At 31.1% G+C, this 57,671-nt stretch carries 45 protein-coding genes (2 of these 45 cut by a window edge); 14 read left to right on the top strand and 31 right to left on the bottom strand.

Annotated elements, in window-relative coordinates:
- From GQS57_RS03425 to dnaB, 3 genes are all read right to left on the bottom strand, one after another.
- Nucleotides 1-976: the 5' portion of an asparagine synthetase B gene (locus GQS57_RS03425; protein ID WP_165731167.1), read on the bottom strand. 209 nt of this gene lie to the left of the window's left edge; the window shows 976 of its 1,185 coding nt (coding positions 1-976); it begins with the start codon at nucleotides 974-976; its stop codon lies off the left edge, out of view.
- Nucleotides 977-1,052: 76 nt separating this feature from the next.
- Nucleotides 1,053-1,178, bottom strand: coding sequence for a hypothetical protein (locus GQS57_RS19100; protein WP_261973193.1), 126 nt, complete (start codon nucleotides 1,176-1,178; stop codon nucleotides 1,053-1,055).
- A gap of 106 nt (nucleotides 1,179-1,284) precedes the next feature.
- Nucleotides 1,285-2,802, bottom strand: coding sequence for a replicative DNA helicase (gene dnaB / locus GQS57_RS03420; protein ID WP_165731166.1), 1,518 nt, complete (start codon nucleotides 2,800-2,802; stop codon nucleotides 1,285-1,287).
- Nucleotides 2,803-3,017: 215 nt separating this feature from the next.
- Between dnaB and GQS57_RS03415 the strand changes: the two genes are divergently transcribed.
- The 3 genes from GQS57_RS03415 to GQS57_RS03405 all read left to right on the top strand — a co-directional run bounded on the left by GQS57_RS03415 (nucleotide 3,018) and on the right by GQS57_RS03405 (nucleotide 8,464).
- Nucleotides 3,018-4,103 carry a DUF3810 domain-containing protein gene (locus tag GQS57_RS03415; RefSeq protein WP_165731165.1) on the top strand — a complete coding sequence of 362 codons (1,086 nt, stop codon included), beginning with the start codon at nucleotides 3,018-3,020 and terminating at the stop codon, nucleotides 4,101-4,103.
- Nucleotides 4,104-4,189: 86 nt separating this feature from the next.
- Complete coding sequence (locus tag GQS57_RS03410; protein ID WP_205860183.1) at nucleotides 4,190-7,153, top strand: amidohydrolase family protein; 2,964 nt, start codon at nucleotides 4,190-4,192, stop codon at nucleotides 7,151-7,153.
- A 12-nt stretch (nucleotides 7,154-7,165) separates the two neighbouring features.
- Complete coding sequence (locus GQS57_RS03405) at nucleotides 7,166-8,464, top strand: amidohydrolase family protein (protein ID WP_165731164.1); 1,299 nt, start codon at nucleotides 7,166-7,168, stop codon at nucleotides 8,462-8,464.
- Between the two features lie 127 nt (nucleotides 8,465-8,591).
- On the opposite strand, the gene GQS57_RS03400 is transcribed toward GQS57_RS03405, so the two are convergent.
- The 5 genes from GQS57_RS03400 to GQS57_RS03380 form a co-directional block, all read right to left on the bottom strand.
- A complete protein-coding gene (locus tag GQS57_RS03400; RefSeq protein WP_068448022.1) occupies nucleotides 8,592-8,783 on the bottom strand; it encodes a cold-shock protein in 192 nt (63 codons plus the stop codon).
- 154 nt (nucleotides 8,784-8,937) lie between these two features.
- Nucleotides 8,938-9,204, bottom strand: a complete 267-nt coding sequence (locus GQS57_RS03395) for a hypothetical protein (protein ID WP_165731163.1) — start codon at nucleotides 9,202-9,204, stop codon at nucleotides 8,938-8,940.
- Nucleotides 9,205-9,391: 187 nt separating this feature from the next.
- A complete protein-coding gene (locus tag GQS57_RS03390; RefSeq protein ID WP_165731162.1) occupies nucleotides 9,392-10,927 on the bottom strand; it encodes an SDR family NAD(P)-dependent oxidoreductase in 1,536 nt (511 codons plus the stop codon).
- Between the two features lie 16 nt (nucleotides 10,928-10,943).
- A complete protein-coding gene (locus GQS57_RS03385; RefSeq protein ID WP_165731161.1) occupies nucleotides 10,944-12,251 on the bottom strand; it encodes a DEAD/DEAH box helicase in 1,308 nt (435 codons plus the stop codon).
- A 195-nt stretch (nucleotides 12,252-12,446) separates the two neighbouring features.
- Nucleotides 12,447-13,787, bottom strand: a complete 1,341-nt coding sequence (locus tag GQS57_RS03380) for a DEAD/DEAH box helicase (RefSeq protein WP_165731160.1) — start codon at nucleotides 13,785-13,787, stop codon at nucleotides 12,447-12,449.
- A 174-nt stretch (nucleotides 13,788-13,961) separates the two neighbouring features.
- On the opposite strand from GQS57_RS03380, the gene GQS57_RS03375 reads away from it, so the two are divergent.
- From GQS57_RS03375 to GQS57_RS03355, 5 genes are all read left to right on the top strand, one after another.
- Nucleotides 13,962-14,531 (top strand): Crp/Fnr family transcriptional regulator, encoded by a 570-nt coding sequence (locus GQS57_RS03375; protein ID WP_165731159.1) that lies wholly within the window; start codon nucleotides 13,962-13,964, stop codon nucleotides 14,529-14,531.
- 156 nt (nucleotides 14,532-14,687) lie between these two features.
- Nucleotides 14,688-15,428, top strand: a complete 741-nt coding sequence (locus GQS57_RS03370) for an acyl-CoA desaturase (protein WP_165731158.1) — start codon at nucleotides 14,688-14,690, stop codon at nucleotides 15,426-15,428.
- 125 nt (nucleotides 15,429-15,553) lie between these two features.
- Nucleotides 15,554-16,672, top strand: a complete 1,119-nt coding sequence (locus tag GQS57_RS03365) for a tetratricopeptide repeat protein (RefSeq protein WP_165731157.1) — start codon at nucleotides 15,554-15,556, stop codon at nucleotides 16,670-16,672.
- 192 nt (nucleotides 16,673-16,864) lie between these two features.
- Nucleotides 16,865-17,878 (top strand): methylmalonyl Co-A mutase-associated GTPase MeaB, encoded by a 1,014-nt coding sequence (gene meaB / locus GQS57_RS03360; protein ID WP_165731156.1) that lies wholly within the window; start codon nucleotides 16,865-16,867, stop codon nucleotides 17,876-17,878.
- A 28-nt stretch (nucleotides 17,879-17,906) separates the two neighbouring features.
- The gene (locus GQS57_RS03355; RefSeq protein WP_165731155.1) at nucleotides 17,907-18,659 is read left to right on the top strand and encodes an acyl-[acyl-carrier-protein] thioesterase; all 753 of its coding nucleotides are present in this window, start codon (nucleotides 17,907-17,909) and stop codon (nucleotides 18,657-18,659) included.
- A 397-nt stretch (nucleotides 18,660-19,056) separates the two neighbouring features.
- On the opposite strand, the gene scpA is transcribed toward GQS57_RS03355, so the two are convergent.
- The 8 genes from scpA to mce form a co-directional block, all read right to left on the bottom strand.
- A complete protein-coding gene (gene scpA / locus GQS57_RS03350) occupies nucleotides 19,057-21,189 on the bottom strand; it encodes a methylmalonyl-CoA mutase (RefSeq protein WP_165731154.1) in 2,133 nt (710 codons plus the stop codon).
- A complete protein-coding gene (locus GQS57_RS03345; protein ID WP_165731153.1) occupies nucleotides 21,186-22,985 on the bottom strand; it encodes a methylmalonyl-CoA mutase family protein in 1,800 nt (599 codons plus the stop codon). The genes scpA and GQS57_RS03345 overlap by 4 nt, the downstream gene beginning before the upstream one ends.
- Before the next feature lie 76 nt (nucleotides 22,986-23,061).
- Complete coding sequence (locus tag GQS57_RS03340) at nucleotides 23,062-24,351, bottom strand: acetyl-CoA hydrolase/transferase family protein (RefSeq protein ID WP_165731152.1); 1,290 nt, start codon at nucleotides 24,349-24,351, stop codon at nucleotides 23,062-23,064.
- Nucleotides 24,352-24,418: 67 nt separating this feature from the next.
- Nucleotides 24,419-25,750 (bottom strand): sodium ion-translocating decarboxylase subunit beta, encoded by a 1,332-nt coding sequence (locus GQS57_RS03335; protein WP_165731151.1) that lies wholly within the window; start codon nucleotides 25,748-25,750, stop codon nucleotides 24,419-24,421.
- A gap of 10 nt (nucleotides 25,751-25,760) precedes the next feature.
- The gene (locus GQS57_RS03330; protein WP_165731150.1) at nucleotides 25,761-26,180 is read right to left on the bottom strand and encodes a biotin/lipoyl-containing protein; all 420 of its coding nucleotides are present in this window, start codon (nucleotides 26,178-26,180) and stop codon (nucleotides 25,761-25,763) included.
- A 3-nt stretch (nucleotides 26,181-26,183) separates the two neighbouring features.
- On the bottom strand, nucleotides 26,184-26,543 hold the full coding sequence (locus GQS57_RS03325) for an OadG family protein (RefSeq protein ID WP_165731149.1): 360 nt from the start codon (nucleotides 26,541-26,543) through the stop codon (nucleotides 26,184-26,186).
- A complete protein-coding gene (locus GQS57_RS03320; protein ID WP_165731148.1) occupies nucleotides 26,543-28,102 on the bottom strand; it encodes an acyl-CoA carboxylase subunit beta in 1,560 nt (519 codons plus the stop codon). The genes GQS57_RS03325 and GQS57_RS03320 overlap by 1 nt, the downstream gene beginning before the upstream one ends.
- A gap of 26 nt (nucleotides 28,103-28,128) precedes the next feature.
- Nucleotides 28,129-28,533: a methylmalonyl-CoA epimerase gene (gene mce, locus GQS57_RS03315; RefSeq protein ID WP_068448052.1), complete on the bottom strand. Its 405-nt coding sequence runs from the start codon at nucleotides 28,531-28,533 to the stop codon at nucleotides 28,129-28,131.
- Nucleotides 28,534-29,046: 513 nt separating this feature from the next.
- On the opposite strand from mce, the gene GQS57_RS03310 reads away from it, so the two are divergent.
- Genes GQS57_RS03310 through GQS57_RS03300 form a run of 3 tightly spaced genes read left to right on the top strand, consistent with a single transcriptional unit; the run spans nucleotide 29,047 to nucleotide 35,899 of the window.
- The gene (locus GQS57_RS03310) at nucleotides 29,047-32,379 is read left to right on the top strand and encodes a DUF2126 domain-containing protein (protein WP_165731147.1); all 3,333 of its coding nucleotides are present in this window, start codon (nucleotides 29,047-29,049) and stop codon (nucleotides 32,377-32,379) included.
- A 27-nt stretch (nucleotides 32,380-32,406) separates the two neighbouring features.
- The gene (locus tag GQS57_RS03305) at nucleotides 32,407-34,977 is read left to right on the top strand and encodes a circularly permuted type 2 ATP-grasp protein (RefSeq protein WP_165731146.1); all 2,571 of its coding nucleotides are present in this window, start codon (nucleotides 32,407-32,409) and stop codon (nucleotides 34,975-34,977) included.
- Between the two features lies 1 nt (nucleotide 34,978).
- Nucleotides 34,979-35,899, top strand: coding sequence for a transglutaminase family protein (locus GQS57_RS03300; protein ID WP_165731145.1), 921 nt, complete (start codon nucleotides 34,979-34,981; stop codon nucleotides 35,897-35,899).
- A 109-nt stretch (nucleotides 35,900-36,008) separates the two neighbouring features.
- Here GQS57_RS03300 and GQS57_RS03295 read toward each other — a convergent pair whose 3' ends face one another.
- Both GQS57_RS03295 and GQS57_RS03290 read right to left on the bottom strand, forming a co-directional pair.
- The gene (locus GQS57_RS03295; protein WP_165731144.1) at nucleotides 36,009-37,022 is read right to left on the bottom strand and encodes an alpha-E domain-containing protein; all 1,014 of its coding nucleotides are present in this window, start codon (nucleotides 37,020-37,022) and stop codon (nucleotides 36,009-36,011) included.
- A gap of 6 nt (nucleotides 37,023-37,028) precedes the next feature.
- Entirely contained in the window at nucleotides 37,029-38,495 is a 1,467-nt protein-coding gene (locus GQS57_RS03290; protein WP_165731143.1) for a circularly permuted type 2 ATP-grasp protein, read from the bottom strand.
- Between the two features lie 461 nt (nucleotides 38,496-38,956).
- Here GQS57_RS03290 and GQS57_RS03285 point away from each other — a divergent pair, with 461 nt between their 5' ends.
- A complete protein-coding gene (locus GQS57_RS03285) occupies nucleotides 38,957-39,856 on the top strand; it encodes an EamA family transporter (protein ID WP_165731142.1) in 900 nt (299 codons plus the stop codon).
- Between the two features lie 62 nt (nucleotides 39,857-39,918).
- Here the strand turns inward: GQS57_RS03285 and GQS57_RS03280 are convergent, their stop codons facing one another.
- The 4 genes from GQS57_RS03280 to GQS57_RS03265 all read right to left on the bottom strand — a co-directional run bounded on the left by GQS57_RS03280 (nucleotide 39,919) and on the right by GQS57_RS03265 (nucleotide 44,978).
- Nucleotides 39,919-40,809 carry a carbohydrate kinase gene (locus GQS57_RS03280; protein ID WP_165731141.1) on the bottom strand — a complete coding sequence of 297 codons (891 nt, stop codon included), beginning with the start codon at nucleotides 40,807-40,809 and terminating at the stop codon, nucleotides 39,919-39,921.
- Nucleotides 40,810-42,309 (bottom strand): mannitol dehydrogenase family protein, encoded by a 1,500-nt coding sequence (locus GQS57_RS03275; protein ID WP_165731140.1) that lies wholly within the window; start codon nucleotides 42,307-42,309, stop codon nucleotides 40,810-40,812.
- A 7-nt stretch (nucleotides 42,310-42,316) separates the two neighbouring features.
- Entirely contained in the window at nucleotides 42,317-44,032 is a 1,716-nt protein-coding gene (locus tag GQS57_RS03270; protein WP_165731139.1) for a cytosine permease, read from the bottom strand.
- An 85-nt stretch (nucleotides 44,033-44,117) separates the two neighbouring features.
- Nucleotides 44,118-44,978, bottom strand: a complete 861-nt coding sequence (locus GQS57_RS03265) for a hypothetical protein (RefSeq protein ID WP_240915416.1) — start codon at nucleotides 44,976-44,978, stop codon at nucleotides 44,118-44,120.
- A gap of 303 nt (nucleotides 44,979-45,281) precedes the next feature.
- Between GQS57_RS03265 and GQS57_RS03260 the strand changes: the two genes are divergently transcribed.
- Both GQS57_RS03260 and hxpB read left to right on the top strand, forming a co-directional pair.
- Nucleotides 45,282-46,019, top strand: a complete 738-nt coding sequence (locus GQS57_RS03260; protein WP_165731138.1) for an NUDIX domain-containing protein — start codon at nucleotides 45,282-45,284, stop codon at nucleotides 46,017-46,019.
- Nucleotides 46,019-46,669 (top strand): hexitol phosphatase HxpB, encoded by a 651-nt coding sequence (gene hxpB, locus GQS57_RS03255; protein WP_165731137.1) that lies wholly within the window; start codon nucleotides 46,019-46,021, stop codon nucleotides 46,667-46,669. The genes GQS57_RS03260 and hxpB overlap by 1 nt, the downstream gene beginning before the upstream one ends.
- Before the next feature lie 364 nt (nucleotides 46,670-47,033).
- On the opposite strand, the gene fabG is transcribed toward hxpB, so the two are convergent.
- From fabG to GQS57_RS03210, 9 genes are all read right to left on the bottom strand, one after another.
- Nucleotides 47,034-47,777 carry a 3-oxoacyl-[acyl-carrier-protein] reductase gene (gene fabG, locus GQS57_RS03250; protein ID WP_165731136.1) on the bottom strand — a complete coding sequence of 248 codons (744 nt, stop codon included), beginning with the start codon at nucleotides 47,775-47,777 and terminating at the stop codon, nucleotides 47,034-47,036.
- Nucleotides 47,778-47,877: 100 nt separating this feature from the next.
- The gene (locus tag GQS57_RS03245) at nucleotides 47,878-50,847 is read right to left on the bottom strand and encodes a pitrilysin family protein (protein WP_165731135.1); all 2,970 of its coding nucleotides are present in this window, start codon (nucleotides 50,845-50,847) and stop codon (nucleotides 47,878-47,880) included.
- A gap of 107 nt (nucleotides 50,848-50,954) precedes the next feature.
- Nucleotides 50,955-51,827 carry a succinate--CoA ligase subunit alpha gene (gene sucD / locus GQS57_RS03240; RefSeq protein WP_165731134.1) on the bottom strand — a complete coding sequence of 291 codons (873 nt, stop codon included), beginning with the start codon at nucleotides 51,825-51,827 and terminating at the stop codon, nucleotides 50,955-50,957.
- A gap of 180 nt (nucleotides 51,828-52,007) precedes the next feature.
- The gene (locus GQS57_RS03235; RefSeq protein WP_165731133.1) at nucleotides 52,008-52,928 is read right to left on the bottom strand and encodes a UDP-3-O-(3-hydroxymyristoyl)glucosamine N-acyltransferase; all 921 of its coding nucleotides are present in this window, start codon (nucleotides 52,926-52,928) and stop codon (nucleotides 52,008-52,010) included.
- An 86-nt stretch (nucleotides 52,929-53,014) separates the two neighbouring features.
- Nucleotides 53,015-53,581 carry an elongation factor P gene (efp, locus tag GQS57_RS03230; RefSeq protein ID WP_165731132.1) on the bottom strand — a complete coding sequence of 189 codons (567 nt, stop codon included), beginning with the start codon at nucleotides 53,579-53,581 and terminating at the stop codon, nucleotides 53,015-53,017.
- Nucleotides 53,582-53,674: 93 nt separating this feature from the next.
- A complete protein-coding gene (gene lpxA, locus GQS57_RS03225; protein ID WP_165731131.1) occupies nucleotides 53,675-54,460 on the bottom strand; it encodes an acyl-ACP--UDP-N-acetylglucosamine O-acyltransferase in 786 nt (261 codons plus the stop codon).
- A gap of 3 nt (nucleotides 54,461-54,463) precedes the next feature.
- Nucleotides 54,464-55,855 (bottom strand): bifunctional UDP-3-O-[3-hydroxymyristoyl] N-acetylglucosamine deacetylase/3-hydroxyacyl-ACP dehydratase, encoded by a 1,392-nt coding sequence (locus GQS57_RS03220; protein ID WP_165731130.1) that lies wholly within the window; start codon nucleotides 55,853-55,855, stop codon nucleotides 54,464-54,466.
- Entirely contained in the window at nucleotides 55,848-56,891 is a 1,044-nt protein-coding gene (gene lpxD / locus GQS57_RS03215) for a UDP-3-O-(3-hydroxymyristoyl)glucosamine N-acyltransferase (RefSeq protein ID WP_165731129.1), read from the bottom strand. The genes GQS57_RS03220 and lpxD overlap by 8 nt, the downstream gene beginning before the upstream one ends.
- Before the next feature lie 45 nt (nucleotides 56,892-56,936).
- Nucleotides 56,937-57,671, bottom strand: partial view of an HD domain-containing protein gene (locus GQS57_RS03210; RefSeq protein ID WP_165731128.1) — the 3' portion only. 489 nt of this gene lie beyond the right edge of the window; 735 of the gene's 1,224 nt are visible here — the last part of the coding sequence; its start codon lies off the right edge, out of view — the gene reads right to left on this strand; it ends in the stop codon at nucleotides 56,937-56,939.

The raw sequence follows: 57,671 nt of genomic DNA, 5'->3' as shown, positions 1-57,671 counted from the left end.
TTTCACCTAAAACCAAAACATTAGATTTAACCGTATTTCTATTAAATGCTGTAGTTTGCCCCATAAACCCTTTTACTAAAACAGTATGATTTTGGGTTAACATGGTTGGCACAGGATCCCATTTTGCTGAAAATTCACCTAAAGAAAAATAATCTGAAGTTTTAGGAATTTTACGTTTACTCGTCATATCTATAGTAGAAAACTCATAAGTCGACGGATTTTTAACCAACTGAAAATCTTTAAAAGCAAAGGTTTTATTGTAATTAATCTTTGATTGATAATTGAGTTCAGAAGCGTCACCATCAAACATAGCTTCTGCAATATCTACGCCTTCGGCGGATAAAGCAATATCAAAACTATCGGTTGCAGAACACATGGCAAACATAAAACCACCACCAATTACATAATCTCTTATTTTTTTTGCAACAGCTAATTTCTCTTCAGAAACCTTAGAAAACCCTAATTCTGATGCTTGCTTTTCTGCTCTTAATTTTCCTTCTACATACCAAGGAGCCGTTCTAAATGATCCATAAAACTTACCATATTGACCCGTGAAATCTTCGTGATGTAAATGCAACCACTCATATAAAAGTAGCTTATCTTCTAAAACTTCTTTATCATAAATAACATCAAACGGAATTTCAGCATAGGTTAAAACCATGGTAACAGCATCATCCCAAGGCATTTTGTCTTTGGGTGAATACACTGCTATTTTTGGTGCTTTTTCTAAAGTTACTGCATCTTGATTTGATGAAGGAGAAGAAATTTTTTCTAAAATTAATTGTGCTTTTGCATCAGAGATTATTTGGTAAGAAACCCCACGAATTTTGCATTCATTTTCTACAATCTTATTATTTTCAATTAAAAACGCACCTCCGTCATAATTTAATAACCATTTCGATTTTAGGCCCGCTTCTAATGAGAAATAAACAATTCCGTATGCTTTTAAATGGTTCTTCTGATTGTCATGACTCATAGGTACATATATAAAAGATGCACAAATTGAGTTTGAGAGTAAGAGAAATATTAAGATTGTTAGGGATTTTTTCATACTACCAATTTGCACTTTCTTTTTCAAAATCTTCTTGTGTAGAAAAATTTCCATTTAAATAATCTCTATTAGCTTCTTCTGCTCTAGAAAAAAGCTCTTGTTTGGTGAAAATTTTATAAGTACACATATTAAAGCTTCTTCATATCTAAAAACTAAAATACACAATTACTTTAAAGCAATTGTGTATTTCTATAATTTTATAAATTCTTTACTATTTAAATGTCGATTATCGACTAAAAAGGAACATCATCAGCACCTCCAAAAGCATCTTTTGGGTCTACGCCACCTTGTCCTGCAAAAGGATCTTCAGGGAAGTCTGCATTCATAGATGATTGAAATTCTGAGCTGAAACCCTCTTCTAAATCCGAGAATTTTGCTAAGTGACCGGTAAATTTCAAACGAATATTTTCTAAACCACCATTTCTGTGTTTCGCAACGATAAATTCTCCTTGTCCCTCACATGGTGAATGATCATCATCATCCCACTCTGTCATTCCGTAGTATTCTGGACGGAAAATAAACGATACAATATCGGCATCCTGCTCAATTGCACCAGATTCACGTAAATCAGAAAGTAAAGGTCTTTTAGATCCTCCACGTGTTTCAACCGCACGAGATAACTGAGAAAGTGCAATTACTGGCACTTCTAATTCTTTTGCTAGAGCTTTTAAGTTTCTAGAAATCATAGAGATTTCTTGTTCACGATTTCCATTCGATTTTCCACCAGCAGTCATTAATTGTAAATAATCAATTACAATAATTTTAACACCGTGTTGCGACACCAATCTTCGTGCTTTTGCACGTAAATCAAATACAGAAAGAGACGGTGTATCATCTATAAAAATAGGTGCATCAGACAAACGTTTTACTTTTACGTTTAACTGTTCCCATTCGTGTGGTTCTAAATTTCCTTTTCTTAATTTTTCTGATGTTAAGCCTGTTTCCGAAGAAATCATACGCGTAATTAACTGTACAGAAGACATCTCTAATGAGAACACGGCAACACCATGACCAAAATCGATTGCCATATTTTTTGCCATCGAAATGACAAATGCTGTTTTTCCCATACCAGGACGTGCAGCTATAATAACTAAATCGGATGGTTGCCAACCCGAAGTTAACGCATCTAATTTGGTAAAACCAGTTGCTAAACCAGACATTCCTTCTTGATTCCCAATTTCTTGAATCTTAGCTAAGGCTTGTTTTACTAAAGAGCCTGCATCTTCAGAACTCTTTTTTAAATTTCCTTGTGTAACTTCAAACAATTTTGCCTCTGCATCATCTAATAAGTCAAATACATCGGTACTTTCATCATACGCATTTTCTATAATTTCACTAGAAATTGAAATTAATCTACGTTGAATAAATTTTTGTAAGATAATTCTAGCATGGAACTCAATGTGTGCAGAAGATGCCACTTTTTGAGTTAAACGAATTAAAAAGAAATCTCCACCAACAAATTCTAATTTTCCATTCTTTTTTAACAAGTTAGATACTGTTAAAAGGTCAATGGGTTCAGAATTTTGAAATAATTCATAAATAGCCGCATACACTTCTTGATGTTTTTGATCATAAAAAGCATCTGAACTTAAGACGTCGATAACGTCATCAATTCCTTTTTTATCAATCATCATTGCACCCAACACAGCTTCCTCTAACTCCAGTGCCTGTGGAGGAATCTTGCCTTTCTCAAGACTAATTAATCTTGATTTATCTATCTTTTTTCCCGTTACAGGAGTCGTTTTTTCCATTATTACAAAGGTACTTTTTTAGGTTGAAATTGGTTTGTTAAACTTTACTTTAATTTGTGAACATTTATTGTAAACAAAAATGTTATTATCTTGTTAATAACCAGCCAACTTCTAAAATGAAATGTTATTTTTACCAATAAATTTGGATTTTATAAAACTATTATATCCTCTTTTTTTAATATACATAAACGCTTATTTACACAAATATAGTATCCTTGAAGCTCAATAAAAAACATTTATTACTAACATTTTTACTTCCAGTACAAATAATATTAATTCAATTGGCTGCAGAAAATCCTGCGTTTATAGAGAAATATTATTCAAACGGAATCTACCCTCCTATTTCTTCTTTTTTTAGAATTATTTTAGGATGGATTCCTTTTTCTGTTGGTGATATACTATTGGCTTTCGGACTCTTTATTTTTATTCGTTTTATATTTAGATTGATAAAAACACGTTTCAAGAATTTTATTCCAAAAATTGTTCATTTTACAGCCATTTTATCAGTTATTTATTTTTGCTTTTATCTCTTTTGGGGCTTAAATTATTACAGAGAGCCTTTGGCGAAAAACTTAAATTATCAACAAAAAGAATATACTACAGAGCAACTTCAAAAAGTAACAACACATGTAATAGTAAAGCTAAATGAGTATCAATATAAAATCACTAAAAATGATACTTTAAGGGTAGAAAATCCGTATTCTCAAAAAGAGATGTACACAATGGCAATTACTGGTTATGATAATTTATCTAAAGATTTCTCTCAGTTAAAATATCAATATAAATCTGTAAAAAATTCTTTAATGAGTTTACTACAAACGTATAATGGAACTGCAGGATATCTGAATCCTTTAACAGGTGAAGCACAGGTAAACGACAGACTTCCAAAAACAAGTTACCCAACTACAACGTGTCATGAAATGGCACATCAGATTGGTTTTGCTGCAGAAAACGAAGCTAATTTTGTTGGTTTTTTAGCAGCTAATTATAATGATGATCTTTATTTTAAATATGCAAGTTATCGAATGGCTTTGGGCTATTGTATTTCTGAATTAAGAAAACGTGACCAAAATTTATCCCAAGAACTTTGGAAAACAGTTCATAAAGGAATACTTAAAGATTTTAGTGCGAGTTATACCTTTTGGCAGCAATATAAAAATCCGTTTGAGCCAATTCTTAAAAAAGGATATAATGTCTATTTAAAAGCCAATAAACAAGATAAAGGTGTGCAATCTTATAATTATGTGGTGGATTTATTTATTAGTTATTTTGAGGTTTCTATACCTTCTTTAAATTCCTAAAACTTTGTTAAATTAACGTAATTTAACATTTTATAAAAAGCTTCTGTTTAGTTTTAGGAAATTAATTCAAACAAATTCAAACTTTTATGAGAAAATTACTCTTATTTTTCTCCTTATTTGTGGCGTATTCTATGCATTCGCAAGATTACTTCCCTACAGATAGCGGAGTTAAAACAACAGAAAACACAACTTTTGCATTTACAAATGCAACTATTTATGTAACACATGATAAAGTTGTAAAAAAAGGAACTTTACTAATTAAAGATGGTAAAGTTTTAAGTATTGGTAAATCGGTTAAAATACCAGAAGGTACCAAAACAATTGATTTAAGTGGAAAAACTATTTATCCTTCTTTTATTGATATTTATTCTGATTTTGGAATAGCAAAACCAGAAAGACAACCAAGGTCTAGAAACAGAACAGCGCAATACGAACCAACTAGAGAAGGTTATTACTGGAACGACCATATTAGACCAGAAACAAACCCAATTGCAGATTTTAAATTTGATGACAAGCAAGCTAAAAGCTTTATTGATGCTGGTTTTGGTGTTGTAAACACACACTTTAACGATGGTATTGTACAAGGTAACGGATTATTAATTGCATTAAATCCTAATTCTTCTGATGCTTACAGAATTATAGATACTAAATCTGCACAGTATTTATCTTTTAATAAAAGTGCAAAATCTACACAGGCTTACCCTAGTTCTAAAATGGGTGCTATGGCTTTATTACGTCAAGTATATAATGATGCTGATTGGTATGCTAAAGGAAACATGAAAAACAAAGATTTATCTTTAGAAGCTTTTAATGCGAATAAAAATTTAAATCAAATTTTTGAAACTTCTAATGTTTTAGATGCTTTAAGAGCAGACAAAGTTGGTGATGAATTTGGTGTACAATACACAATTGTTGGTAGCGGTAAAGAATTTGAAAGAATTTCTGATATTAAAGCGACAAACGCAAGCTTTATTATCCCTATTAATTTTAGCGATGCTTTTGATGTTTCTAACCCATTGTTAGCACAACACATTTCTTTAAGTGATATGCGTAGATGGAATCAAGAACCTTCTAACTTAAGTGTACTTTCTAAAAACGGAGTAAACTTTGCATTAACAACTCACTCTTTAAAATCTGTTGGTGCTTTTCATAAAAACTTACAAAAAGCTATTAAATATGGTTTTGATAAAGAAAAAGCTTTAGCTGCTTTAACTACTATTCCTGCTACTATTATTGACAATACTACTGTTGGTAATTTAAATACAGGTAGTTATGCAAACTTTATTATTACTTCTGGAGATGTTTTTGATCCTAAAACTACAATTCATGAAAACTGGATTCAAGGTGGTAAGAATATCGTTAATGATATGGACATTAAAGATATTACAGGTGATTATATGTTAACTGTAAATGATGAAAATTACGAATTAACAATTACAGGAAAAGGAGCTAAACAAACCGGGGCAATTAATAAAGACGGTAAAAAAGTAAATGCTAAATTTTCTTATGCGGATGATTGGGTTACTATTACTTTAAATGAAGACACTAAGTACACAAGAATGTTAGGTAAAGTGATAAATGCTTCTAACGTAATGCAAGGTGATGCTTTTGATACAAAAGGAGATAAAACTTCTTGGTCTGCAAGCAAAAAAATAGTAGAAACTAAAACAAACAAAAGGCCTTCAAGAAGAGGTGGTGGTAGAACAGAAGAAGCATTAACTGTTGTTCCTGTTAGTTATCCTAATATTGGTTTTGGTAATTACACACAACCAAAAACAGAAACAATTTTAGTAAAAAATGTTACTGTTTGGACAAGTGAAGATGAAGGTATTTTAGAAAATACAGATGTTCTTTTAAAGAACGGAAAAATTGCTAAAATAGGTGTAAATTTAAGTGCTAGTGGTGCAACTGTAGTAGACGGAACTGGTAAACACTTAACAGCTGGTATTATTGATGAGCATTCTCATATTGCTGCATCATCTATTAACGAAGGAGCACAAAACTCTTCTGCAGAAGTTACAATAGAAGACGTTATAGATCCTAATGATATTAATATCTATAGAAATCTTTCTGGAGGAACAACAACTTCTCAAATTTTACATGGTTCTGCAAATCCAATTGGTGGTCGTTCTGCAATTATCAAATTAAAATGGGGAGAAAATGCTGAAGATATGATTTATGATAATTCACCTAAATTTATAAAATTTGCTTTAGGAGAAAACGTAAAACAATCTCGTAGTACAAATGGTACGCGTTTTCCTCAAACAAGAATGGGTGTAGAACAAGTTTTTACAGATTACTTTACTAGAGCACATGAATATGATGCTTTAAAGAAAAGTGGAAAACCATATAGAATAGATGCAGAAATGGAAACTTTAGTTGAAATTTTACATGGAGATCGTCATATTTCTTGTCACTCTTATGTGCAATCAGAAATTAACATGTTAATGAATGTTGCTGATAAAATGGGTTTCAAAATAAATACATTTACACATATTTTAGAAGGTTATAAAGTGGCTGATAAAATGAAAGATCGCAATATTGGTGCTTCTACATTTTCTGATTGGTGGGCGTATAAATACGAAGTAAACGATGCAATACCTTTCAATGCTGCAATTATGCACGATGTTGGTCTTACAGTTGCTATTAATTCTGATGACAGAGAAATGTCTAGAAGATTAAATCAAGAAGCAGCAAAAACCATAAAATATGGTGGAATGACAGAATTAGAAGCTTGGAAAATGGTAACAATTAATCCTGCAAAACTATTACATTTAGATGAAAGAGTTGGTAGTATTAAAGTTGGTAAAGATGCTGATGTTGTTTTATGGAGTGATCATCCAATGTCTATTTACGCTAAAGTTGAAAAAACGATTATAGAAGGTAAAGTATTTTTTGATAGACAAGAAGACATTAAAAAGCGTGAGGCTATCAAATTAGAAAGAAGCAAATTAATCAACATGATGTCAAAGGAAAAAACAAGTGGTGCAAAAACTCAAGCTCCAAGAAAAAGAAGAGATATTGAATTTCACTGTGATACTGAAATATAAAGCTAGATACATATGAAAAAAATAATATATAGTTTGCTATTCACCTTCTTGTTAGGTAATAGCGTTATAGCACAACAAACGCCTGCAGATAAACAAACTGCAGACTACTCTATAGAAGGTGCAACCGCACATATAGGAGACGGAAAGATTATAGAAAACTCTTTAATAATATTTAGCGAAGGTAAAATTGTTTTTGCAGGTAGTGCAAATGCAAAAATTGCAAGAAGAGGAACTCTTATTGATGCAAAAGGAAAACATGTGTACCCTGGTTTTATTGCAGCAAACGCATCTTTAGGTTTGGTAGAGATTGACGCTGTAAAGGCAAGTGATGATGAGGATGAAATAGGTACAAACAACCCACACATTAGAAGTTTAATAGCTTATAATGCAGAAAGTAAAGTGGTAGAATCTATGAGACCTAACGGAGTTTTAATGGCTCAAATTACCCCAAGAGGTGGTTTAATTTCGGGTACATCATCTGTTGTACAATTAGATGCTTGGAACTGGGAAGATGCAGCTGTTAAAGTTGATGATGCAATTCATATGAATTGGCCAAAAAGTCTTTCTAGCGGAAGAAGAAGAGGTGGCGGAGATGGTTCTTTAAAAGCTGATCCAGATTACTCTAAAAACATTGCAGGTATTAAAACTTACTTTTCTAATGCTAAAAGTTATTTAGCTGGTAACGCAGAAAAAAAGCACTTACCTTACGAAGCTACTAAAGGTTTGTTTGATGGTACACAAAAACTTTTTATTCATGCAAACGGACAAAGAGAAATTACAGATGCTATTACAATTTCTAAAGAATTAGGAATAGAAAAAGTTGTAATTGTTCTTGGTGGTGAAGCAGATAAAGTTGTAGATTTATTAGTAAAAAACAATATTCCTGTTATTTTAGAAAGACCTCATAGAAACCCTAATAGTGAAGATGATGCTTATGATTCTACCTACACTATTGCAAAAATACTTACAGACAAAGGTGTTACTGTTGGTTTAGGTATGGAAGGTGATATGGAGCGTATGAATACTAGAAATTTACCTTTTTATGCAGGTACTTTTGCAGCTCATGGTTTAGACAAAGAAAGTGCTTTAAAATTATTAACATCTAATAATGCTAAAATATTAGGAATCGATGATTTTGTAGGAACTTTAGAAGTTGGTAAAGATGCTACTCTATTTATTTCTGAAGGTGATGCTTTAGATATGAGAACTAATATTATTTCTAATGCCTTTATACAAGGAAGAAAAATTAGTTTAGAAACACATCAAACACAACTTTGGAAACGCTATTCTAATAAATACAAAACTAAATAATGTATAAAAAGGCTCACAAATTGTGAGCCTTTTTTAATATTTTATATATCATCCATTTAAAAGAATTGTAACAAAAAAAAGCCCATCAATTAATTGATGGGCTTTTATAAAACTTTAAGTATATTTCTTAGATAACTTTTACGTTAACCGCGTTTAAACCTTTGTTTCCTTCTTGTAAATCGAATTCAACTTCGTCACCTTCTCTAATTTCATCAATTAAACCAGAAACGTGTACAAAATGATCTTTGCTTACTCCTTCTTCAGTGATAAAACCAAAACCTTTTGTGTCGTTGAAAAACTTTACTGTACCTTTACTCATAATAATGTTGTTAAATTTATAATACTAATTATATTGCAAAGATGGTTCCATTTTTCTGATATACAACCTTATAATTGTTTTCTTTTCTCTTTTTTATTATTTTTTTTATTATTTGGAATGATACGCCTTTAAATACAGTCTTTAAAAACTAATATTACACTATTATCTTCTCAAAGTAAATCCCTAAAAAAGTATCTACCTTTTCCTTTAAAGCGTTTATAGAGTGCTTTTCTTTTCTGTAAATTGTTACATTTTCTGCTTCCCTATTTCTACTAAAACTTTCTTGTACTTCTACAATACGAACACCTTTAATGTTTTCAAGGAGATTTTTTAATCCTACGACTAATGATGTGTCGCTTAAATAAATTTTTAAAGTTTGTTCTCTTGGTGAGTTTCTAATTTCAGTTCTAAATGCTAACATAATTATAAGTTTTAAGTGGTTTATAAATAATGTTACAGAAAAGTAACTCTCCTAAGTTACTATTTTAGTTTCATATTTACAAAAAAACATCTATAATCAATAATAAAAAAAAAGGAATACTTATGATTTTAAACCATCAGCATTCCTTTTTAAATTTTATTTTACTTGTTACTTTATACTATAAATTCTACCAATCTATCGGAAAATAATCTTTCAAAAATTTACCAGACCAGTGTTTCCCTGTGTTAATTCCATCAATTAAAGGATCCATCACTCTTGCGGCACCATCTACAATATCTAAAGGTGGCTGAAAATCGTGAGTTTCTACTTTATGCTTAGACAATTCTGCAGGATCTTCATCTGTAACCCAACCAGTATCAACCGCATTCATATAAATACCTTTTTTAGCAAATGTAGATGCAGACGTATGCGTTAACATATTTAAGGCTGCTTTTGCCATATTTGTATGCGGATGTCTGTCTACCTTTTTAAATCGATGAAACTTCCCTTCCATGGCAGTTACGTTGATAATATGTTTTTTACCTGTATTTTCTTTCATCATTAAATTAGACAAACGATTACATAACACAAACGGAGCAACAGCATTTACTAATTGTACTTCTACCATTTCTGTAGTTTCTATTTCGCCTAATTTTAAACGCCAACTGTTGGTTTTTCTTAAATCTACTTGTTGTAAATCTGCATCTAATTCTCCTTCCGGAAAAACTTCTGCCGTTTGTAATGAATTGTCAAAACTATACGGAATTTGAGATAATTCAGCCGAATTTCTTAAACCAATTCCTGGTTCTGGTCCATGCCAAGTAACTGGCAACACATTGTTTTTATCCGTTTTAGCAGTAGAGACACTTAAATCTGCCAATTCTTCTAAACAACCTTCATGATCTTGTAATAAAGTCTGTGCTAATTTTGGTAATTGATCTATCGGTTTCTTTTCGTTCTCCATTAAATGGAAATAAAAACCAGATGGTCTTCTTACTGTTTGCGCTGCATTGTTGATTAAAATATCTAATCGATCGTATTTTTGTTCTATATAATTACAGAAAATTTCTACACTTGGTATGTGTCGTAAATCTAAGCCATGAATGTGCAAACGATGACTCCAATCTTTATAATCTTCTTCTTTTGCAAAACGAATCGCAGAATCTGCAGGAAAACGAGTTGTTGCTACAACCGTTGCTCCAGAACGTAAACACATTAACGTAATGTGATATCCGATTTTTAAACGAGAACCTGTGATTACAGCTACTTGTCCTTTTAAATCTGTAGTTTGAAAACGTTTTGCATAATTTAAATCGCCACATTCTGTACACATCGTATCATAAAAATGATGTAATTTGGTAAAAACCGTTTTACATACATAACAATTTCTTGGCGATTCTAATTCTGGCGTATCTTCATTTAATTCTGCTGCTCCTAATAATTTAGGCGCCACAAATAAAGCTGCTTCTCTTGCTGAACGAATTCCGGTTGATTTTCTAGCGTGTTTATCGCTTTCAATCATTTTACGCTTTGCCGCTTTTTTTGCGTCTTTACGTCTGCGTTGAAATTCATCACGATTTGGACGAGACAATTCGCCAGCAACTTTAAAAAGTGCGACTCTTTGTTCTTCTGGCAATTCAAAAAGTTGATTCGTGTCCTCCAATAATTTTTGAAGTGTATTGATACACGAACTTACTTCTGTATTTAATTCTTTATTACTCATATTCTTACACTTCTACTTACACTTTGTAAATACGTACTTTTTTCTTTTTTAAACGAGAGTTGTTTAATTTCTCTATCAATTCTTCTGTTAATCTAGATGGAACTGCCACAAAAGCACAATCTTGTTTCAACTCAATTGCTCCTAATTGATCTTTACTTAATTTTCCTTGTTTTATAAACAAACCAGCAATATCTCCTTTAGAAACTTTGTCTTTTCTACCTCCAGAAATAAATAATGTTTCCCAAAAAACAGGACTTCTTTCTGCTTGTTTAGAAATATTTTGTAAATCAGCATGCTTAATAAAGTCTGGTAAACGTTCGTCTTTCCATTTTAGAACAAAGGCAGTTCCTTCTGCAGAAACTCTTGCTGTACGTCCATTTCTATGTGTAAATTCTTCTACGGCTTGCGGTAATTCATAATGAATTATAAAACTCATTTCTGGCACATCAATTCCTCTTGCTGCTAAATCTGTTGCAATTAATAATTGATTGGTTCCGTTTCTAAATTTTATTAAAGAACGTTCTCTATCCTTTTGCTCCATTCCACCACTAAAACAACCGTGTTTTATGTTCTTGCTTTCTAAAAATGTACTTACGTTATTTATAGAATCTTTTAAATTACAAAAAACAATCCCTTGCTTATTTCCTAAATGATTTAGTAAATGTAATAAGGTATTTAGTTTATTTTTAGCCGGAGAAACTACTGTTCTTATTTCTAATTTAGAAGTTACTGCTTTTAAATAATTAACGGTATTTGGTTTACTTAAACCTACAAACTCCGGAATTTCAACTCCTTGTGTTGCAGAAGTTAATATGCGTTTATTTAATGATAATTGATTGATGATATTACGCATTTCATATTCAAAACCAACCTCTAAAGACTTATCAAATTCATCTAAAATTAAAGTTTTAATGTGGTCTTTAGAAAAACGATCGTTTGCAAAATGATCTGAAATTCTACCAGGTGTTCCTATTAAAATTGCAGGAATATGTTTTAATTCTATCTTATCTTTAGACATCGGTCTACCACCGTAAACTGCATTTACTTTAAAACCAGAACCCATAGAACGAATTACTTGCTCTATTTGAATTGCTAACTCTCTAGAGGGCACTAAAATCAGTGCTTGTACTTCTTCTAAATTTGGATCTAAAAACTCTAATAAAGGCAAAGAAAAAGCCAATGTTTTTCCTGTTCCTGTTGGCGAAAGTAAGATTACATTATCGTTTTTGTTAATGGTAGCAATCGCTTCTTTTTGCATTTGATTTAACTCTTCAATCTGCAATTTTGATAATATATCTTGTTGACTTTTAATGTTATTTGCCATACTTATTTCTTTTTTTAGTAAATGGTATCATTTACTTTTTTATTGATGTCTGGTTGAATAAAATTAAGAACGAACTTAAATATTTATAACTACCATTGACAGTTTATATAACTTACTGTTTACAAAAATTACCACATAGATACATAGCTCATATAGTCTATGTTTTCTATGTTCCTCTGTGGTAAATAATATTGTTTATTTCTTTTTCTTCTTTTTAATTACCTCTGGTTTTGTCTTTGCACTAGTTGTTTGTGCTAAATAATTAGACAAAACTTTATCTACCAATTCTTCTTTGGTTAAATGATGAAATATCGTTTTAATCTCTGCTTTTAAATCTTCTGAAATAGCACGATTTGGTTTTGCTTTAAACACTTTTTTAGCCCAAAGAATGGTATTGTTATCTTCAATACTTTGTGCATCTGCTTTTTTGTATTCTTTAAAAGTCAAACCTAAATCTTCTTCAAATTCAGGAATTTCTTCTAATTCTTCTGGTTGTATCACACTTAAAGAAAGCCCCGTTGCTCCTGCCCTAGCTGTTCTACCGCTTCTATGCACATACGTTTCATATTTATCTGGTAAATGGTAATTTACTACGTAAGAAATTTCTTTTACATCAATACCACGAGCTGCTAAATCTGTAGCCACCAAAATATCGATATTTCCTTCTCTAAATTGTCCCATTACTCGATCACGAATCCCTTGAGTTAAACTACCGTGTAAAGCACCTGATGAAAATTTATTAATCGCTAAATTTTTAGCTAATTTATTAACTGCAGCTTTGGTTTTACAGAAAATAATTCCGCGTTCTCCTTCTTTAGTCGATAAAAAGTGCATTAAAACATTCAATTTTTCTATCGGTTCTACCACTACATATTGATGATCGATGCCTTTATGCCCAACAGAATCCATATCTGTTTCTATATGTTCTACGTGTTTAGACATATAGTTTTGTATCAATTGCTTAATCGTTCCTGGCATCGTTGCTGTAAACAACAATGTTCTTCTAACATTCGGAATTTCTTTTATAATAGCATCTACTTCTTCCTTTAAAGCGCTTACCATTTCATCAGCTTCATCTAAAACAAAGTAGTTAATTTTTGTAATATCAATCGCTTCACGTTTCATTAAATCTACCAATCTACCCGGAGTTGCAATTACAATACTAGGCTTCTTTTTAATCGCTTCAATCTGTGGTTTTATAGGGATTCCACCGCAAATAGATACTATTTTTTCCTTTTGTTCATCCGAAGAAAAAGAAAGTAAATTATCATATATCTGATGACCTAATTCTCTTGTAGGTGCTAAAATTAAAACTTGAATATGTGTTTCATCAGCTTTAATTTTTTGCAATAAAGGCAAACCAAAAGCAGCTGTTTTTCCTGTTCCTGTTTTTGCCAAAACCACCATATCTTTCTTTTTATGTAAGATAAAAGGAATGGTTTTTTCTTGAACCGCAGTAGGAACTGTAATTTCTAATTTTGCTAAACGTGCTTCTAATTCTTTATGAATTCCTAAAGATGAAAAGGTTTTTGACATTAAATATATTTTTTGCAAAGGTAGCAATATCGTTCTTGTTAATTAAAGAAATTATGGCTCTTGAATTTAAAATATTTTAATTGAAAATAAAATGATCAGAATACTCAAAAATAAGCTTAAAAGCGGCTTTTTGAATCCGTATATTTGCAACTCTATTTTAGTATAAATATTCATTTGAAACAGATAAAAGCATACTTACAGCAAATAGCCAACATATCTCAAGAAGATTGGGACTTTTTTACGTCTAAATTGCAGCCTCGTGTTATTAAAAAGAAAGCTGTTTTCTTAAAATTAAACGAAATTGAAAACCATATTTCATTTATAGAATCTGGTGTGGTACGCTTGTATATCCCTAAAGAAAATCCTGAAAAAGAAATTACTTTTGGTTTTAGTTTTAAGGACCAATTTATTAGTGCTTATGATTCTTTTTTAACCAGAAAACCTTCTGCTTATGAACTACAAGCACTCACAGAAACTACCATATTAAGTGTTTCTTACACCGATTTACAAGAAATTTATAAAAGAACTCAAATTGGTAATTTAATAGGAAGATTAACAGCAGAACGCCTATTTTTAATAAAATCTAGTAGAGAACAAAATCTATTAAACCTAACTGCAGAAGAACGTTATCTTAAATTATTTAAAGACCGTCCAGAAATTTTAAAAGAAATCCCTTTAAAATATGTCAGTTCTTATATTGGTGTCACTGCACAAGCTTTAAGCCGAATTAGAAAACGTATTTAATAATATCAATACATTTTATAACACTTTTAAAGTGTCCTTTTTATCATAAAAATTAGTCTTGTTTCTTGGTTCTTAAAGAGCAGCGCTCTTTTTTTTATTGATTTAGGTTCATTGTTTCAATTAAAATAGCAGACTATCTTTGCCAAAATTATAAGTATGGCAGTCGTTATTTTTATTATAGTGCTTTGGTATGGAGGTTTGTTTTTTCAATCTTTCTTTTTACATCGTTATGCAGCACATCAAGTATTTACCATGTCTAAAACCATGGAAAAAATCACTTTTATTTTAACTTGGGTTTTTCAAGGATCTAGTTACTTAAGTGCGTATGGATACGGAATTATGCACAGAATGCACCATGCATATACAGACACAGAAAAAGATCCACACTCTCCGTCTTACGATGCAAATATGTTTGCAATGATGTGGAAAACAAAAACTATTTATCAAGATATTAACGAGCAACGCATTGCTATTGATGATCGTTTTACTAAAAATGTACCGCAATGGAAATCGTTTGACTCTTTTGCTGGTTCTCGTTTTTCTCGTTTACTATGGATTACCTTTTACATTCTATTCTTTGTCTTTTTTGTAACCGCTTGGTGGCAATGGTTGTTATTACCAATTGCTTTTTTAATGGCGCCAATTCACGGTGTGATTATTAACTGGTTCGGACACATTTACGGCTATGTAAACTTTAAAATGAAGAACACAAGTAAGAATCTTTTTCATTTCGATTTCCTTATGATGGGAGAAGGTTACCATAACAATCATCATAAACACGCAAGTAGTCCTAATTTTGGTGTAAAATGGCACGAAATAGATATGACTTATGTAATTATTAAGGTTTTAGACTTTTTGGGGCTTATAAAATTGAAGTCTATAAACGTTAAGAATTAATTTGAATAAAAATGAATTTCTCCCATCTGTAATTCCTCATTTATTTTGAATAGAATATTTTATTGAGTAATGGCAAAGTAGCTTTTAAAACAATATTTATCTGTATTTTTGAGAAAAACAAGAATATGAATAAAATGATAGTTAGGTTTTTATTATTTCTAATCCCTTTGTTGGGGTATTCTCAAAGAGCAAAATTGTATAAAGATTTACCTATTAAATCTTATTACAAAAATGGAAATATTAGAGTAGTTAGAAATTTTAATTCCGGCAAACTTTTAGGTTATAAAACCTTTTACAGAAGCGGAGCTATACAATCTAATTATGTATTTAATTCAAAAGGACATCATGATAGTATTGCCAATTTCTACTACCCAAACGGTAAAGTTAAAACAGTCTGGAAGTATAAAAATAACATCGTTAAAAAACGTATAGATTATACGTTAAAAGGAGAAGTCATAAAGGGAAAAAAAGATTATAAAAGATTAAGAGAATGCAATGATTATTTATCACATTATAGAAATAATTTAAAATACACATTCTTAAGAGCTAAATTAAATTCAAACCTTGGTTTTTATGACGAAGCTTTAGAAGATTTTAATTTTATTCTATCAAAGTTAAGTCCAAGTCAAATAAAAAGATCTGCACAAAGAAGCATATACCACAGTATGGCTATAGATTACACTTATACAGAAGATTATGAAAAAGCTTTAATGTATGGTTTTAAAGCTTTGGCTATCCAAAACGATAATCAAGCAGTATTAAATAATTTAGGTTGGTTATTATTAAGAATTAAAGACTACGATTTAGCACTTACATTCTTAGATAAATGCCATGAAATTAATCCAAAAAATTATTATGCTTTTTTTAATAAAGCAAAAATATATTTAGAAAAAGGGAACTACCAGAAAGCTTTAGGTTTTATTGAAAAAACGATACTTGATGAAAGAAGTCATAAATTAAGTAAAAAAAACATTTCAGAAGAAAAAACTATTTGGGCCACAAGAGGCGAAATATATTATAAGTTAGGAAGGTTAGACGAAGGAATTATAGATTTACAAAAAGCTTTAGAAGAGAACCCTGCAAATTCATATGCCTATAGATGTTTGGCTTTAATTTACATAGATAATAATCAGTTAAACAAAGCTTATGGTACTTTATTGAAAGCTGAAGAATATAAATATGACAAAATTTATGAGACCAGTGAAGTAAAAGAGCTACTTAGTAGGTATTATACCTCTAAATAATAATAGCATAAAAAGGAAACAATAAAACAAAAATATTTAGAATAAATATCATTGTCGATTTTTAAAGATCATTACCTATAATTTCTATAAAAACCATTTAAAAACACCCTTTAATTAGTGGTGTTTTTTTCATTTTTAGTATCTTTGTTAGACACTGAACTCAAGCTATAAACCTACCTTTCTATCTCTAAAATGAAAAACTACAAGCCAAAAAAAAGACTACCTGCACAAGCTTATATAGATGGTATTTTAAAAGGTGATAGAGTAATTCTGTCTAGGGCAATTACTATTATTGAAAGTAATTTAGAAAGCGACAAAAGTTTAGCAAAGGAAATAGTTCAAGAGATATTACCAAGTTCAGGGAAATCCATACGAATTGGTATTACAGGAGTTCCTGGCGTTGGTAAAAGTACTTTTATTGAAGTCTTTGGGTTGCATTTGGTGAAATTAGGACATAAAGTTGCCATTTTATCTATAGATCCAAGTAGTCAGCGCTCTCGCGGAAGTATTTTAGGTGATAAAACGAGGATGGATGAATTATCAGTTTTACAAGAAGCCTATATTAGACCTTCCGCATCTGGCGACACTTTAGGTGGTGTTTCTAATAAAACTGGAGAAACCATGTTACTTTGTGAAGCAGCAGGTTACGATGTTATTTTAATCGAAACCGTTGGTGTTGGTCAGTCTGAAACTGCGGTACACGGAATGACAGATTTCTTTTTATTGTTGATGTTGGCTGGTGCTGGTGATGAATTGCAAGGAATAAAAAAAGGAATTATGGAAATGGCAGATATGGTTGTTATTAATAAGGCCGATGGTGATAATATTACCATGAGTAAACTAGCTAAAAGACAATACCAAAACGCACTACATATTTTTCCGGCTTCAGAGTCTGGTTGGACTCCTGTTGCAAGTACAGCTTCAGCTATAAAAAACATTGGAATTGATAAAGTTTGGGATGAAATTTTAAACTTTAAAAAATTAGTTGATGAGAATGGTTATTTCTTAAAAAACAGAAACCATCAACAAATAAAATGGATGTATAACAATATTAATGAAGAATTGAAACACTTGTTTTATGGTTCAAAAAATATTAAAAGAGAACTTTCAGAATTAGAAAAAGATATTGTCACAGCTAAAATTTCGCCTGTAAAAGCAGCCCAACAAATTATAGATGAATTCAAAAATTCTTTTAAATTGAATTAATAATTCATGAACCTTAAAATTGTATGAAATGATATTTGATAGTTATTTTGACAGACAATTTGAATTGAGGTATTTTGAAATGAATAATAAAGGATTAGCAAGGCCAACAACTATTTTGGCTTTGTTAGAAGAAACTGCTGCAGACCATTCTCACTTTATAGGAAACAGTTTATTTGATCTCTTAGAAAAAAATGTAGGTTGGGTATTAGTTTCTGGAGTTTTACAAATGAATCGTTACCCTAGTTATAAAGAAAAAATCACTATAAGAACTTGGCTCTCTCACTACTCTTTTATCAAAGGTTATAGAGAAAATATTATTTACGATGAAAACAATAATATTATAGGAAGTGCAAAAGGTTTATGGGTTTTCTTTGACATTGATAAAAGAAAACCGATCCCTATTTTTAATGAAATTAAGGAAAAATGGTCTTTACTTAACAAATATGCTATCAATCGTAATATCAAGAAAAAAATAATTGCAGTAGAATCACCTCAGCATGTCAAACAATTTAGAGTCAACCGCTATGATACAGATTCTAATAAACACGTAAATAATATTCGATATTTACAATGGGTAATAGAATCGATCCCTGAAGAAATTACAGATAATTACTTTTTACATGAAATTGATGGTCGCTTTATTGCTGAAGCAAAGTTTGGAGACACTATTCTATCTTTAACTCAAGAACTTGAAACAAAAAATTCTTTTGCACATACTATAAAAATTAAAGGAAGTGATACAATTTGTGCTACTGCTAAGACTATTTGGAAACCGTATTAAAAATTATCAGGTACAATTTTGTCTTTTCTTCGATAAGAGAAATCACATAAAATTACTCAGTATTTGAGACCTCTTGTTATGCGACTTCTCATTGCATTCGAAGTGACAAGTACATGGAGTTTTAGTTATTCATCAAAAGGAAACACTTTTTTTTATGTAAACATTTTATCTAACATTCAACTCTACCAAACAGTTTTGTCGAAGACTATCTTAAAATTACTGAATGTCCTTCGACAAGCTCAGGAAGACATTTAGATTTTCAATTGTTTTAGCGACATAATAATATTAAATTGGTATAACATAAATACTCCTTTTACGTTTTAACTGAAGTAATAACAACAACAAAAAAGCCCAAACAACTAATTGTTTGGGCTTTTCAATATAAATAATTTAAAACTTATTCTTGCTCTAAATATTTTTCCATAATCGTAATTGCAGATTCTGAAATTACAGTACCAGGACCAAAAATAGCGACTACTTTTCTTTCTAATAAATAATCATAATCCTGTGCAGGTATTACACCCCCTGCAAAAACCATAATATCTGGTCTACCTAATTTTTCTAATTCTCCAATTAATTGCGGAATTAACGTTTTATGACCAGCCGCTAAACTAGAGGCTCCCACAAAATGTACATCGTTTTCAATAGCTTGTTTTGCTACTTCTTCTGGCGTTTGAAATAAAGATCCCATATCTACATCAAAACCTAAATCGGCAAAACTAGATGCAACAACTTTTGCGCCTCTATCATGCCCATCTTGTCCCATTTTTGCAATCATAACTCTTGGTCTACGGCCTTCAATTTCTGCAAACTTATCCGTTAATTTTTGCGCTTTCGCAAACGTACTATCGTTATTTACTTCTTTTCCGTACACACCACTTATCAATTTAGTATCTGCTTTATGTCTTCCAAAATGAACTTCTAAAGCATCAGATATTTCACCTAATGTAGCAAAATTTTCGGCAGCAATAACTGCTAGTTCTAATAAATTTCCTTTTCCGGTTCCAGCACAATCTTCTAACGCTTTTAAATTTGCCTTAACCAACTCAGAATTACGTGCTGCTTTCATTTTATTTAAACGAGCAATTTGAGAATCTCTTACAACGGTATTATCAACATCTAAGATTTCAATATTTGTTTTTTCTTTTGTTTGAAATTTATTCACTCCAACTAAAATATCTTGCCCCGAATCTAAACGTGCTTGTTTACGAGCAGAAGCTTCTTCGATACGTAGTTTTGGAACGCCAGTTTCAATAGCTTTTGCCATTCCTCCTAGCTCTTCTACTTCTTCGATTAGTTTCCAGGCTTTCTTCGCAATTTCTTGCGTTAAATACTCCACATAATAAGAACCCGCCCAAGGATCTACCGATTTAGTCATTTGGGTTTCATCTTGAATAAAAATTTGCGTGTTACGAGCAATTCTTGCAGAGAAATCTGTTGGTAAAGCAATTGCTTCATCCAATGCATTGGTGTGTAAAGATTGCGTACCTCCTAACGTTGCCGCCATTGCTTCTATACAAGTACGAGACACGTTGTTAAATGGATCCTGCTCACTTAAACTCCAACCAGAAGTCTGACTATGCGTACGCAAAGCCATCGATTTTGGATTTTTAGGATTGAATTGTTTTATAATTTTTGCCCAAAGCATACGTGCAGCACGCATTTTAGCAATTTCCATAAAATGATTCATTCCTACAGCCCAGAAAAATGATAAACGAGGCGCAAACTCATCAATTTTTAAACCAGATTTTAATCCGGTTCTAATGTATTCCATTCCGTCTGCTAAGGTATATGCCAATTCAATATCCGCTGTTGCCCCTGCTTCTTGCATGTGGTAACCAGAGATAGAAATGGAGTTAAATTTCGGCATATTCTTAGTGGTGTAATCAAAAATATCACCAATAATTTTCATAGAAGGTAAAGGTGGATAAATGTATGTATTACGCACCATAAATTCTTTTAAAATATCATTCTGAATCGTTCCAGCAAGTTTATCTAAAGAAACACCTTGTTTTTTTGCGGCTGCAATGTAAAAGGCCATAATTGGTAAAACGGCACCATTCATTGTCATAGAAACTGACATTTTATCTAACGGAATTTGATCGAACAAAATTTCCATATCTAAAATAGAATCTATGGCAACACCGGCTTTACCAACATCTCCCGTTACACGCGGATGATCTGAATCGTAACCACGGTGTGTAGCCAAATCAAAAGCAACGGAAAGTCCTTTTTGACCTGCTGCTAAATTTCTTCTGTAAAAAGCGTTTGACTCTTCCGCAGTAGAAAAACCTGCGTATTGACGAATCGTCCAAGGACGCATGGCATACATGGCACTATATGGACCTCTTAAAAAAGGAGGCACACCAGCAGCAAAACCTAAATGTTCTGCCTCTGCAATATCTTCTTTTGTAAATTGTTTTTTTACAGGAATTCCTTCAGGAGTATTCCAAACATCTTTATTCTCTGAAGCTGCCACTGTTTGTTTAACAGCTGAATTTATTTTTATATCTGAAAAATCTGGTTTCATACTTCTAAAGATTTAAAGGTTTTTTGAACTTTTTTCTGAATATTAGAAAGCACAACAAGAACATCTGTTCTCATATTTACAACACCATCTAAACCAGCAGCTGTTAATTCATCCATGTTTTTTGGAGCACCAGCTAATAGTAAGACTTTGTCTGTATCAATTGCTCTAAATGTTTTTACAAAATCGACAGCGGTTGCATTGTAATCTTCATCTGAACTACAAATAACAACTACATTTGAATTTGATTTCGCGCTTTCTGTAGCGGCAACTTCTGCATTTGCAAAACTTTCTTCTTGATGTACATCAAAACCACTTACTCCTATAAAATCATACGCAAAAGCAGCTCTTGCTTTACGCATCGTTAAGTTTCCGTAACTTGCGAGTTGTACAATTGGTCGCACATTAGTACTTGCCACTAACTCTTCTGTAACCCTACGCATTGCTTCAATTTCTAAAGAAGCTCTTCTTGGAATTAGCACCTTAGGATCATCTGTAATTCCTGAAGAAAGAACGTTTACAGGAACTTTTTCCATTAGGTTCGGGTATTTATTAATCCCAACCATAGGGGTTCTACGCTGACTAATTAGTTTTAATTTTTTAAGTCGAATTTCAGCAATTTGCTGTTGAATAATTTCATTTTCAAAATTGATATAAAAACCACCGTCTGCTTCAATCGCTTTAAAAAGTTCTAAAGCTTTTTCTGCAATTTTAGAACTTACCTCTTCAATATAATAAGAACCATCTACAGGGTTTGAAACTTTACCAAAGTAAGATTCTTCTTTTAAAATTGTTGTTATGTTTCCGGCTATTCTGCTTGAAAAATCAGAAGCACTTTTAAATTCTTTATCATATGCATCTATTAAAACACCGTCAACATTACCTAAAATTGCAGCCATTGCTTCTGTTGTACAACGTAACAAATTAGTTTCTGCATCGGTAATTGACTTACTCCAAATAGATGTTTTAGCTGTAATTGTATTCGAAAAATCAGCAAGCTGATATTTGGCAGCAACCTCAGCTAATAAGTTATTGAAAGCTCTAAATTTACCAATCTCTACAAAATACTCTAAACCAATGGCTAGATTGAAGTTTAGATTATTAAAAATATCTTGAACTAAAATTCCTTTTTCTTTCAGTTTTTCTGTTAAGAAAACTAGAGAACTTAATGTATATGCAATTTCTTGAACTTGATTTGCTCCAGAATCTAAATACTCTGTTCCAGAAATAGAAACTGCTTTAAAATTTGGAAAATCACTTGTCAATTTCACCAACTCTGCAGTAACATCAACTAGACTTTCGTTAAAAACACCCGTTGTTACATAACCCGAAATTAAGTTTGTATCGATATAGCCTTTTAAGTTTTTACCTTTTGCAAATGCAACTAATTCCTTTGTAAAAGGGATGGCATTATTAAATAATTTAAAGGAAACAGTAATTTCATTTAAGTCTATTCCATTTAAAAGCTCTTCAACGGGTACATTTGTTATCATTTGAAAAATAATACCATTTATACCTTCTTTAATTGCTTTTAATGCTAAATCATTACCAGATTTCCCACAGCAAGCAGTAACACTTCTATAGTTTACTAATGCTTGTGAATTCTGTCCTGTATTCTTTAGCTGTGTTATTGAGTTTTCAATATTATAACAAGGCTGAAAATTGATACCAGTTAGGTTTTTCCATACTAGTTTTCTATCAAAATCAGCACCTTTTAAATCTGCGGTCACTCTTTCCATCCACTGTTCAGTAGAAACTGAAGGAAAATCTGAAAATAATGTTTTATTTTTCTCGCTCATTATGTCTGAATTTATTTAATATCAATAGGTTATAGTCCTTAAAGTTACAAAATTTAAGAACTATAACCTTCAAAATTTATTTTACCATTAAACTACTTCCAAATCTTTCAAAAATAGCTTTGTCCAATTCCTCTCTGTGATTTGGGTGCGCAATATCTCTTAGTGCTTGTGCTCTTTGTTTTAAATTTTTACCAAATAGTTCTGCTATCCCATATTCTGTAGCTATAAACCTAGCATGCGCACGGGTAGTTACAACTCCTGCTCCTACTTTTAACGCTGGAGTAATCTTAGAAACACCTTTAGATGTTGTTGATGTAATTGCACATATTGGTTTCCCTCCTTTTGATAATGCAGCTCCACGCATAAAGTCCATTTGACCACCAACTCCAGAAAACATTCTCTGACCAATAGAATCTGCACAAATTTGCCCTGTTAAATCTACTTCAATTGCAGAATTTATTGCTGTTACTTTTGGATTTTTACGAATGATAGAAGTATCATTTACATATGCAATATCATTCATTTCAATTTCTGGGTTGTTATCCATAAAATCATATAAACGACGTGTTCCCATAGCAAAACCTGAGACTATTTTATATGGATTTGTTTTCTTTTTAGAGCCATTTACCACGCCTTTTTCAACTAAATCTATAATTCCTTCAGAAAACATTTCTGTATGTATTCCTAAGTTTTTATGGTTGTGTAAGAATTTTAAAACAGCATTTGGAATACCTCCAATTCCCATTTGTAGCGTTGCTCCATTATCAATAATTGCAGCAATATTTTCACCAATAGATTTTTCTATTTCAGAAGGTTCTACAAAATTCATTTCGTAGATTTCTTCTTCAACTTCAACACAGGCATCAAAATGTTTTAAATGTATTTGGGCATCTCCAAAAGTACGAGGCATGCGTGGGTTAATTTGAGCAATAATTGTTTTACCTTGTTCTATACCAGAAATAACAATATCAACAGAAACCCCTAAAGAGCAAAAACCATGTTTATCCGGTGGCGATACATTTACCAATACCACATCTAATTTCATATATCCTTCACGAAATAAACTTGGTATTTCACTTAAAAAAACAGGAATATAATCTACCGTGTTTCCTACCATTTTACGAACGTTTCCACCAATAAAAAAAGCATTTGTATGAAAACTTTCTCTTAATTCTGGTGCTGTATATCCACAAGCTCCCTCTGTATGTAAATGAACAAGTTCAACATTTCTTAATTCTGACGCTCTTGCAACCATTGCTTTTATTAAAGCTTGTGGTGTTGCAGAACCTCCTTGGATTAAAACTCTATCGTTAGATTTGATTAATTGAACAGCTTCATCGGCTGTCATTTTATTTGGTATTTTCATATTATCAAATTTTAAAAATTGTTGTTTTTGTTCATTTACACGCTAAAAATGAACTTCTAATTATCCATTATCCTAAGAAACTTAAAATAATACCTGCGGCAATTGCAGAACCTATTACACCCGCAACATTTGGTGCCATGGCGTGCATTAATAAATAGTTACTTGGATCTGATTTTAAACCTTCTGTATGTACAACTCGTGCACTATCTGGAACAGCTGAAACTCCTGCCGCACCAATTAAAGGGTTTATTTTATGCCCTTCTTTTAAGAATCTATTCATAAACTTCGCAAATAATAATCCTCCACAAGTTGCTATTACAAATGATATAGCTCCTAAACCAAATATTAATAATGAATCTTTTGTGATAAAAATATCTGCCTGGGTGGAAGCCCCTACAGTAACACCTAATAAAATAGTTACAATATCAATTAATTTAGTTCTTGCAGTATCTGCTAATCTTTCAGTTCTTCCAGATTCTTTTAATAAATTCCCAAAGAATAACATACCTAATAATGGTAAAGCACTTGGAGAAATAAACGTTGTTAAAATTAAAGCTACGACAGGAAAAATCATTTTTTCTTTTTGAGTAACAGCTCTTGGTGGTTTCATTTTAATTTTTCTATCCTCTTTAGAGATTAACATTCTCATTAAAGGAGGTTGAATTACAGGAACCAACGCCATATAAGAATAAGCAGCAATAGCAATTGGGCCAATTAGATTTTTAACCGTGGTACCATCCGCTAATACATTAACTCCATTAGCTAATTTTGATGAAAGGAAAATAGCTGTTGGGCCATCGGCTCCACCAATAATACCAATTGCACCTGCTTCTGGAAGGTTAAAACCTAAATATAATGCCCCCATAAAGGTCGCAAAAACACCAATTTGTGCAGCTGCTCCTAATAACATTAGTTTTGGATTTGCAATTAAAGAAGAGAAATCTGTCATTGCTCCAATTCCTAAGAATATTAATGGTGGATAAATCCCTTTTACCACCCCAAAATAGAGATAGTTTAATACAGATCCTGTTTCGTAAATACCTGTTTGATTTCCGGCTACAAAAGGAATATTTCCTATAATGACTCCTGCACCTATGGGTATCAGTAGTAAGGGCTCATAATCAAATTTAATACCTAAGTAGATAAATATAATTCCGATAATTATCATTATTAAGTTTCCAGACGTTGCGTTTGCAAAACCTGTATAACCATAAAACTTTTTTATTCCTCTAAATGCTCCTTCAAAAACACCCTCATGTTGCGGTGCTATATCCACTTGCGTGGTAGTAACTGTAGTACTATTTACAGCGTCTTGGTTTGAATTTGTGCTAAATCCTAATACTGGTCTTATAAAGATCAATAATGACAAAACACAAAATATTAAAATTACTTTTTTCATGTTTCGTGTTTTATTCTAGTTCTATCATTAATTCATCATGCAACACCTGTTGGCCAACACTAATTTTAATAGCTGTAATAGTACCTGCTTTTTCACAGACAATGCTATTTTCCATTTTCATTGCTTCTAAAACAAGCATTCTATCTCCCACTTTAAGTGTATCCCCTACTTTTACATCAATAGATAAGACAACTCCAGGAATTGGGGCTACAATTTTTGTTTTTGCAGATTTTGGATTTACTTGTAAAGGTGCTGCTGGTTGCTTTGAAGCTGCACGAACTAATGTAGGTGTCTTCGTTTTTTTAACCTCTTCCTTCATTTTTACCTCATAAGAAGTGCCATTAACCTCTAGGTGAATAATATTATCTTCATGAGACTTTATATTAACGGTATAGCCGTTTTCGTTTACTTTAAATTTATAGCTTTTCATTTGTTATAATCTATTTTGAATTCCGTAAATTTTAGAACTCCAAGGTGAGTATGATTTTTTAACTTGTTTAATTGTTAAAATTGCACTTTCATGATCATGCTGTTCACTTGTATACATGTGCACCGCCGCTCCTATAACCGCAGATATTTCTCCAGTAAAGTCTTTATCCCCTTTTACCTTAATTTCACTAACTTTTTTGTCCTTTCCTTTTGTAATTATTTTATATACATAAAGCATTACGGGTAAACCATAATTAAAAACCAACGCTAATAATACTAATGCACTAAAAACAATAAAAAGTCCTGTAAATAAGATAACGTATCCTTCACTTATAATCTCTGTATTTAAAACTAAGTATGTCATTATAATGGAATATTTGAGTGTTTTTTAGGTGGGTTTACATCTTTTTTATTTTGAAGTAATTCTAAAGCCCTAATAATTCTGAAACGAGTGTTTCTTGGTTCGATTACATCATCTATAAATCCGTATTTTGCTGCCATGTAAGGATTTGCAAACCTTGCAGTGTATTCATCCTCTTTTTTCTGAATGTACTCTTGCTTTTCATCCGCATCTTCTATTTTTCTAATATTAGATCCTTCTAAAACCTCTACAGCACCTTTTGCTCCCATTACAGCAATTTCTGCGGTTGGCCATGCATAATTTACATCTCCACGTAGTTGCTTACAACTCATAACATCATGCGCTCCTCCATAAGATTTACGCAGTGTAATAGTAACTTTAGGTACAGTAGCTTCTCCATAAGCAAATAATAATTTTGCTCCGTGTAAAATAATTCCGCCGTATTCTTGCCCTGTTCCCGGTAAGAACCCTGGTACATCAACAAGTGTCACAATGGCTATATTAAAGGCATCACAAAAACGAACAAATCGTGCAGCTTTTCTAGAAGCATCAATATCTAAAACACCTGCATAATATTTTGGTTGATTGGCAACAATACCAACCGGACGACCATTAAATCTTGCAAAACCTACACAAATATTTCTAGCATAGTTTCTATGTACTTCTGTAAACTCTCCGTTATCTGCTAGTATTGAAATTACATCAACAATGTCATAAGGTTGATTAGGATTTTCTGGGATAATTTCATTTAAAGCATCTTCTAACCTGTCAACTGGGTCGTTACATGCAAGTATTGGCGCTTCTTCTAAATTATTTGATGGCAAGTAACTTAGTAACTTACGAACTAATAATAAGTTTTCCTCATCATTTGCTGCTAAGAAGTGAGAAACTCCAGATCTAGTAGAGTGAATTTTAGCGCCACCTAATTCTTCTGCAGTAACAACTTCACCAGTAACGGTTTTTACCACTTTAGGACCTGTAACAAACATATAACTTGTGTTTTCTGTCATAATAGTGAAATCTGTTAAAGCCGGAGAATACACCGCGCCACCAGCACAAGGACCTAAAATTGAAGAAATTTGAGGAATTACCCCAGAAGCCATAATATTTCTTTGAAAAATCTCTGCATAACCAGCTAAAGACCTTACCCCTTCTTGAATACGTGCTCCACCAGAATCATTTAAACCAATTACTGGAACACCAATTTTCATTGCCATATCCATCACCTTACATATCTTTAATGCATATGTTTCTGATAAAGAACCTCCGAATACGGTAAAATCTTGTGCAAATACATAGACAATTCTTCCATCTATAGTACCATGACCTGTAACAACACCATCCGACAGATAAATTTGTTTATCCAATCCAAAAGACTTTGTTCTGTGTGTTACAAACATATCAAACTCTTCAAAACTATCATCGTCTAAAAGAATATCTATACGCTCGCGTGCCGTTAATTTACCTTTAGCATGCTGAGAATCGATACGTTTTTCTCCACCACCCATTTTAGCTTCCGCTCTTTTTTCTATGAGTTCGTTAATTTTATCTTGATTTGCCATTTTTATATAAGTATTTTCTTTTAAAATTATTCTTTAGAACAAAGTTCTGTAAGCACGCCTAAGGTAGATTTAGGATGGAGAAAGCCAATATTTAACCCTTCTGCTCCTTTTCTAGAAACCTTATCTACAAGTCTCACTCCGCGTTCTTCTGCAGTTTTTAAAGCTTCTGTTGCATTTGGTACTGCAAAGGCTATATGATGAATACCTTGTCCCTTTTTCTCTATAAATTTACCTATTGGACCATCCGGAGAAGTACTCTCTAATAATTCTATTTTTGTATTACCTACCAAAAAAAAGGCTGTCTTCACTTTCTGATCGACAACCTCTTCTATAGAATAACATTTTAAACCTAAAACTTCTTCGTAATATTTTATTGAAACTTCTAAATTTTCAACAGCAATACCTAAATGCTCTATATGTGAAATATTCATAATTTTTATGTTTAAATTTTATCAAATTTAGCATACATCTTGTTTTTATTATATGATAGTTATCATATTCACAGATTATTACAACTTATCTTAAATTATTTTGAGGAATCAAAAAAAATAATGTTTTAATTCATTGCTTTATTTAAAAATTATAAGGTTTACAACTTTTAAGTGAGTAAGTAGTTATTGCTCTTAAATTTATCAAATTATCATTTTAACATTTTTATTGTAAAAAAATTATTACAACACCAATAAATAATAGTAATATATATGTATTAATGAAGGTATTCTGTAGTTTTATTATTAAATTTATAAAAAATAAAAGTATTCTAAAACAATATTAAAAATAGATTTATTATAAAGCTATAATGCTTTTTGAATCTCTTTTTTATTATGGATTTTAAGTTATTTAGAATAATAAATACTTAAATTTGCCGGCGTTTTTTTTCGCTTTATTTTGAAAGGTTAAGTAAGATTAACTAAGTAATTTGCACTCAAAACATATATGTATACATGGCATTAAAAATCGTAATATCTCACAAGACAACTTATAAATATGATAGAAAAGTATCTTTATCTCCTCATATTTTTAGGCTAAGACCAGCACCTCACTCCAGAACACCTATAGAATCTTATTCTATTAAAATTACGCCAGAAGAACAATTCTTTAATTGGCAACAAGATCCTTTTGGAAATTATGTGGCACGTTTGGTTTTTCCTGAGAAAACAGATGAGATGTCTATTGATGTTGAAATTATTGCCGATTTAAAAACCATAAACCCTTTTGATTTCTTTATTGAAGAGTATGCAGAAGAATATCCTTTTGTGTATACAGAAACTGTAAAGAAAGAACTACAACCTTATTTAGAAATTACTGATAAAGGAAAATTATTAGAAGAGTTTATAAAAACATTAGATTATACGCCAAGAAAAACCATTTATTTTTTAATTGATATCAATCAGAAAATTTATGAGTTTTTAAATTATAATATAAGAATGGACCCTGGTGTTCAAACTTGTGAAGAAACCTTGAATCAGAAAAATGGTTCTTGTAGAGATTATGCATGGTTATTTGTACAAACTTTACGTCACTTAGGTTTTGGAGCTCGTTTTGTTTCTGGGTATTTAGTGCAATTAAAATCAGATGAAAAATCTTTAGACGGTCCTTCTGGTCCTGAAGAAGATTTTACAGACTTACACGCTTGGGCAGAAGTATATTTACCAGGTGCCGGTTGGATTGGTTTTGATGCCACTTCTGGTCTTTTAGCAAGTGAAGGTCATATTCCTTTAGCATGTACACCTTCTTTTGAAAGTGCTGCACCAGTTTCTGGAATGTCTGATAAATGTGAAACAGAATTCTTTTTCGAAAACAAAGTAACAAGAATTTTAGAATCTCCAAGAGTTACAAAACCGTATACAGACGAACAATGGAAAGAAGTATACAAACTTGGAAATAAAGTAGAAAAACAACTAGAAAAAGGAGATGTTCGTTTAACAATGGGAGGTGAACCTACTTTTATATCTATAGATGATTTAGAATCTCCAGAATGGAACACAACTGCAGATGGACCTAATAAAAGAAAATTAGCAGGCGACTTAACCAAAGGTTTGTATGACAAATTTGGTAATGGAGCTGTTTTGCATCATGCACAAGGTAAATGGTATCCTGGAGAACCTTTACCAAGATGGCAAATAGAAATTTGTTGGCGTAAAGATGGTAGACCAATTTGGTTCAACAAAAAGTATTTATCCAGCTATGCTGATAATCCTATTGTTCCAGAAAATTCTGATAAATTATTTTTAGAAACGCTTACTAAATACTTGCGCGTTTCTGGAGAACATATTTTACCAAGTTTCGAAGATCCTTTTTATCATTTATGGGAGCAAGGTAATTTACCGATAGACATAGATCCTGCAAAAGACAAAGATGGTTCTTTAGCTCGAAAAAAATTACATGAAATTTATGAAAAAGGCGCATCTACACCTGTTGGTTATTTACTGCCTTTAAATAAAACGGAAGACAAATGGTTTAGTAGTGCTTGGACTTTTAGAAGACAACACATCTTTTTAACTCCGGGGAACTCTCCAATGGGATTAAGATTACCTTTAGATTCATTAATGGAAAAGCCAGAACACGAGATTTTCCCAATTCATGAACCAGACTTATTTTCTAAAAAGAAGCGTTTACCGAGTTTTAAAAATATTGTTAAGAAAAGACATCAAGAATTTTTAGATTATGGTTTAGAGCCAAACCAACCAGACTATTTTGTACGTACCGCACTTTGTGCAGAAATAAGAGATCAAAAATTATATTTATTTCTACCGCCTTTAGAAACGGCAGAAATGTTTTTAGATTTAATAGCCTCTATAGAACTTACGGCAAGAGAATTAAATGTACCTGTTATTATGGAGGGTTATGAACCACCACATGATAACAGATTAGAGTCTCTAAAAATAACACCAGATCCTGCGGTTATTGAAGTAAACGTTCACCCAGTTACCAATTGGGAAGACTTGTGTAAAAACACATTTACTTTCTATGATGAAGCTAAAAAAGCAAGATTAGGTACAGAAAAATTTATGTTAGATGGTAAACACACCGGAACTGGTGGAGGAAACCATGTTACTTTAGGAGGTACCACTCCAGCAGATAGTCCTTTATTACGTAAACCAAGTTTATTGCGTAGTTTATTAACTTTCTGGCAACATCACCCAGGTTTAACCTATTTATTCTCTGGTTCTTTTGTGGGTCCAACGAGTCAGGCTCCAAGAGTTGATGAAGCTCGTTTAGACAATTTATACGAATTAGAAATTGCGTTTAATCAAATTCCGAAAGATGGCGAAGTTCCTTTTTGGTTAACAGATAGATTGTTTAGACATTTATTAACCGATTTAACAGGAAACACGCACAGAGCAGAATTTTGTATCGATAAATTATACTCACCAGATTCTTCTACAGGAAGATTAGGAATTTTAGAATTACGTGGATTTGATATGCCGCCGCACCCTAAAATGAGTTTGGTACAAATGTTATTGGTTAGAACTTTGGTTGCTTGGTTCTGGAAAAAACCTTACGAACATAATTTAGTTCGTTGGGGAACAGAATTACATGATAAATTCTTAATAGAACATTACGTAAGAGAAGATATTAAAGATATTGTAGACCAATTAAATAAAGCTGGTTACGAATTTAAAGAAGATTGGTTCGATCCTTTTTTCGAGTTTAGATTCCCATTACATGGGATGGTAGACATTAATAATATTCATTTAGAATTAAGAGCAGGTATAGAACCTTGGAATGTTTTAGGAGAAGAAATGACTGGCGGTGGAACTGCAAGATATGTAGATTCTTCATTAGAAAGATTACAAGTAAAAGTTTCTAATTTTAACGAAGACCGTTTTGTGTTAAGTTGTAACGGCGTTAAAGTACAATTAAACAAAACAAGTGTTCATGGAGAGTATGTAGCAGGTGTTCGTTATAAAGCTTGGGATCCGTTTTCTGCTTTACACCCAACAATCCCTGTAGATACTCCACTTGTTTTTGATATTGTAGATACTTGGAATAAACGTTCTATTGGAGGTTGTACTTATTTTGTAGCGCATCCAGGAGGAAGATCTTATGATGAATATCCAGTAAATAGTTATGAAGCAGAATCGAGACGAATTAATCGTTTCTGGGAGTTTGGACATACACAAGGTGAAATTGATCCTGTGGAAAGTATCAACCCAAATACAGAAAGCACTAGTAGAAGTGTAGAAACCAACAGTAGTTCTAAGCGATTTAAGTTTAAAGAATTACCTGTTAATTTTGAATTTCCTTATACCCTAGATTTAAGAAAAAAGTAGGGGAATTTATTATAGGTAGCATGAAATATGACGATAGAAGAAAATCAAATTGAAAAAACAATCTTACACGATTATTTTTTAAATAAAAGTAAATATGATGAACTATTAATCTCTAAAATGGAAGAAACATCAGATTGGAAAGTTTTATTAGACAATTTACAAAAAATTGGACCTAAAAAATTAGCTTCTAAACAAGTTGATATAGATTGGTTATTGGCAGAAAATGGTGTTACCTATAATGTATATAACGATCCTAAAGGGTTAAATAGACCTTGGAATTTAAACGTAGTTCCGTTTATAATTCATCAGAAAGAATGGAGCGAAATTGAAAAAGGAATTCAACAAAGATCTGAAATATTAAACCTTATTTTAAAAGATTTATACGGAAAACGTGAATTGCTTAAAAACGGAATTATTCCGCCCGAAGTAATTTACGCACATCGTGGTTTTTTACGTTCTTGTGATCAAATTGAATATAAAACAGCAAAACAATTACTGGTACATGCAGTAGATTTAGCGAGAGGTCCAGACGGGCGAATGTGGGTTGTAAATGACAGAACACAGGCGCCTTCGGGAATGGGATATGCTTTAGAAAATAGATTTTCTACAACTAAAATTATTCCTGAAATATATAAGCATGTAAACGTTAGGCAACCTTCTACCTTTTTTAATGATTTTAACAAATTATTATTGAGTGTAGCGCCGTCTAATACAGAAAACCCAATGGTGGTTATTTTAACACCTGGCCCACATAATGAAACGTATTTCGAACATTCTTATTTGTCTTCATTTTTAGGTCATCCTTTGGTAAAAGGAAATGATTTAGTGGTAAGACATGGTAAAGTTTGGTTAAAATCTTTAAAAGGTTTAAAACAAGTAGATGTTATTTTACGACGTGTAGACGACAGCTTTATGGATCCTTTAGAATTAAGAGAAGATTCTTATTTAGGAGTTGCTGGCTTGTTAGAAGTTGTACGTTTACAAAACGTTGCCATTGTAAATCCTATTGGAAGTGGTGTTTTAGAAAACCCTGCTTTAATTCCGTTTATGGAGAATATTTGCAAATTTTTCTTAAAAGAAAAGTTAATTCTACCTCAAATTGCTTCTTGGTGGTGCGGACAAGAAAAAGAAAGAAAACATGTTTTAGAAGATTTACCTTCTTATGTAGTAAAAAGAATAGACAGATCACATAGAGAACATATCTATTTTTGTGAGTTTTTAAGCAAAGAAGAATTAAAGGAACTAAAAGAAGAAATTTTAGAAAACCCAAATAGATTTGTAGCACAAGAAAAAATATCTTTTTCTACAGCTCCTAATTTTATTGACGATAAATTAGAACCTCGTAAAATTGTGTGTAGAACTTTTTCTATAGCAAAACAAGATAGTTATAGTGTTATGCCTGGTGGTTTGGTTAGAGTTGCCACAGAACGTGAAGAACTTTTTGTATCTAATCAGCGAGGAGGAACTAGTAAAGATTTTTGGATTGTTAGTGATAAAAAACAAAATTACTTACAAAACTATTCTTGGAATAAGAGCGTTTCCAATCAGGCAGAAAGTATTAATGACGTACCTAGTAATACTGCCGAAAACCTATATTGGTCTGGTAGATATTTGGGTCGAACTTTATTTACAGCAAGGTATTTACGTATGGTTTTAAACCAAATGACGCATGTACAATATAATGATGAAAGAAAATCTGAATCTGAAAGTTTAAAAATATTATTTCAATCTATTACAAACATTACTTCTACGTTTCCTGGTTTTACAGGAGAAAATGAAGAAGAAGCATTAAAGAATCCTCTCAAAGAATTAAAGTCGCTTACTTTAGATAACCAAAGAATTGGAGGTTTTGCGCAATCTATGCAGAGTTTTAACAACTCTTATTATTCTCTTAGAAACCTATGGTCTAAAGATATGTGGCGTGTTTTTGATGGAATTCAGAAACAACTTACAAAACTTAAAGAAGAAAAGGTTTACACTATTTCTACTTTATCTAAGTTCTTTGATAAAATAATTACAAGATTAATTGCTTTTATGGCTTTGTCAGAAGAAAGTATATTAGTAAGACAAGGACTTCTACTCTACTTTATTGGTTTGCAAATAGAACAAGCATCTATGACTATAGAGAAGTTTAGGTCTTTAATTATTGTAAATTATAATGAGGAATTAGAGTATGAAGTTTTAGAATCACTTTTAAATAGTCACGAAAGTTTAAACATTTATAGATACAGTTACAAGTCTTATCTAAGTATAGAAAACGTCTTAAAGTTATTACTTTTAGATAAAGAATATTCTAGATCTTTAATGTATCAAGTAAAAAGGATTAAGAAAGATATTGATAAGTTACCGAATACAAGTACATCTGTAGAAATGACTATTTGTCAAAAAAACATCAATACGGTAATTCAAAAAATTGAAAGTTTATCGCTAGAAGAAATTCTAGAAATTGATGAAGCATCTAATATGCGTAAAAAGTTAGACAACTTACTGTCTGATTTAAGTGATTTATTACACTTAACATCTTTATCTGTTTCAGACACTTACTTTAACCACTCTCAGCAACAAAAACAGTTGGTAGATAGAAAAATCTCTAATTAATATGATTTTTGACCTTTGGCACAAAACAAAATATAGTTATGAAAACGGTGCTTCCTTTTGTCATAATATAACCACCTTAAAACCTAAAAGTTTTAAAGGACAGACTGTATTAGAATACGCTTTAGAAATTAGTCCAGAACCTACTGATATCTCAGAAAGACTCGATTTTTTTGGAAATACGGTTACTCGTTTTTCTATTCAGCAAAGTCATGAAGAACTAGTTGTTATTGCACGTAGTAAAGTTTCTAGAGATTATGATATACAAATAGAAGGACAAAATTTAACTGAAGGAAAAAAAGTTACCATAGAAGAAGCTCTTAAATTATTAAAAGGAACCCAGCCAGACATTATTGAAGCTAGACAATTTGTTTTAGGCTCTCCTTTAATTTCTGACATGAGTACCGTTATTAAAGAATATGCATTAGTTTCTTTTAAGCCTGAAAGATCTTTGTATGATGCTTCTTACGAATTAATGCAACGTATTTTTACAGATTTCGACTTCGTTTCTGGATTTACAAACATTGCAACACCTTTAAAAGTAGTAATGAAAGAGAAAAAAGGGGTTTGTCAAGATTTTGCTCAAATAGCTATTGCTTGTGTTAGGTCTATGGGATTACCTGCCAGATATGTAAGCGGCTATATAGAAACACTACCACCAGAAGGAAAAGAAAAACTGATTGGTACAGATGCTTCTCATGCTTGGTTTTCTGTGTTTATCCCAACTTTAGGTTGGATAGATTTTGACCCAACCAACAACCAAATACCAAAAAACCAACATATAGTTGTTGCTCACGGTAGAGATTATTATGATGTCCCACCATTAAAAGGGGTTATTTATAGTACGGGTAAAAGTAAAATGGATGTAGCTGTAGATTTAAGACCTGCCAAAAATTATCAAAGTCAAAGCCAGAGTCAGTCTTAAACTTTTAAAAAAATAAAACTAAAAAAAACCTCAAAGCATTTAAAAACTTTGAGGTTTATTGTTTTTTAAAATAATCGTTTAAATAAGACAATTATTTTTACGTTAAATATTATTGCTTTTGAGTTTGTTTTTTAACTTCAGTTGCAACTTTAACATCTGGTTTTACTATAGCGTCTGAAATATTAAAATAATTATCTTCTAATTTATCAGCAATTAAAACTAAATGCTCTATTAGATCTGCAATAAATTCTTCTATATTATCTTCAATATCTGTTATGAGTTTATACTCAAAATCAGCTTTCATTTTACCAATTAAAAAAGCTGCAGAATCATCTGTAATTTGTCTGTTTTTAGAAATAATACAGATATACTTATATATTTGATACAAACAACTTTTTATAGATCTAGGACATTTTCCGTTTAAAATAATAAACTCTAAAGTGGTTTTTCTAGAAGGTGTTTTTTTATAAAAACTACGCATCATATCATGTGTAGATACACATTTTAAAAGCGTTGACCATTGGTAGCTACCATCTATTACATCTCCATAAATTTCTTTAGCTGCTGCAACATCACTTAATTTAGAATTAATAATTCTAGATACTTGTATCGCTCTTTCTAAATATACACCTAACATAATAATGGCGTATACTTCATCATGCAAAAGCGTACCTTTAATTTTACTTCTTACCTCTGAAGCAGATTGCGTTACCATAGAAGTAAACTCGTACAAACCACTTTTTACAAATTTTTCAATTGGATATCCTTTAAAACTATGATTAATTCTATTGATACATTCAAATAATTCTGTTGAAATTAAATCTCTAGAGCTTCTTGCATTTTCATGCGCATTAATAAAGGTATTTACAATGGAATACGGTTGTTCTAAATTTAGACCAACATTAAATAAAACGGCTTCTTCTTCTAATGTAATATCTGCGTCTATAATTTCATTGGCAGACATGTACATTACAGATCTTAAAACAAATTGTCTAGATTGTGATAACTCATCTGGTGCGTCTAAAGATGAAAAATAATTTACGTTTAAAAACCTTGCTAAGTGCTCTGAACGTTCAATATATCTTCCCATCCAAAAAAGGTTATTGGCTACTCTTGCTAACATATTTTTTTATTTTTTTAAAACCCAAGTGTCTTTTGACCCTCCACCTTGAGATGAATTTACTATTAAATTTCCTTTTTTAAGTGCAACTCTAGACAAACCTCCTTTTAATACAAAATCGGTATCTTTTCCTAATAGAGTAAACGTTCTTAAATCTACATGTCTAGATTCGAAGGACTCATTTTCATCTATATACGTTGGGTGAGTAGATAATGACATTATAGGTTGAGCAATGTATTTTCTAGGTGCTGCTAAAATTGTTTTCTTAACAGTTTCTATTTCTTCTTTTGTTAGTTTACTTCCAATTGATATACCATATCCTCCAGACTCATCTACAGGCTTTACAACTAGTTTATCTATGTTTTCTATAACATATTTTAACTCATCTTTTCTACTACAATGATAGGTATGTACGTTATTTAGAATAGGTTCTTCATCTAAATAATATTTAATAATTTCTGGCATATAAGTATACACAGCTTTGTCATCTGCCACACCTGTACCAGGAGCATTTACCAAAGTAACATTTCCTTTTTGATACACAGAAAATAAACCAGGAACCCCTAACATAGAATCTTTTTTAAAGACCAATGGATCTATAAATAAATCATCTACTCTTCTGTATATAACATCTACTTTTTCTGGTCCATAAATGGTTCTCATATACACAAAACCATTTTCTACAAATAAATCTCTTCCTTCTACTAAAACAACTCCCATTTGTTTTGCAAGAAATGAATGTTCGTAATAAGCAGAATTATATACACCAGGTGTAATAATAACACAAACAGGAGCATCTACGCCATTTGGTTTTACAGATTCCATAGTATCTAATAATTTAGAACCATAATCTACAACCGTGTGTGCATTATATTGATTAAAAACACCAAACAAAGCATGTTTTACAGCATTTCTATTCCCAATAACATAACTAACACCAGAAGGACATCTAATATTATCTTCTAATACATAATACTTACCATCAGAATGTTTTATTAAATCTGTACCTGAAATATGATTATAAATACCTCCAGGAGGATCTAAACCTATCATTTCTGGTAAAAAATTGGCAGAAGATTTAATTAAATCTTCCGGTACAATGCCTTGTTTTATAATTTTTTGATCATGATAAACATCCCAAAGAAAAAGGTTTAAAGCTTTACTTCTTTGTAAAACACCTTTCTCTATTGTAGTCCATTCTTTATTATTAATAATTCTTGGAAATAAATCAAAAGGGAAAATTTTTTCTTTTACCTCCTTATCTCCATAAACTTGAAACGTAATTCCTAGATTAAAAAAAGAATCTTTTGCTTGTTTATTTAAACGATCAAATTCAGATACTGAGTAAGAACCAAATAAATTATATAAGGTTTTATACACCTCCCTAACTTCATTATTATCCTTAAGTAGTTCATCATAAAATCTAGAATCTAGTTCGTAAGTAGAAAATAGCGGCAGTGTTTTAGTTTCTTTCAAATCTTATAATTTTTTAGTAAATATAAATTACTTTTATGAAAAAAGTAAACATTTTTAAATTATGATACGATTATTGTAACAATAATTTTATTTTATTTTATTTTTTACAGTAATCGTAAAAATTCATTATCATATTTTTAATTAAATAATTTCAAAAATAAGTTTTCTATCCAATTCCTATTAAATTCTTACAATCATTCATAAATAACGAGTGCAGGTAATAGTAAAAAGAACATTTACTCATATTAAAAGCATTGTTGAAATACCTACAAAAGGTAGCAATATTTATCTTAAAACAGCAATAAAAGAAATTATTAAAAGAATAAACTTAAAGTACCCGTATTCTAAAAACATATAAAAACCTATTTATCAACATAATAAGCAAACAACCTCCCTTTATAAAAAAATAGTAACTATTAAAAGTCGCCTATTTTTTTCATTCTATTATCTTCGCGCGCATTATGTGGATGTATTTAGGACTTTTAGCGGCTTTATTTTTAGGATTACACAATTTATGTAAAAAACACGCCGTACAAGGCAATGAAGTATTTCCTGTTTTGTTGGGAACCATTTCTTCAGGTTTTTTATTGATACTTCCGTTCTATTTAGGTTCTATTTGGAATCCGGAGTATATGCAAAAAATAGGCTTCTACATAACTAGTATTCCTTGGAGTACACATGGGTTTATCTTTATAAAATCTATGATAATGGCTGCCTCTTGGGTTTTAGCTTACCAAGCATTAAAACATTTACCTATTACTATTGTCACACCAATAAGATCTGCAGGACCTTTTTTTACCTTTATTGGTGCAATTTTTATTTATCAAGAAAAACCAAACGCCTTACAATGGATTGGTTTCTTTCTTATTATATTATCTGTCTTGTTATATTCTAAAATAGGAAAAAAAGAGGGTATCAACTTTAAAAAAAATAAATGGATTTTTGCCATTATTGCGGCTACCTTTTTAGGTGCTTCTAGTGGTTTGTATGATAAATTTTTAATTCAGACTTTAATCTTAAACCCACAGACATTACAATTTTGGTTTTGCTTTTACACCATTCTAATATTGTTAATTATTTTATCAATTACATGGTTTCCTTATGCTGATAAAAGAAAAGCTTTTAAATTTAGATGGTCTATACCAGCTGTTGGAGTCTTATTACAAACGGCAGACTATTTTTATTTTAAAGCACTACAAGATCCCGATGCTCTAATTATGCTATTATCGGCTATAAAAAGAAGTCAGATTATAATTGCCGTTGTAGTTGGCGGATTGCTATTTAAGGAAAAAAATAAGCGTAAAAAACTGGTTCCTTTATTCGGAATTTTACTTGGAGTATTTTTAATCTTATATTCTTAAACAAAAAAAGTTTCGTAATAAATTACGAAACTTTTCAATATATAATAATGTGTAATTAAATTTTACACAGTCTTTTGTTCCATAAAATCTAAAATATCGCTTTCTTTAATTTCAGGATTTGCACCTTCACTACTTGCAACTATTGCACCTACAGCACAAGCAAAATCTAATGCTTCTTGTGGCGCAACATCTTTTAATAGCTTATTAATTAAAGAAGCTAAAAAAGAATCTCCTGCTCCAACAGTGTCTACAACTTGTACTTTATAACCTTCATTATAATAGAATACATCATTATAATAAAGTATGGCTCCTGAACCACCTTTAGTAACACAAATAGACTTTGTATTTGTAGTTTCTGCTATAAATTGAATGTTCTCTTCTAATGAAGTTGAATTAAAATTTAATCCCTCTGAAATTTCAATAATTTCATCATCATTAAATTTAATAAAACTAGCCTCATTCATTAAATAACTTAAACGCTCTATGTTATAATAAGGTGCCCTAAGATTTACATCAAAAATTTTATATTTTGCTATTTTTAAAAGTTCATATAATGTGTTTCTTGACACTTCATTTCTAACCACTAAACTACCATATACAAAAGCATCTGAAACTTTTACTATTTTCTTTGCACTTTCTGTTAATTCTATTTGATCCCAAGCTCTAGGAAACATAATATCATAAGAAGCACAACCATTGTCATCTAATAAAACTTTTACTTTTCCTGTTTTTAGTTCTTCATCTATTTGTAACGCTACTTTATTAACGTTATTCTCCTTAATAAAAGTCTTAATTTTTTGACCATTATCATCTTCACCAACCTTAGTGATTATATATACATTATTTTCTAAAGACTGTAATCTTACTGCAACGTTTAAAGGAGCTCCTCCTATTTTTTTATGCGTTGGAAACACATCCCAAAGCACTTCGCCAAAACATGTAATATTTGCCATCTAAATTTCATTTAAAATAGTACTATTAATATCTTTCACCGACTTCTCTATTCCGTTTTTCACAATATTCTGATACGCTTCTATATAAGCATTTAAAAAGGTATTAGAGTTTTTAAGCTGCCCAAAAATAGATTCTATTTCTAAAAACGCCGCTGGATTATTTCTTGATAAAATTGCTTTCTCAGTTAAAACTGCTTCCATAGCATCTTTAATTATTAATTGAGACCCATTTTCATCTACGCCAACACTATAAATTGCAAAAGCAGCTATGATAAAAGCGGCATGATTTACAGTTCTATTATTTTCTAACTGATTATAAACCGTAGGTAAAATAAAAATTGGAATTTTAGCAGAACTCTCAGAACAGATTCTTTCAATTTGATCTTTTATATAAGTATTTCCAAATCTTTGGATTAATGAAAATTTATAATTTTTTAAATTCACACCTTCTAAATCTCCTAAGGTTGGTGTAACTTCATTCCCCATATAAATTCTTAGGAAAGAACTGATATCTGCATCATTTGCAGCTTCATCAATAGTAGAATAGCCATATAATGCACCTAAGATCCCTAATACAGAATGACCTGCATTTAGTAAACTTAATTTCATTTTTTCATAAGGCACCACATCTTTTACAAACTGAGCTCCGACGTTTTCCCAAGCAGGTCTTCCGGCTGCGAAATCATCTTCTATCACCCATTGCTTAAAAGGCTCACAAACTACTGGCCAACCATCATCAATACCAGAAGTTTCTTTTAATTTTTCGATATCTAATGCAGATGTTGCTGGTGTAATTCTATCTACCATTGCATTCGGAAACGATACATTTTCATCAATCCAAGATACTAAAGTTGGTTCTGCTACTTTTACATAGCTTAACAACATTTTTTCTGTCATGTGTCCGTTTCCTTGTATATTATCACAAGATTGAATCGTAACACCTTTTAAACCATTTTCTTTTCTTAATTTCAACGCTTGCGTTAAATATCCGAAAATAGTTTTAGGAGCATTCGGAGTTTCTAAATCGTGCTGAATTAAAGGATTTTCAAAATTGAATTCTCCTGTTGCTTCACTATAATTATAACCTCCTTCTGTAATGGTTAAACTGATGATTTTAACATCTGGACTCGCCATTTTTTCAATGACTTTTATAGGGCTTTCTGGCGCATATAATACTTCTACCATAGAACCGATAATTTGTTTTGTTAACGAACCATCTAATTCTTTTATAATCAACGTATATAAACCGTCTTGCTCTTTAAGTATGTTGTAAATTTTAGTGTCAAAATCTAACAAAGCAACACCACAAATACCCCAATCTTTCTGAGTATCATCATTTAATAACAAATCTGTATAGAATGCTTCGTGTGATCTATGAAAACCACCAATACCAACATGTACAATACCTGTTTTAATGTCGCTTCTATTATAAGTAGGAGAAGTTATTTTAGTACTAATTTCTGCTAAATTCTTTTGATTTAATTTAATTATATTTTCCATGATTTTATTATTTATTTAAAGAATTACCTCTTTTAAGTGCCCAAATTGATGTTACAAAATAGACTACAGTACATACAAATGCATAGGTGTAAAATAGTTCTCTATTTGCTATATATACTTTTTCTGTTTCGCTACCAAATAACACAATACAAGCCAACACAACGGTTATTGCTAATGAAAGTAAAGAGATACCTTTTAATACCTTCGTAAATAATGATGTATCTATTATAAGTACAACTTCTCTTTGTGCTTTTATTTCTTGAAATTCATCTATATGCGTATTTCTTACTCTCTCTTTTTCTTCTTCTTCTGGATATTTATCTTTTGCTCCATAACGTCCTGCTAAAAAAGTATAAATAAGTATTGTAAAAATCCATGTTGGTATAAATAAATAGTAAAAAGACATTACATTTAAAATATTTAAACCAAAACCAAACAACAATCCTAATGCCCAAGAAGCAATGGCAGGAGTACTAAAGGTTAAATTACGATAATGAGACCAATAACGCGTATATCCAATTTTAGGGAAAATTTGATGCTCTGCAAAAACAATACTACCAACTGGTACAACTAATAAACCTGCATACGTTAATAATGGAAGCATTTGAGAAAACACAAACGGAAAACAAGCGACTACCATAGTTACTAAACCAACAATTATAGTTGTCTTTTTTCTAGAATTTTTAGTAAAAATAGCTTGTGCAGCCAAACCTGCTCTATAAAGATTGGCAACAGCAGTTGTCCAACCAGCAACAATAACAATTACAAAACCAGACCAACCCAAAGCGTAATAAGCAACATCTCCCGGATCTAATTCTACGATAGATTTACCAATAATAACAGCTGCACCAGCTCCCATTATTCCTGCAGATATCCACGCTACAAAATGCCCAAACATCATTCCTGTACTTGTTGTTAATCCGTAAGATTTCTTTTTAGCAAAACGAAATAAAGCCATATCAATAAGACCAAAGTGAGTAATTGAATTCGCTGCCCAAGCAAAACCGATAACTTCTAACAAACCAATTCCAGGTTCTCCGTCACTATTACGTCCCGTCCAAATGGATTGATCTCCTAAATTTATAAGTTCCGTCCATCCACTTGGCAATGTTTCACCTAAAACATCTAAAGAAAGTGCCGGTAAAAGTATAAATGCACCACTAATAAACATTACAAATAACCAAGGCGCACAAATTGCAGAGAATTTAGAAACCGCAGTAAAACCATATATAGCAATAGCAACCACAACAATACCAACGAGTAAAACTATTAAAACAAACCAAAGATTAGTTGGATACCAATCTAGTTGTGCCGGAATATCAAAAGCAAACCGAACTGCTGTAGAAGATACGGTTATCATTGCCGCAGAAATGACTGTAAAAATAACAACATTTGCCCAATTATAAAGCTTTGTCATTGAGTCTCCTGCTATTTTATTAAGATATGTATACAAACTCAATCTAGTATCTACAGCAATAGGAGATGTAATTAACGTCCAACTTAAAACAGCTAATATATTACCAATCAATAATCCTAAAATGATATCTTTAGTAGTTGCACCTAAGGCAACAAACGTTGCTCCAATTACAAATTCTGTAGCGGCAACATGCTCAGCAGCATACAAACCTGCAAAATGCGTCCAATTATGTAGTTTATTTTTAGCAATTGGTAATTGCTCTATTTCTAAGTCTTCGAACTGCTGATATTGATTGGGAGTTTCCATATGATGTTTTTTTAAAGTTAGTTCTTTTTAATTTTAGTGATAATGTTATACATGCTGTGGTAAATATTTAATAATTATATATGCCTTAAAATAAAGTTAGATCTAATTGAAGTACTGTTTTTTCTTGTTCTGGATTCCACATTGCAGTAACTCCAATTGGTAAATTATAGTTACCTATTTTAATATCTTTGTTAAGTGTTGCTCCTACATTTATAATATTAGCAGCACTTTCGGTATAAAATGTTTTATCTGTGGTAAAAGACCAAGCACCACCTGCAAATAAAGATAAGTTAGCATCACCTTTTTCCCAAACCTTACTATTCACTTCAAAATAATGTGTCCAAGAATTCTTTAAGCTACCATCTGCTTGAACTTCATAATCTCCAGAACCACCATTAATTATGGTTGCTAAATATAATAAAGTATTAGGTGTAACATTATATCCAAAACTAACATCTACAAAATTGTAGCCTTGGGTTTTATCATAACTCCAAAATTTTAATTCATCTCCTCTTTCTTCTACACCTGTATAATTGTTATGAGAAACTGCTTCTATAAAAAAACGATCAGAAAAACGATATTTGGTATAGATTGAGACTTCTTTATAAAAAGCACTTTCAGTTTCCCCTGTTGTAGTATTATTTACATCTATCGAAGAAAAACTTGCGCCTCCCCAAAGACCAAACGTAAATTTCTTGTTTTTTGAATTGTATTCTAAACTCGTAGCAATCATTGCACCAGAATGAACAACACCCCCATGCCATAAATGCATATTCTTAACATGTGCTTCAACACTAAAAGCATTATAATCTTCATTAGTTATATCTTTCTGAGCATTTGTGTTTTGTGCAGAAATCAATAAAATAATATTTAGAAGTAAAACAGATAAGCTTCCATTTTTAATATAATAACTTACTGGTTTCATTTCTTTCGATAATTGTCTCATTACTTATATCTTAAATAGTTCTAAATCTTAATATCATACTTCTAAAATAAAACGTCAAAATGACGTTTGATAAGCAAATGTAAATAAAAAACTTTTACTAAAACAAAAAAAAAGTAAAAAAAATATTCTATATTCTCCTTAATCTATGTTAAATTAATATCATAAGTATTGATTTTATCAGTAAAACCGCTATATCAAGAAGTTATAAATCATTTTCAATATTTTAAATAATTATATACGTAATAAATACGTTTATTTAAAATAATTAAAAAAAAAGAGTAACTTTACATTATAAATAAGATTATGAACAACAAGAAAATATCAAATATATCGGTAGATTGTGTCGTTTTTGGATATGATACAGATACCAAATCTTTAAATGTTTTATTAATAAAACGATATTTAGAATCTAAGTCTGATAATAAAGTACTTGTTGATGATTATGTATTAACAGGGTATCATGTTTATGAAGATGAAACTTTAGACGACTCTGCTTCTAGAGTCTTAAAAGAATTAACTGGACTTACCAATTTATATAAAAAACAATTTAGAGCTTTTGGTGATCCAGATAGATTGACAAATGAAAAAGACTTATTATGGATTCAAAATGAGGAATTCAACTTACGAACCATTACAATTGCTTATTATTTTTTACTAAAAACAGAAGATGTTGCTATCGAAAATAATAAATATAAAGCACAATGGTTTTCGATTAATGACTTACCTGAATTAGGTTTTGATCATAAACAAATTATTTTGGAAGCATATGAAGATTTAAAAACCAAATGCTTGCAAGAGCCAATTATATTTGAGTTATTGCCAGATAAATTTACCATAAATGACGTACAAGATTTATATCAATCTATACTAGCAATAGAAATAGATAATCGGAATTTTAGAAGAAAATTAATCAATAAAAAATACTTGGTTCCTTTAGACGAAAAACAAGTTGGCGTTTCTAAAAAACCAGCACAGTTGTATATGTTTAGCAAAGACATTTACAATAAAATGTTTCAAAAAAATTACTTAATCAATATTTAATGATATTAAACACTTTTATTTTTGACATGGATGGAGTTATCATAGACTCTGAACCTTTTTGGCGACAAGCACAAATAAAAATTTTATCTACTTACAATGTAACTGTTACTGTAGAAGATTGTATTAAAAATACCATGGGTAAAAGGATAGATGATGTTGCACTCACTTGGTGTCAATTACACCAATTATCTATAAATCCTAAAAGTTTAGAAAAAGAAATTATTACAGCTGTAGTTCAATTAATTACTGAAAAAGGAAAAGCAAAAAAAGGCTTATTTGAGTTGTTAGATTTTTTAACGAAAAATAATTTTAATATTGCCTTAGCAACATCGTCTAGCAAACCTATCATTGACGCGGTTTTTAACAAACTGAATATTGCTCATTATTTTAAGGTAGTTTGTAGTGCAGACGATGAAGAGTACGGAAAACCACATCCGGCTATTTATTTGAAAGCTGCAAAATTATTAAAAGTTCCTACTGGAAATTGCCTGGTTTTAGAAGATAGTGTTACAGGTTTAATTGCTGCAAAGGCTGCTAGTATAAATACTATTGTAATTCCTGAAGACAAAAATGATCCGAGGTTTACATTGGCCAATAGCATTTTTACTTCAATGCTAGATGTTGTTAATTATTTAAAACCCCTTACATAGCAGACATGATAAATATTTAAAGTCGCTTTAAGTTTTTGACTGTTTATATATAAAAAAGACATATCTGCCTGAACACTTTGCCCTTTGCTTAGCATAAGCTTTGTTGAAGACTTTAGTTTGGCTACTGAATATCCTTCGACAAGCTCAGGAAGACATTTAGATTTTTAATTCTTTTAGCGATATCATAAAATTAAATTGGTATTAATTAGTGACTATTAAACCCAACAGAGAATATTTTAATATAAAAACATACGAACACCATAAAAATAGTTTCAATTCCCCAAATAGAGTTACCTAAAATCAGAGCATAAAAAAAGCTTCAATATAGTATTGAAGCTTTTTTATAATTTATAAAGTGTTTATTTTAGTTCATTCCTCCATCTACAGATAAAGTTTGTCCTGTAATATAAGCACTCATATCAGAAGCTAAAAATACACATGCATTTGCAATATCTATTGGCTGTCCTCCTCTTTTTAAAGGAATTCCATCTCTCCAACTTTGCACTGTAGCTTCATCTAATTTTTCTGTCATTTCTGTTTCTATAAAACCAGGAGCAACTACGTTACTTCTAATATTTCTAGATCCTAACTCTAAAGCAACTGATTTAGAAAAACCAACAATACCAGCTTTTGAAGCAGCATAATTAGTTTGACCAGCGTTTCCTTTAATACCGACTACAGAGCTCATATTAATAATAGAACCTGCTCTTTGTTTCATCATCGGACGAATAACAGCTTTGGTTAAATTAAAAACAGATTTTAAATTTACTTCAATTACTTTATCAAAATCGTCTTCAGAAATACGCATTAACAAGTTATCTTTTGTAATACCTGCGTTATTTACTAAAATATCTATAGCTCCAAATTCTTTTAAAACCTCTTTTGCTAATTCTTGAGCAGCATCAAAATCTGCAGCATTAGATTGGTATCCTTTTGCAGAAACTCCAAAAGCTTTTAATTCTTCTTCTAAAGCATTTGCTGCATCTACAGATGAACTATAGGTAAAAGCAACATTTGCTCCTTGCTTTGCAAATTCAATAGCAATTCCACGTCCAATACCTCTTGTTGCACCAGTAATGATAGCAGATTTATTTTCTAATAATTTCATATTAAGTCTTTATTTTTAAAAAAGCAAAGATACTAAAATTAAAAAACTCGTAAACTAATTTAGTTTACGAGTTTATAAGTTAAAAAGAATATTGAAAATCTTATAATTTTACTTCCTGTTCATCTACATAGTTAAATAAATAATCTATTTCTAGCTCTTTTATTTTTCCTAGTTTCTGTAAAGATTCTACATCTAAATCCTTTTTATTACCAATAACCATTACATTATAAGACTCTCCTTTAATATTATTATTAAAGAAATCCTTTAAATCTTCCATGGTCATCTCTTTAATGGTATTGTACATTGCTTCTCTATTATCATTGTCAATTCCTAATTTTTGTAACCTTTCATAAGACCAAAAGATATTAGATTTTGTAATTCTTTGCGCTGCCAATTGTTTTAAAGTAGCTTCTTTTGCTGCTTCAAATTGTTTTTCGGCTTCTGGCATATCATTCATTAATTCCATCATAGCATCTACCGCTTGCTCCAATTTATTAGCTTGTGTCCCCACATAAGCCATTACATAATTTGGAGAATCTTTTTTAGAAGCGTTGCTGTATGAAGCAAAAGCAGAATAAGCTAAAGATTTAGACTCTCTTATCTCTTGAAATACAATCGATGATAAACCGCTTCCGAAATAGGTATTGAACAATGTTGAAGCTGCTATATTTTCTGGATTAAAAGCATCACCTTTTGCTAAAAACATTAATTCTGTTTGCACCATATCATAATCTGTAAAGAACACATTATTCCCCGTCTCTGTTTCTTTATACTCTTTTGCAACAGGATATTCTTTTAAATCTCCAAATATTTTATGATGTGTATTTAATGAAGCTACGGCAGCATCAACATCTTTTCCGTAGTAAAAAATTCGTTGTTTATAATTTTTCATATCCTTAATTAAGGTAACTAACTCTTCTGGATTGATTGCTTTTAACTCATCAATTTGCATGATATCTCTTAACGGAGAATCTTCACCATATTTACCATAATTCATCAAACCATTCCAAAGAATATTTCCTTTTTGCGTTTTTCCGTCCTGACGTCCTTTGTAAATTTTTTCTACATATTTATCATACGCTTCTTTATCCGCTTTAGCGTTATCCCAAAGATGTTCTAATAACTCTAAACCTTGTGGTAAATTTTCTTTTAATCCATTTAAACCAACATAGGTTTTATCATTTGCAGTACTTACGTAATAAGAAATTCCTAATTTGTAAAATTCTTTTTTAAGTGCTTCGTTGGTGTATTTATCTGTACCAATGTATTCCAAATAACCTGCTGCCAAAGACAATTTCTTATCATTATCACTTCCCATATCAAAAATGATATTCATATCAAACAAATCATTTTTTTCATTTAAAACATAAGAAACTTTAATTCCGTTTGCTGTTTCAGACTCTTTAATTGCCGTTTTATAATCTACAAACTTAGGTTGTAAAGGTTTAGAATCAACTTTATTAAAAGCTGTAATAAACTCAGAACTTTTATCTCTATTTAAATGAACTGGAGTAATACCAGGATTGGCAACTTTTACAATATTCTTATCCTCTCCTTTTCTTTTATAAGTAACTACATAATTTTCTTGGTAAAAATTCTTAGCAAAAGCTACTAATTCTTCTTTTGATATTTTCTTTAAATCATCTAAAAACTGAACTCTTTTAGACCAATCTTGTTGATATATAAAAGCATTTACATAAGTATCAGCTAAAGCTGAATTGTCTTCATATTGTCTAGTTTGACTCAATTTTAAGTCATTTACAACTGCTTCAATCATCCAATCTTCAAACTCACCGTTTTTTAATTTTTCTATCTGATCTAATAATAACTCTTTAACTTCATCTAAAGTTTGTCCTGTTTTAGGTGTTCCTGTAAAAGAATGATAACCATAATCATTTAAAAAAGTTGGAGAACAACTTGCTCTTTGTACCAATTGTTTCTGATTTAAATTTAAATCGATAATACCGGCATTTCCGTTTGCCATAATCATATCACAAAGCGTTACCAATTTTTCTTCTTCACTATTAATTCCTTCAGATCTGTAGGCAATAGAAATAGATTCTGATGTTGGTCCAAAAACCTCATTAACTATTGGCGCTGTAATTTTAGCTTCTTTTGCCAATGTTGGATGTTGTAATTCTTTCCTTTCAAATTTACCGAAGCTCTCATTTACCTTTTTAATAGTTGGCTCAAACTCAAAATCACCTACTAAAATAACCGCCATATTATTCGGAACATAATACTTGTTAAAGTAATTATGAATGTCTACCATAGAAGGATTTTTTAAATGATCTGCTGTACCAATAGTTGTCTGTTGTCCATAAGGATGATTTGGAAATAAACCATCTAACATAGCAGCGTAACGTTTTCTAAAATCGTTGTCTTGTCCTCTATTAAACTCCTCAAAAACAGCTTCTAATTCCGTATGAAATAAACGTAAAACTAGCGTACTAAAACGTTCTGCTTCTAAATCTACCCATTTATCTAGTTCGTTCGCAGGAATTTTATTGGTATATACTGTTTGCTCAAACCAGGTATAAGCATTGGTACCTGTTGCTCCTAATGACGCTGTCATTTTATCATACTCATTAGCTACAGAATAATTAGAAGCTTCTAAAGAAACTTTATCAATTTCTTTATACAACGCTAATTTCTTGTCTTCATCTTTTTCGATTCTGTGTTGTTCATACAAATCAGAAATTTTCTCTAAATATTCTTTTTCTTTATCCCAATCTGCAGTACCTATTTTATGAGTTCCTTTAAACACCATGTGCTCTAAATAATGTGCCAAACCTGTAGATTCTTTTGGATCATAATTAGAACCTGCTCTAACAGCAATATAAGTTTGAATTTTGGGTTCATCAGAATTCTGACTTAAATAGACTTTTAATCCGTTTTCTAAAGTGTACAAACGTAAACCTGTTGGGTCATTTTCTACAATTTCATAAGATAACCCATTGGTATCTTTTTGTGAAGTTACCTGATAATTCTTTTCTTTCTTAGTGTTAGTATTACAACTTACAGCTGTAACTAACAAAAAGCTAATACATAACATTTTAAGCTCTTTCATAATTTTAATTTTGGTTGAAATAAAAAACTCCGATGAATTTACAAATTCATCGGAGTTTTTATGCTATTTTATTAGAAAACTTTATCAGTTTTTCAATAGAAATCTAATTATTTTAAGACTTTTGCAATCATTTCACCAATTTTAGCTGGAGAACTCACAACATGAATTCCATTTTCTGCTAAAATTTTCATTTTTGCTTGTGCTGTATCATCAGCTCCACCAACAATTGCACCTGCGTGCCCCATTGTTCTTCCTGCTGGTGCAGTTTGACCTGCTATAAAACCAACAACTGGCTTTCTGTTTCCATCAGCTTTAATCCATTGTGCAGCTTCTGCTTCTAAATTACCACCAATTTCACCAATCATTACAATTGCTTCTGTTTCTGGGTCATTCATTAACAACTCAACAGCTTCTTTTGTTGTAGTTCCAATAATTGGATCTCCACCAATACCAATTGCAGTTGTAATTCCGTATCCTTGTTTTACAACTTGGTCTGCTGCTTCATAGGTTAAAGTTCCTGATTTAGAAACAATACCTACTTTACCTTTTTTAAAGATAAAACCTGGCATAATACCAACTTTAGCTTCGTCTGGCGTAATTACACCTGGACAGTTAGGACCAATTAATCTACAGTCTCTACCATCAATATAAGCTTTTACTTTTACCATATCTGCAGTAGGAATCCCTTCTGTAATACAAATAATTACTTTAATTCCTGCGTCTGCAGCTTCCATAATTGCATCAGCAGCAAATGCTGGTGGTACAAAAATAATAGAAGTATCAGCTCCTACTTCATCTACAGATTCTTTTACTGTATTAAAAACTGGTTTTCCTAAATGCTCTTGACCTCCTTTTCCTGGAGTTACCCCTCCAACTACATTCGTTCCATAATCAATCATTTGACCAGCATGAAAAGTACCTTCACTACCTGTAAAACCTTGAACAATAATTTTTGAATTCTTATTTACTAAAACACTCATTGGTTTGATATTTTATTTTGTTACACAAAAATAGTTTATTGATAGTTTCTAAAAAAGGATTCAAACAAATTATTATCAATAAAAAAGTAATAATTGTATGTTTTAAGCTCCTTTACTTTTTAGAACAAGATAGTCTTAATGTTTTTATGAGTTTTAATTCTCGAAAAAAAACAATTAAGATTACTTTCTATCTTTTAAAAAACGTTTTATTTCTGCCATTTCTTTTAATTTTTCTCTTGATTCTGAAACTGGAGTACCGAAATAACTTTTTCCTCCCGCAACAGATTTTGTAACTCCTGTTTGACCAAGAATTATAGCGCCTTTACCTATGGTAATTCCGCTATTTGTACCAACTTGTCCCCAAATTGTTACTTCATCTTCAATAATTACACAGCCAGCAATACCTGTTTGTGATGCTATTAAACATTTTTTTCCAATCTTAGTATCATGACCTACATGAACTTGATTGTCAATTTTTGTACCTTTTCCAATAGTTGTATCTCCTGTAACACCTTTATCTATAGTACAAGATGCACCTAAATCTACATAATCTTCTAAAACGACTCTACCTCCAGAAATCAATTTATCAAATCCTTCTGGTCTGTTTTTATAATAAAATGCATCCGCTCCTAAAACTGTATTCGCATGTATAGTAACATTATTACCAATAACTGAATTATCGTAAATAGTTACATTAGGATGAATTACACAATTTTTACCAATAGAAACATTGTTTCCAATAAAAACATTGGGTTGAATTACTGTATTTTCTCCAATAATAGCGGTTTCAGCAATACTTACTTTCGCTGCTATAAAAGGATTAAAATGTTTTGTGATTTTATTAAAATCACGAAAAGGATCCTCAGAAATTAATAATGCCTTGCCAACCGGGCAATCAACTTTTTTGTTGATTAATATTGTGGTTGCAGCAGAATTTAACGCCTTGTCATAGTACTTAGGATGATCTACAAAAACAATATCTCCTTTTTCTACAACATGAATTTCGTTGATTCCTAAAATCTCGAAATTTTCATCACCAATAAATGTAGTATCTATTAGTGTTGCTATTTGCTGAAGAGTTTGTGGTTTTTGGAATTTCATGTTTCAATTTTCAGTCGAAGTAATCAGTCACAGTTTCAGTATTAAGTAAGCACTGCAAACTGCTACTGAATACTGCCCACTAATTCTTACTCTTTAATACGTTCTTGATACGTTCCTTTTGTAGTTTCTACCTTAATTTTATCTCCTTCATTTATAAATAAAGGTACATTTACAGATGCTCCTGTTTCTACTGTAGCAGGTTTTGTTGCATTTGTAGCTGTGTTTCCTTTAACACCAGGTTCTGCATGGGTAACTTCTAAAATTACACTTGCTGGTAAATCTACAGAAAGTGGCATATTATCTTCTGAGTTGATGATAATAGTAACAATTTCTCCTTCTTTCATTAATCCTGGATTGTCTAAAGCCGCTTCTAACAAACGAATTTGAGTATAATCTGCTTCATTCATAAAGTGATAAAATTCACCATCATGATATAAAAACTGAAATTTATGAGTTTCTACACGTACATCTTCAATTTTTCTACCTGCAGGAAAAGTATTATCAACTACTTTACCGTTACTAACACTTTTTAATTTTGTTCTTACAAATGCAGGTCCTTTACCAGGTTTAACATGTAAAAATTCTATAATTTTATATATATCGTTGTTGTATCTAATACACAATCCGTTTCTAATATCTGATGTTGTTGCCATATTTTATTGGATGTTTGCCTTTAGTTATTTACTATAAGCAATAGTTGTTAATTTTATTTTTAAGCTTTATAAACGATACTTTACTATAAAAAGTTAGTTCGCTTTAGAGTAACCTTTCATAATTCCTCTATGAGATTCTTTTATAAATTGAATTATCTCATCGCGTTCTGGAGTTGCTTCCATTTCTGCTTCTATAATATCAATTGCTTGTGAATTGTTATAATTTCTTTGAAAAAGTATTCTATAAATATCCTGAATTTCTCTTATCTTTTCTGTTGAAAAGCCTCTTCTTCTTAATCCTACAGAGTTAATACCTACATAAGCAAGCGGTTCTCTTGCAGCTTTTACAAACGGAGGAACATCTTTTCTTACCAAAGAACCACCTGTTACAAAAGAGTGATTTCCTATAGATGCAAATTGATGCACTGCAACCATACCTGCTAAAACAACATTGTCTCCAATAGTAACATGACCAGCTAAGGTTGTATTATTAGAAAAAATACAATTATCACCAACAAAGGTATCATGTGCTATATGACAATACGCCATAATTAAACAATTGTCACCAATTTTGGTTTTCATTCTATCTGAAGTACCTCTGTTTATAGTAACACATTCTCTAATAGTTACATTGTTACCAATTTCTACAGTAGTTTCCTCATCATTAAACTTTAAATCTTGTGGAATTGCTGAAATTACTGCTCCTGGAAAAATCCTACAATTTTCACCAATCTTAGCACCTTCCATAATAGTTACGTTAGATCCAATCCAAGTTCCAGAACCAATGGTTACATTATTATGAATGGTAGTAAAAGGTTCTATTACTACGTTTCTCGCTATTTTTGCTTGCGGATGTACATACGCTAAAGGTTGATTCATAGTTTATTTTTTTCTAGCAATTTGAGCCATTAATTCTGCTTCTGCAACTATTTTTCCGTTCGCATAAGCATACGCTTGCATGTGGCAAATACCTCGTCTTATTGGGGTAATTAACTCACATTTAAATGTTAAAGTATCTCCAGGTAAAACTTTTTGTTTAAACTTTACTTTATCCATCTTCATAAAGTAAGTTAGATAGTTTTCTGGATCCGGAACCGTGTGTAAAACTAAAACTCCACCACATTGTGCCATTGCTTCAACTTGTAAAACTCCTGGCATTACAGGTGATCCTGGAAAATGTCCTACGAAAAAGTTCTCGTTCATAGTTACATTTTTCATACCAACAACGTGTGTATCAGAAAGCTCTAAAATTCTATCAATCAATAAAAATGGAGGTCTATGAGGTAGCACATCCATAATCTGATGAATATCCATTAAAGGAGGTAAATTCAAATCGTATTGAGGAACGTTATTCCTTTTTTCTTGCTTAATAATTTTTGCTAATTTCTTTGCAAATGAAGTATTAATTAAGTGTCCTGGTTTATTAGCAATAACTTTACCTCTAATTCTAATACCAACTAAAGCTAAATCTCCAATTACATCTAATAACTTATGTCTAGCAGCTTCATTAGCCCAATGTAAAGTAAGGTTATCTAAAATACCGTTTGGTTTAACGGCGATATTATCTTTTTTAAATGCAGTTTTTAATTTTTCCATGGTTGCTGCAGACAATTCTTTGTCTACATACACAATAGCATTGTTTAAATCACCACCTTTAATAAGGTCGTGCTCTAAAAGCATTTCTATTTCATGTAAAAAACTAAACGTTCTAGCATCTGCAATTTCTGTTTTAAAATCAGAAATCTTTTCTAGATTTGCGTTTTGCGTACCTAATATTTTAGTTCCAAAATCTACCATAGTTGTCACTTGGTATTCATCTGATGGCATTAAAATAATTTCGCTACCTGTAACTTCATCCTTAAAAGAAATAATTTCTTTTACTACATATTCTTCTATATCAGCATCTTGCTCTTGTATACCCGCACTTTCTAATGCTTCTACAAAATATTTAGAAGAACCATCCATAATTGGTGGTTCTGAAGAATCTAATTCTATTAAAAGGTTGTCTATATCTAAACCGACAGCAGCAGCCAAAACATGCTCTGAAGTCTGAATTTGAACTCCATTGCGTTCTAGGTTAGTTCCTCTTTGTGTATTTACAACATACTCTGCTTTTGCCTCAATAATTGGCGCTCCCTCTAAATCTATTCTGCTAAAAGCAAAACCATGATTAACAGGTGCAGGTTTTATAGTCATATTTACAGTGTTACCAGTGTGTATACCTACGCCAGATAAACTTACCTCTTTCTGAATTGTCTTTTGCTTTTTACTCATTTATTATCAGTTTTTGAGACTTCAACTCTTTTTCTATATTGCTAATTTTCGATGCTATTTTAGGTAAATTTCTAAAATAAACCGAACTTTTATTAAAATCTTGTATTTTAAATGCAGGTGAACCATTTACCATCTCATTATCTTTTAAACTTTTAGAGATACCTGCTTGGGCTAATATTTTTACATTATTACCAATTGTTATATGACCTGCAAAACCTACTTGTCCCCCAATCATACAATTTTCACCTATTTTGGTGGAACCTGCAATACCTGTTTGAGCTGCAATTACGGTATTTTTTCCAATCTCTACATTATGGGCTACTTGTATTTGATTGTCTAACTTTACACCTTCATGTATAATTGTAGATCCCATAGTGGCTCTATCAATTGTACAAGCAGAGCCAATATCTACATTGTCCTTTATAATAACATTACCTATTTGAGGTATTGCAGTATATACTCCGTTTTTATCCGGTGCAAAACCAAATCCATCTCCACCTATAACAGACCCAGAATGAATTTTGCAGTTATTACCTATAATTGTTTCAGAATAAATTTTTACTCCAGAAAAAATAACGCAATTATCACCAATAATTGAATTATCACCAATATAAGCATTTGGATAAACCTTTACATTTTCTCCTAAAACCACATTTTCTCCAATATAAGAGAAGGCACCAATATACTCATTAACACCAATTTTTGCCGAATCAGAAATAAAATGAGGATTCTCTCTACCCATTTTATTATTTTTAACTTCATTGTAAAATGCTAATATTTTAGAAAAAGCTTCATAAGCACTTTCTACTTTTATTAGTGTTACATTCACTTCTTTTTCCGGAACAAAAGTACTGTTAACAATAACTACAGATGCATTTGTAGAATATAAAAAAGATTTATATTTTAGGTTAGAGAGAAAGGTTAGTGAACCTTTTTCTCCTTCTTCTATTTTAGATAATTTAGAAACTTCTACATCAGAATTACCAACGATGTCACCTTCTAAAATATCTGCTATTTGTTGTGCTGTAAATTTCATTAAGCGCAAAAATATAAAATTTATAGTGATTTGGCTAATCTCATTCTATTTTGGATAACAAATAAAGTATTTTATTACCGGATTTGTAAGCGCTTGTAGATTTAATTGATCTGACGCTTTGGCGATATCTCTTAGTTTTCCCTTTTTATTCAGAATAAAAATAGGTTTTTCTTGCTGATATGCTTGATTTTCGATTTTTTTGGTGAAAACAAAATATTTTACTTCGTTTTCTGAAAGCTCCAATTTTTTTGAAACTTTATTTATTTTTTTATTCAATTTTGCAACTTCAAACTCCTTTTGTTGAATTTCTATACGCAACAATTTTCTATCAACAATCATCTTAGATAATAAAGATAAAATTTTATCACTATGATTTGTCCATTCTTTTATGGCAGACATTACATCATAATCATCCAGTTTAGAAAACATTTCTAAAGTTTCATCAGTAAAATTGTCTTGCGATATTTTTTTATATAGAAAATAACGTAAAGAAGTACTTGCAAATAATTCTACTCCATTATCTGCCAATTCTTTTGCTCTTTTTAAAACATTAACCAGCATATTTTCTGCTACTAAGCCTGTTTTATGTAAATATACTTGCCAATACATTAAACGTCTGGCAATTAAAAAGTTTTCTACAGAGTAAATCCCTTTACCTTCAATAACCAATTCATCATCCTTTACATTCATCATAGCAATTAACCGATCCGAAGAAATATTACCTTCTGTAACACCTGTGTAAAAACTGTCACGTTTTAAATAATCTAATCGGTCTATATC

Origin of the sequence: Polaribacter sp. 20A6 (assembly GCF_011378915.1) — a bacterium.
Classification (GTDB): domain Bacteria; phylum Bacteroidota; class Bacteroidia; order Flavobacteriales; family Flavobacteriaceae; genus Polaribacter; species Polaribacter sejongensis.
This window is presented reverse-complemented; position numbering and strand designations above follow the sequence as displayed.

Coding starts and splice junctions, on each gene's coding strand:
- GQS57_RS19100 (WP_261973193.1), bottom strand. CDS start 1,178: ATGTGTACTTATAAAATTTTCACCAAACAAGAGCTTTTTTCTAGAGCA.
- dnaB (WP_165731166.1), bottom strand. CDS start 2,802: ATGGAAAAAACGACTCCTGTAACGGGAAAAAAGATAGATAAATCAAGA.
- GQS57_RS03410 (WP_205860183.1), top strand. CDS start 4,190: ATGAGAAAATTACTCTTATTTTTCTCCTTATTTGTGGCGTATTCTATG.
- GQS57_RS03405 (WP_165731164.1), top strand. CDS start 7,166: ATGAAAAAAATAATATATAGTTTGCTATTCACCTTCTTGTTAGGTAAT.
- GQS57_RS03400 (WP_068448022.1), bottom strand. CDS start 8,783: ATGAGTAAAGGTACAGTAAAGTTTTTCAACGACACAAAAGGTTTTGGT.
- GQS57_RS03395 (WP_165731163.1), bottom strand. CDS start 9,204: ATGTTAGCATTTAGAACTGAAATTAGAAACTCACCAAGAGAACAAACT.
- GQS57_RS03390 (WP_165731162.1), bottom strand. CDS start 10,927: ATGAGTAATAAAGAATTAAATACAGAAGTAAGTTCGTGTATCAATACA.
- GQS57_RS03385 (WP_165731161.1), bottom strand. CDS start 12,251: ATGGCAAATAACATTAAAAGTCAACAAGATATATTATCAAAATTGCAG.
- GQS57_RS03380 (WP_165731160.1), bottom strand. CDS start 13,787: ATGTCAAAAACCTTTTCATCTTTAGGAATTCATAAAGAATTAGAAGCA.
- GQS57_RS03370 (WP_165731158.1), top strand. CDS start 14,688: ATGGCAGTCGTTATTTTTATTATAGTGCTTTGGTATGGAGGTTTGTTT.
- GQS57_RS03365 (WP_165731157.1), top strand. CDS start 15,554: ATGAATAAAATGATAGTTAGGTTTTTATTATTTCTAATCCCTTTGTTG.
- meaB (WP_165731156.1), top strand. CDS start 16,865: ATGAAAAACTACAAGCCAAAAAAAAGACTACCTGCACAAGCTTATATA.
- GQS57_RS03355 (WP_165731155.1), top strand. CDS start 17,907: ATGATATTTGATAGTTATTTTGACAGACAATTTGAATTGAGGTATTTT.
- scpA (WP_165731154.1), bottom strand. CDS start 21,189: ATGAAACCAGATTTTTCAGATATAAAAATAAATTCAGCTGTTAAACAA.
- GQS57_RS03345 (WP_165731153.1), bottom strand. CDS start 22,985: ATGAGCGAGAAAAATAAAACATTATTTTCAGATTTTCCTTCAGTTTCT.
- GQS57_RS03340 (WP_165731152.1), bottom strand. CDS start 24,351: ATGAAAATACCAAATAAAATGACAGCCGATGAAGCTGTTCAATTAATC.
- GQS57_RS03335 (WP_165731151.1), bottom strand. CDS start 25,750: ATGAAAAAAGTAATTTTAATATTTTGTGTTTTGTCATTATTGATCTTT.
- GQS57_RS03330 (WP_165731150.1), bottom strand. CDS start 26,180: ATGAAAAGCTATAAATTTAAAGTAAACGAAAACGGCTATACCGTTAAT.
- GQS57_RS03325 (WP_165731149.1), bottom strand. CDS start 26,543: ATGACATACTTAGTTTTAAATACAGAGATTATAAGTGAAGGATACGTT.
- GQS57_RS03320 (WP_165731148.1), bottom strand. CDS start 28,102: ATGGCAAATCAAGATAAAATTAACGAACTCATAGAAAAAAGAGCGGAA.
- mce (WP_068448052.1), bottom strand. CDS start 28,533: ATGAATATTTCACATATAGAGCATTTAGGTATTGCTGTTGAAAATTTA.
- GQS57_RS03310 (WP_165731147.1), top strand. CDS start 29,047: ATGGCATTAAAAATCGTAATATCTCACAAGACAACTTATAAATATGAT.
- GQS57_RS03305 (WP_165731146.1), top strand. CDS start 32,407: ATGACGATAGAAGAAAATCAAATTGAAAAAACAATCTTACACGATTAT.
- GQS57_RS03300 (WP_165731145.1), top strand. CDS start 34,979: ATGATTTTTGACCTTTGGCACAAAACAAAATATAGTTATGAAAACGGT.
- GQS57_RS03295 (WP_165731144.1), bottom strand. CDS start 37,022: ATGTTAGCAAGAGTAGCCAATAACCTTTTTTGGATGGGAAGATATATT.
- GQS57_RS03285 (WP_165731142.1), top strand. CDS start 38,957: ATGTGGATGTATTTAGGACTTTTAGCGGCTTTATTTTTAGGATTACAC.
- GQS57_RS03280 (WP_165731141.1), bottom strand. CDS start 40,809: ATGGCAAATATTACATGTTTTGGCGAAGTGCTTTGGGATGTGTTTCCA.
- GQS57_RS03275 (WP_165731140.1), bottom strand. CDS start 42,309: ATGGAAAATATAATTAAATTAAATCAAAAGAATTTAGCAGAAATTAGT.
- GQS57_RS03270 (WP_165731139.1), bottom strand. CDS start 44,032: ATGGAAACTCCCAATCAATATCAGCAGTTCGAAGACTTAGAAATAGAG.
- GQS57_RS03265 (WP_240915416.1), bottom strand. CDS start 44,978: ATGAGACAATTATCGAAAGAAATGAAACCAGTAAGTTATTATATTAAA.
- GQS57_RS03260 (WP_165731138.1), top strand. CDS start 45,282: ATGAACAACAAGAAAATATCAAATATATCGGTAGATTGTGTCGTTTTT.
- hxpB (WP_165731137.1), top strand. CDS start 46,019: ATGATATTAAACACTTTTATTTTTGACATGGATGGAGTTATCATAGAC.
- fabG (WP_165731136.1), bottom strand. CDS start 47,777: ATGAAATTATTAGAAAATAAATCTGCTATCATTACTGGTGCAACAAGA.
- GQS57_RS03245 (WP_165731135.1), bottom strand. CDS start 50,847: ATGAAAGAGCTTAAAATGTTATGTATTAGCTTTTTGTTAGTTACAGCT.
- sucD (WP_165731134.1), bottom strand. CDS start 51,827: ATGAGTGTTTTAGTAAATAAGAATTCAAAAATTATTGTTCAAGGTTTT.
- GQS57_RS03235 (WP_165731133.1), bottom strand. CDS start 52,928: ATGAAATTCCAAAAACCACAAACTCTTCAGCAAATAGCAACACTAATA.
- efp (WP_165731132.1), bottom strand. CDS start 53,581: ATGGCAACAACATCAGATATTAGAAACGGATTGTGTATTAGATACAAC.
- lpxA (WP_165731131.1), bottom strand. CDS start 54,460: ATGAATCAACCTTTAGCGTATGTACATCCGCAAGCAAAAATAGCGAGA.
- GQS57_RS03220 (WP_165731130.1), bottom strand. CDS start 55,855: ATGAGTAAAAAGCAAAAGACAATTCAGAAAGAGGTAAGTTTATCTGGC.
- lpxD (WP_165731129.1), bottom strand. CDS start 56,891: ATGAAATTTACAGCACAACAAATAGCAGATATTTTAGAAGGTGACATC.